The sequence below is a fragment of the Rhodococcus sp. NPDC004095 genome (genome assembly GCF_053604015.1).
Genome location: NZ_JBSGGS010000004.1, coordinates 362280 through 418587, shown reverse-complemented (window position 1 = coordinate 418587; position 56308 = coordinate 362280). Strand labels below are relative to the sequence as shown.

General features: G+C 70.3%; 56 protein-coding genes and 1 pseudogene (2 of these 57 only partly in view). 40 read left to right on the top strand and 17 right to left on the bottom strand.

From position 1 onward, the window contains the following. The 3 genes in view from ACWEPG_RS10295 to ACWEPG_RS10285 are tightly spaced (at most 5 nt apart) and all read left to right on the top strand, a layout consistent with a single transcriptional unit that may run on beyond the window. On the top strand, window positions 1-62 hold the 3' end of the coding sequence (locus ACWEPG_RS10295) for a Ppx/GppA phosphatase family protein (protein ID WP_450115471.1). It extends 889 nt beyond the left edge of the window; 62 of the gene's 951 nt are visible here — the last part of the coding sequence; the start codon falls outside the window, past its left edge; it ends in the stop codon at window positions 60-62. Beyond that, window positions 59-1471 carry a hypothetical protein gene (locus tag ACWEPG_RS10290; protein ID WP_452594339.1) on the top strand — a complete coding sequence of 471 codons (1413 nt, stop codon included), beginning with the start codon at window positions 59-61 and terminating at the stop codon, window positions 1469-1471. Before ACWEPG_RS10295 ends, ACWEPG_RS10290 begins: the two co-directional genes overlap by 4 nt. 5 nt (window positions 1472-1476) lie before the next feature. Continuing rightward, complete coding sequence (locus ACWEPG_RS10285) at window positions 1477-2358, top strand: sugar phosphate isomerase/epimerase family protein (RefSeq protein WP_450115469.1); 882 nt, start codon at window positions 1477-1479, stop codon at window positions 2356-2358. Window positions 2359-2365: 7 nt separating this feature from the next. On the opposite strand, the gene ACWEPG_RS10280 is transcribed toward ACWEPG_RS10285, so the two are convergent. Beyond that, a complete protein-coding gene (locus ACWEPG_RS10280) occupies window positions 2366-2782 on the bottom strand; it encodes a hypothetical protein (protein WP_450115468.1) in 417 nt (138 codons plus the stop codon). A 139-nt stretch (window positions 2783-2921) separates the two neighbouring features. Here ACWEPG_RS10280 and ACWEPG_RS10275 point away from each other — a divergent pair, with 139 nt between their 5' ends. The 7 genes from ACWEPG_RS10275 to ACWEPG_RS10245 all read left to right on the top strand — a co-directional run bounded on the left by ACWEPG_RS10275 (window position 2922) and on the right by ACWEPG_RS10245 (window position 8336). Beyond that, window positions 2922-3593, top strand: a complete 672-nt coding sequence (locus ACWEPG_RS10275) for a MerR family transcriptional regulator (protein ID WP_452594338.1) — start codon at window positions 2922-2924, stop codon at window positions 3591-3593. Beyond that, complete coding sequence (locus ACWEPG_RS10270) at window positions 3590-4438, top strand: thioesterase family protein (RefSeq protein ID WP_450115466.1); 849 nt, start codon at window positions 3590-3592, stop codon at window positions 4436-4438. Before ACWEPG_RS10275 ends, ACWEPG_RS10270 begins: the two co-directional genes overlap by 4 nt. A gap of 55 nt (window positions 4439-4493) precedes the next feature. Further along, window positions 4494-5309: a pyrroline-5-carboxylate reductase gene (gene proC, locus ACWEPG_RS10265; RefSeq protein ID WP_450115465.1), complete on the top strand. Its 816-nt coding sequence runs from the start codon at window positions 4494-4496 to the stop codon at window positions 5307-5309. A 121-nt stretch (window positions 5310-5430) separates the two neighbouring features. Beyond that, window positions 5431-5664: a helix-turn-helix domain-containing protein gene (locus ACWEPG_RS10260; RefSeq protein WP_450115464.1), complete on the top strand. Its 234-nt coding sequence runs from the start codon at window positions 5431-5433 to the stop codon at window positions 5662-5664. Window positions 5665-5853: 189 nt separating this feature from the next. Continuing rightward, window positions 5854-5955: a 30S ribosomal protein bS22 gene (locus tag ACWEPG_RS10255; RefSeq protein WP_003402602.1), complete on the top strand. Its 102-nt coding sequence runs from the start codon at window positions 5854-5856 to the stop codon at window positions 5953-5955. 279 nt (window positions 5956-6234) lie between these two features. Further along, window positions 6235-7308, top strand: coding sequence for an NAD-dependent epimerase/dehydratase family protein (locus tag ACWEPG_RS10250; RefSeq protein WP_450115463.1), 1074 nt, complete (start codon window positions 6235-6237; stop codon window positions 7306-7308). Continuing rightward, a complete protein-coding gene (locus tag ACWEPG_RS10245) occupies window positions 7305-8336 on the top strand; it encodes a lysophospholipid acyltransferase family protein (protein WP_450115462.1) in 1032 nt (343 codons plus the stop codon). The genes ACWEPG_RS10250 and ACWEPG_RS10245 overlap by 4 nt, the downstream gene beginning before the upstream one ends. Window positions 8337-8390: 54 nt before the next feature. On the opposite strand, the gene ACWEPG_RS10240 is transcribed toward ACWEPG_RS10245, so the two are convergent. Continuing rightward, on the bottom strand, window positions 8391-9338 hold the full coding sequence (locus ACWEPG_RS10240) for an HAD family hydrolase (RefSeq protein ID WP_450115480.1): 948 nt from the start codon (window positions 9336-9338) through the stop codon (window positions 8391-8393). Window positions 9339-9520: 182 nt separating this feature from the next. Between ACWEPG_RS10240 and ACWEPG_RS10235 the strand changes: the two genes are divergently transcribed. The 13 genes from ACWEPG_RS10235 to ACWEPG_RS10175 all read left to right on the top strand — a co-directional run bounded on the left by ACWEPG_RS10235 (window position 9521) and on the right by ACWEPG_RS10175 (window position 20506). Continuing rightward, a complete protein-coding gene (locus ACWEPG_RS10235) occupies window positions 9521-9781 on the top strand; it encodes a glutaredoxin family protein (RefSeq protein WP_450115461.1) in 261 nt (86 codons plus the stop codon). Window positions 9782-9939: 158 nt separating this feature from the next. Next, a complete protein-coding gene (locus tag ACWEPG_RS10230) occupies window positions 9940-10785 on the top strand; it encodes a redox-sensing transcriptional repressor Rex (protein WP_452594337.1) in 846 nt (281 codons plus the stop codon). Then, complete coding sequence (locus ACWEPG_RS10225; protein ID WP_450115459.1) at window positions 10782-12200, top strand: glutamyl-tRNA reductase; 1419 nt, start codon at window positions 10782-10784, stop codon at window positions 12198-12200. Before ACWEPG_RS10230 ends, ACWEPG_RS10225 begins: the two co-directional genes overlap by 4 nt. Then, window positions 12197-13207 (top strand): hydroxymethylbilane synthase, encoded by a 1011-nt coding sequence (hemC, locus tag ACWEPG_RS10220; protein WP_450115458.1) that lies wholly within the window; start codon window positions 12197-12199, stop codon window positions 13205-13207. The genes ACWEPG_RS10225 and hemC overlap by 4 nt, the downstream gene beginning before the upstream one ends. Before the next feature lie 117 nt (window positions 13208-13324). After that, entirely contained in the window at window positions 13325-14896 is a 1572-nt protein-coding gene (locus ACWEPG_RS10215) for a uroporphyrinogen-III synthase (protein WP_450115457.1), read from the top strand. A gap of 71 nt (window positions 14897-14967) precedes the next feature. Then, window positions 14968-15942 (top strand): porphobilinogen synthase, encoded by a 975-nt coding sequence (gene hemB / locus ACWEPG_RS10210; protein WP_450115456.1) that lies wholly within the window; start codon window positions 14968-14970, stop codon window positions 15940-15942. Between the two features lie 236 nt (window positions 15943-16178). Continuing rightward, window positions 16179-16661, top strand: a complete 483-nt coding sequence (locus ACWEPG_RS10205) for a hypothetical protein (protein ID WP_450115455.1) — start codon at window positions 16179-16181, stop codon at window positions 16659-16661. Continuing rightward, window positions 16658-17098: a hypothetical protein gene (locus ACWEPG_RS10200; protein ID WP_452594336.1), complete on the top strand. Its 441-nt coding sequence runs from the start codon at window positions 16658-16660 to the stop codon at window positions 17096-17098. The genes ACWEPG_RS10205 and ACWEPG_RS10200 overlap by 4 nt, the downstream gene beginning before the upstream one ends. Next, window positions 17091-17573 carry a hypothetical protein gene (locus ACWEPG_RS10195; protein ID WP_452594335.1) on the top strand — a complete coding sequence of 161 codons (483 nt, stop codon included), beginning with the start codon at window positions 17091-17093 and terminating at the stop codon, window positions 17571-17573. Before ACWEPG_RS10200 ends, ACWEPG_RS10195 begins: the two co-directional genes overlap by 8 nt. Next, on the top strand, window positions 17570-17800 hold the full coding sequence (locus ACWEPG_RS10190) for a hypothetical protein (RefSeq protein WP_450115452.1): 231 nt from the start codon (window positions 17570-17572) through the stop codon (window positions 17798-17800). The genes ACWEPG_RS10195 and ACWEPG_RS10190 overlap by 4 nt, the downstream gene beginning before the upstream one ends. A 32-nt stretch (window positions 17801-17832) precedes the next feature. Beyond that, the gene (locus tag ACWEPG_RS10185) at window positions 17833-18114 is read left to right on the top strand and encodes a metal-sensitive transcriptional regulator (RefSeq protein WP_450115451.1); all 282 of its coding nucleotides are present in this window, start codon (window positions 17833-17835) and stop codon (window positions 18112-18114) included. A 41-nt stretch (window positions 18115-18155) separates the two neighbouring features. Then, on the top strand, window positions 18156-18332 hold the full coding sequence (locus tag ACWEPG_RS10180; protein WP_450115479.1) for a heavy-metal-associated domain-containing protein: 177 nt from the start codon (window positions 18156-18158) through the stop codon (window positions 18330-18332). Continuing rightward, on the top strand, window positions 18329-20506 hold the full coding sequence (locus ACWEPG_RS10175; protein ID WP_452594334.1) for a heavy metal translocating P-type ATPase: 2178 nt from the start codon (window positions 18329-18331) through the stop codon (window positions 20504-20506). The genes ACWEPG_RS10180 and ACWEPG_RS10175 overlap by 4 nt, the downstream gene beginning before the upstream one ends. Before the next feature lie 38 nt (window positions 20507-20544). On the opposite strand, the gene ACWEPG_RS10170 is transcribed toward ACWEPG_RS10175, so the two are convergent. Continuing rightward, complete coding sequence (locus ACWEPG_RS10170; RefSeq protein WP_450115449.1) at window positions 20545-20985, bottom strand: ester cyclase; 441 nt, start codon at window positions 20983-20985, stop codon at window positions 20545-20547. 86 nt (window positions 20986-21071) lie between these two features. On the opposite strand from ACWEPG_RS10170, the gene ACWEPG_RS10165 reads away from it, so the two are divergent. The 3 genes from ACWEPG_RS10165 to ACWEPG_RS10155 all read left to right on the top strand — a co-directional run bounded on the left by ACWEPG_RS10165 (window position 21072) and on the right by ACWEPG_RS10155 (window position 24958). After that, complete coding sequence (locus ACWEPG_RS10165) at window positions 21072-22175, top strand: LuxR C-terminal-related transcriptional regulator (protein WP_452594333.1); 1104 nt, start codon at window positions 21072-21074, stop codon at window positions 22173-22175. 68 nt (window positions 22176-22243) lie between these two features. After that, window positions 22244-23701, top strand: a complete 1458-nt coding sequence (locus ACWEPG_RS10160; protein ID WP_450115447.1) for a flavin-containing monooxygenase — start codon at window positions 22244-22246, stop codon at window positions 23699-23701. A gap of 114 nt (window positions 23702-23815) precedes the next feature. Beyond that, complete coding sequence (locus ACWEPG_RS10155; protein WP_450115478.1) at window positions 23816-24958, top strand: PQQ-dependent sugar dehydrogenase; 1143 nt, start codon at window positions 23816-23818, stop codon at window positions 24956-24958. Window positions 24959-25093: 135 nt separating this feature from the next. Here the strand turns inward: ACWEPG_RS10155 and ACWEPG_RS10150 are convergent, their stop codons facing one another. From ACWEPG_RS10150 to ACWEPG_RS10140, 3 genes are read right to left on the bottom strand one after another with little or no spacing between them, the layout of a single operon-like run. Next, entirely contained in the window at window positions 25094-26137 is a 1044-nt protein-coding gene (locus tag ACWEPG_RS10150; protein ID WP_450115446.1) for an ABC transporter ATP-binding protein, read from the bottom strand. Then, window positions 26134-27708 carry an ABC transporter permease gene (locus ACWEPG_RS10145; protein ID WP_452594369.1) on the bottom strand — a complete coding sequence of 525 codons (1575 nt, stop codon included), beginning with the start codon at window positions 27706-27708 and terminating at the stop codon, window positions 26134-26136. The genes ACWEPG_RS10150 and ACWEPG_RS10145 overlap by 4 nt, the downstream gene beginning before the upstream one ends. 8 nt (window positions 27709-27716) lie before the next feature. Further along, window positions 27717-28751, bottom strand: coding sequence for an iron ABC transporter substrate-binding protein (locus ACWEPG_RS10140; protein WP_450115445.1), 1035 nt, complete (start codon window positions 28749-28751; stop codon window positions 27717-27719). Between the two features lie 230 nt (window positions 28752-28981). Here ACWEPG_RS10140 and ACWEPG_RS10135 point away from each other — a divergent pair, with 230 nt between their 5' ends. Then, complete coding sequence (locus tag ACWEPG_RS10135; RefSeq protein ID WP_452594332.1) at window positions 28982-31663, top strand: AMP-binding protein; 2682 nt, start codon at window positions 28982-28984, stop codon at window positions 31661-31663. A 41-nt stretch (window positions 31664-31704) separates the two neighbouring features. Here ACWEPG_RS10135 and ACWEPG_RS10130 read toward each other — a convergent pair whose 3' ends face one another. From ACWEPG_RS10130 to ACWEPG_RS10110, 5 genes are all read right to left on the bottom strand, one after another. Next, window positions 31705-32802 (bottom strand): sulfate/molybdate ABC transporter ATP-binding protein, encoded by a 1098-nt coding sequence (locus ACWEPG_RS10130; RefSeq protein WP_450115444.1) that lies wholly within the window; start codon window positions 32800-32802, stop codon window positions 31705-31707. Continuing rightward, window positions 32799-33620: an ABC transporter permease gene (locus tag ACWEPG_RS10125; protein ID WP_450115476.1), complete on the bottom strand. Its 822-nt coding sequence runs from the start codon at window positions 33618-33620 to the stop codon at window positions 32799-32801. The genes ACWEPG_RS10130 and ACWEPG_RS10125 overlap by 4 nt, the downstream gene beginning before the upstream one ends. Beyond that, entirely contained in the window at window positions 33620-34414 is a 795-nt protein-coding gene (gene modA / locus ACWEPG_RS10120) for a molybdate ABC transporter substrate-binding protein (protein WP_450115443.1), read from the bottom strand. The genes ACWEPG_RS10125 and modA overlap by 1 nt, the downstream gene beginning before the upstream one ends. An 11-nt stretch (window positions 34415-34425) precedes the next feature. Then, entirely contained in the window at window positions 34426-34830 is a 405-nt protein-coding gene (locus ACWEPG_RS10115) for a TOBE domain-containing protein (protein ID WP_450115442.1), read from the bottom strand. 102 nt (window positions 34831-34932) lie between these two features. Next, a complete protein-coding gene (locus ACWEPG_RS10110; protein ID WP_452594368.1) occupies window positions 34933-39180 on the bottom strand; it encodes a molybdopterin-dependent oxidoreductase in 4248 nt (1415 codons plus the stop codon). Between the two features lie 250 nt (window positions 39181-39430). Between ACWEPG_RS10110 and ACWEPG_RS10105 the strand changes: the two genes are divergently transcribed. Genes ACWEPG_RS10105 through ACWEPG_RS10095 form a run of 3 tightly spaced genes read left to right on the top strand, consistent with a single transcriptional unit; the run spans window position 39431 to window position 40487 of the window. Beyond that, window positions 39431-39646 carry a TOBE domain-containing protein gene (locus ACWEPG_RS10105; protein WP_450115441.1) on the top strand — a complete coding sequence of 72 codons (216 nt, stop codon included), beginning with the start codon at window positions 39431-39433 and terminating at the stop codon, window positions 39644-39646. Window positions 39647-39694: 48 nt separating this feature from the next. After that, a complete protein-coding gene (locus ACWEPG_RS10100; RefSeq protein ID WP_450115440.1) occupies window positions 39695-40117 on the top strand; it encodes a winged helix-turn-helix transcriptional regulator in 423 nt (140 codons plus the stop codon). 34 nt (window positions 40118-40151) lie between these two features. Then, complete coding sequence (locus ACWEPG_RS10095) at window positions 40152-40487, top strand: thioredoxin family protein (RefSeq protein ID WP_450115439.1); 336 nt, start codon at window positions 40152-40154, stop codon at window positions 40485-40487. Between the two features lie 3 nt (window positions 40488-40490). On the opposite strand, the gene ACWEPG_RS10090 is transcribed toward ACWEPG_RS10095, so the two are convergent. Next, window positions 40491-40967 (bottom strand): Lrp/AsnC family transcriptional regulator, encoded by a 477-nt coding sequence (locus ACWEPG_RS10090; RefSeq protein ID WP_450115438.1) that lies wholly within the window; start codon window positions 40965-40967, stop codon window positions 40491-40493. A 117-nt stretch (window positions 40968-41084) separates the two neighbouring features. On the opposite strand from ACWEPG_RS10090, the gene hppD reads away from it, so the two are divergent. Continuing rightward, window positions 41085-42287 (top strand): 4-hydroxyphenylpyruvate dioxygenase, encoded by a 1203-nt coding sequence (gene hppD / locus ACWEPG_RS10085; protein WP_450115474.1) that lies wholly within the window; start codon window positions 41085-41087, stop codon window positions 42285-42287. Window positions 42288-42448: 161 nt separating this feature from the next. Here the strand turns inward: hppD and ACWEPG_RS10080 are convergent. Further along, window positions 42449-42535, bottom strand: a pseudogene (locus tag ACWEPG_RS10080) (TetR family transcriptional regulator); the annotation flags it as partial. Between the two features lie 21 nt (window positions 42536-42556). Here ACWEPG_RS10080 and ACWEPG_RS10075 point away from each other — a divergent pair. Both ACWEPG_RS10075 and ACWEPG_RS10070 read left to right on the top strand, forming a co-directional pair. Next, window positions 42557-43393: an MFS transporter gene (locus tag ACWEPG_RS10075; protein WP_450115437.1), complete on the top strand. Its 837-nt coding sequence runs from the start codon at window positions 42557-42559 to the stop codon at window positions 43391-43393. A 222-nt stretch (window positions 43394-43615) separates the two neighbouring features. Continuing rightward, window positions 43616-43990 carry a hypothetical protein gene (locus ACWEPG_RS10070; RefSeq protein ID WP_450115436.1) on the top strand — a complete coding sequence of 125 codons (375 nt, stop codon included), beginning with the start codon at window positions 43616-43618 and terminating at the stop codon, window positions 43988-43990. A 58-nt stretch (window positions 43991-44048) separates the two neighbouring features. Here ACWEPG_RS10070 and ACWEPG_RS10065 read toward each other — a convergent pair whose 3' ends face one another. Further along, window positions 44049-45617 carry an ATP-binding protein gene (locus tag ACWEPG_RS10065; RefSeq protein ID WP_450115435.1) on the bottom strand — a complete coding sequence of 523 codons (1569 nt, stop codon included), beginning with the start codon at window positions 45615-45617 and terminating at the stop codon, window positions 44049-44051. Window positions 45618-45714: 97 nt separating this feature from the next. Between ACWEPG_RS10065 and hemL the strand changes: the two genes are divergently transcribed. The 4 genes from hemL (at window position 45715) to ACWEPG_RS10045 (ending at window position 49274) form a co-directional block, all read left to right on the top strand. After that, window positions 45715-47067 carry a glutamate-1-semialdehyde 2,1-aminomutase gene (gene hemL / locus ACWEPG_RS10060; RefSeq protein ID WP_450115434.1) on the top strand — a complete coding sequence of 451 codons (1353 nt, stop codon included), beginning with the start codon at window positions 45715-45717 and terminating at the stop codon, window positions 47065-47067. A 61-nt stretch (window positions 47068-47128) separates the two neighbouring features. Further along, window positions 47129-47797 carry a histidine phosphatase family protein gene (locus ACWEPG_RS10055; protein ID WP_450115433.1) on the top strand — a complete coding sequence of 223 codons (669 nt, stop codon included), beginning with the start codon at window positions 47129-47131 and terminating at the stop codon, window positions 47795-47797. Further along, on the top strand, window positions 47794-48435 hold the full coding sequence (locus ACWEPG_RS10050; protein WP_450115432.1) for a TlpA disulfide reductase family protein: 642 nt from the start codon (window positions 47794-47796) through the stop codon (window positions 48433-48435). The genes ACWEPG_RS10055 and ACWEPG_RS10050 overlap by 4 nt, the downstream gene beginning before the upstream one ends. After that, entirely contained in the window at window positions 48432-49274 is an 843-nt protein-coding gene (locus tag ACWEPG_RS10045) for a cytochrome c biogenesis CcdA family protein (RefSeq protein WP_450115431.1), read from the top strand. The genes ACWEPG_RS10050 and ACWEPG_RS10045 overlap by 4 nt, the downstream gene beginning before the upstream one ends. Before the next feature lie 30 nt (window positions 49275-49304). Here ACWEPG_RS10045 and ACWEPG_RS10040 read toward each other — a convergent pair whose 3' ends face one another. Next, a complete protein-coding gene (locus tag ACWEPG_RS10040; RefSeq protein WP_450115430.1) occupies window positions 49305-50459 on the bottom strand; it encodes an RNA-guided endonuclease InsQ/TnpB family protein in 1155 nt (384 codons plus the stop codon). Window positions 50460-50545: 86 nt separating this feature from the next. Between ACWEPG_RS10040 and resB the strand changes: the two genes are divergently transcribed. From resB to ACWEPG_RS10025, 3 genes are all read left to right on the top strand, one after another. After that, on the top strand, window positions 50546-52264 hold the full coding sequence (gene resB, locus ACWEPG_RS10035) for a cytochrome c biogenesis protein ResB (RefSeq protein WP_450115429.1): 1719 nt from the start codon (window positions 50546-50548) through the stop codon (window positions 52262-52264). An 18-nt stretch (window positions 52265-52282) separates the two neighbouring features. After that, entirely contained in the window at window positions 52283-53254 is a 972-nt protein-coding gene (gene ccsB, locus ACWEPG_RS10030; protein ID WP_450115428.1) for a c-type cytochrome biogenesis protein CcsB, read from the top strand. 141 nt (window positions 53255-53395) lie between these two features. Beyond that, window positions 53396-55042, top strand: coding sequence for an NTF2-like N-terminal transpeptidase domain-containing protein (locus ACWEPG_RS10025; RefSeq protein ID WP_450115427.1), 1647 nt, complete (start codon window positions 53396-53398; stop codon window positions 55040-55042). Between the two features lie 78 nt (window positions 55043-55120). Here ACWEPG_RS10025 and ACWEPG_RS10020 read toward each other — a convergent pair whose 3' ends face one another. Together ACWEPG_RS10020 and ACWEPG_RS10015 are read right to left on the bottom strand one after the other, a co-directional pair. After that, on the bottom strand, window positions 55121-55321 hold the full coding sequence (locus ACWEPG_RS10020) for a hypothetical protein (protein ID WP_450115426.1): 201 nt from the start codon (window positions 55319-55321) through the stop codon (window positions 55121-55123). 106 nt (window positions 55322-55427) lie between these two features. Next, window positions 55428-56308 carry the 3' portion of a lipid-transfer protein gene (locus ACWEPG_RS10015; protein ID WP_450115425.1) on the bottom strand. Its footprint extends 316 nt past the window's final position, so 881 of the gene's 1197 nt are visible here — the last part of the coding sequence; the start codon falls outside the window, past its right edge — the gene reads right to left on this strand; its stop codon occupies window positions 55428-55430.

Sequence of the window (56308 nt, the reverse complement as noted above, 5' to 3'; positions counted from 1 at the left end):
AGGGTCTGATCCTGCGCAAACTGGACACGGACATGGGTGGCGAACTGGTGGTGGCGCGATGAGCGAGCAGAGCGAGAACACCGGCCAGATCTCCGTGGCCGAGCTGCTCGCCCGCAACGGCCAGCAGGTCGAGTCGCGCGGCGGCCGCCGGCGCCGCGGAGCCGCGGGTGGGATCAGCGTCGCGGAACTGACCGGCGAGCTGCCGGTCCTGTCCGACGGCACGCTCCCGCCGCGCAACCGTCGCGCCGCGCCCGACACGGACGACGAGGCAACCGGTACGCCGGCGGTGGGCGCCGCTGTCACTCCGGCGCAGCCGGACGTCCCGGTGAAGGCCCCGGAGACGAAGGCCCCGGAGACGAAGGCCCCCGAGGTGAAGGTGCCCGAGGTGAAGGTGCCGGAGGTGAAGGCACCGGAGATCAAGGTGCCCGAGATTAAGGTGCCCGAGATCAAGGCGCCGGAGGCGAAGGCGCCGGTGTTGCCGACAGCTGCCGGCGTGGAACCGACGATCGACCGCACCCAGTCGATCCCCGCGCTGCGGCGGGCCGTGCTCGCCAAGGCGGACGCCGATCGAAAGGCCGCCGCCGACCGGGCAGCAAAGGACAGCGCGCCGTCGACCCCGGTCACGCCGGCGAAAGCCGCCGCGACCACACCCTCGCCGACGAAGACCGCCGCGGTGACCCCCACAACGGCCGGGAAGGCAGCCGTGGTCGACACGGCATCCGAGGCCGAGAAGACCACGGTTGTGCCCGACGCCGGTCGCGCGTCCCGACCCGAGCCCCCCGCGACCGCGCCGGCCGCGAAGGTCCAGCCCCCGACCGCGCCCGCCGCGACGGTACAGCCCTCGACGGCACCGGCCGCGAAGGTGGAGCCCTCGGCCGAACCGAAGTTCAAGCCGTTCAACGGGACGCCCGCGGTCCGCGAGCCCGCGTTGCTGTCCGGCTCCAGCCTCGAAGCGGATTTGCTGCGTCAGGCGCGCAGCGCGCGCACCGAGTCCATCGACGAGGCACGAGCGCTGGTCCACACGACCGGTGAGTTCCCGCGCGTCGTCGACACCCCGGACCCGGCCGAGGCCACCGAGGTGACGTCCGCCGCGACGGGCGCCGCCGCGAAGGCCACCGACACGAAGGCCACCGACACGAAGGCCACCGACGGGGCGGTTCGTGCGGACCGCGCGGACGCAACGTCGGCCGACAAGGCTCCTGCCGGCGGTGCGGTCCGCCAGTGGGCGATGCTTGCCGGTCAGGCCGTCGTTGCGATCGTCGCGGGCGCCCTGCTGTTCAAGGGCTTCGAGAAGCTCTGGGACTCGCTGCCGTGGGTCGCCCTGGTGCTGGCGGTGCTGGTGATCGCGGGGCTGGTCGCGGTCGTCCGCATCCTGCGGCAGACCGAGGACCTGCTGAGCCTGCTCATCGCGGTGATCGTCGGCGTGTTCGTCACGATCGGCCCGCTCGTGTTCGTGCTCAGTTCGAGCTGACGGCCGTGGCGGGAAGCGGCGGGCCGGGTCACCGGCCCGCGGGTCGGGCCCACCGGATCCTCGTCGGATTGTCGACGGCGTCGGTCTACCCACAGAACACCGAGTCGGCGTTCGAGTTCGCAGCCGAACTCGGCTACGACGGTGTGGAGCTGATGGTGTGGGCGGAGTCGGTCAGCCAGGACATGGCCGCGGTCAAGCGTCTGGTGCGCAAGTACGCGGTCCCGGTGCTGGCCGTGCACGCCCCGTGCCTGCTGATCTCGCAACGAGTCTGGGGTGCCGATCCCGTCGCCAAGCTCGAGCGGTCCGTCCGCGCCGCGGAGACCCTCGGCGCCCGGACCGTGGTGGTGCATCCGCCGTTCCGCTGGCAGCGCCGGTACGCGGACGGGTTCGCGGACCAGGTGGGTGACCTCGAGCAGCGCAGCGGTGCGACCGTCGCAGTGGAGAACATGTTCCCGATGCGGGCGGACCGCTTCTGGGGTGCGAAATCGAAGTCGGCCGAGCGGCTCGAGAGGCGGGGCGGGCCGGGACCGGGAGTGTCGGTGTTCGCGCCCTCCTTCGACCCGACCGACGTCGGGCACGAGCACTACACGCTCGACCTGTCGCACACCGCGACCGCCGGGATGGACGCGTTCGCGCTCGCCGGCCGCATGGGCGGTGGGCTCACCCACCTGCACCTGGCCGACGGGCGGGGCGCCTCCGCAGACGAGCACCTGATCCCGGGGCACGGCAACCAGCCGTGCGCGGAGCTGTGCCGGTCGCTCGCGGCGTCCGAGTTCGACGGTCACGCGGTGCTCGAAGTCAACACCCAGAACGCGCGCACCCGGGCCGAACGCAAGTCGATGCTGGCGCAGTCGCTGGCGTTCGCCCGCGAACACCTCGCCCGGTAGGGGCAGGTCAGAGGGCGGCGACGGCCGCGGCGATCGTCGCGACTCCGGACACGATCAGTCCGGCGACGAGGACCGCGAAGCCGGCCCACACCGAGCGCATCCAGCCGTTCGGGCGTTCCGGGTCGGTGCCGAGGACGGACAGGAAGAATCCGGCGGGGACGAAGATCGCGGCGCTGAGCACCAGGACGGCGCCAAACGTCGACCACCCGCTGCCGACTCCGGCGGCCTGGGTGAGCAATGCGACCACGAGACCGAGGGTGACCAGGACGCCGGCGTGCGCGTGCCCGGCTCGGAACATCGTCTTCTGCAGGTCGTTCGCGCCGTGGGCTCCGGTCACCACCCGGAGCATGAAGGTGCCGCCGAAGGCGATACCCACGACGGTGAGCAGGGTGACACCGGTGACGAGGGCGAGAACGGGGTCCATCACTGGCTCCTCGGGTCGGAGAAGTGCTTTCGGACGGGATTGGATAGTATCGATATCCAGTATTGGATAGTATTGGTATCCAATCGGTTCGCGTCAAGGGTTGACCCGAACGACGACAGAACCATTCGAGGAGGTACCCGTGCGCATGTCCGAACTCGTCGCCCGCTCCGGGGTGCCACTCGCGACGATCAAGTACTACCTGCGCGAACACGTCCTCGTGCCCGGCACGGCGACCAGCGCCACCCAGGCCGACTACGGCGACGAACACCTGCACCGACTCGCCCTGATCAAGGCCCTCGCCGGCGCCGGCCTCCCGATCCACAAGATCCGCCGCATCGTCGACCTGATCGAGGAACCCGGCGACGACGTGCGCGACACCATCGGCCACGCCATCGCGATTCTCCCGCCCTACCCCGACGGACCGCCACGGACCGACCACCCCCGTGCCCGCCGGACACTCGAACGGCTCGGGCAGGTCTACGACCCCGGCTACCCGGCCGTCGACCAACTCGAACGGGCCCTCGAGGCCGTGGAGAACGTCGGCATCCCGATGACCGACGAACGCCTCGACGCCTACGGCAAGCACATCCGGGGCATCGCCGAACTCGACCTCGCGCTGATGCCGACGGACTCCCCGCAGCGCGCCGTCGAGTACGCCGTCCTCGGAACGGCCGTCTACGAACCCGTGATCGCCGCGATGCGCAGGCTCGCCCACCAGGACATCTCGGCCCGCCGCGGTGAGAATCTCGCGGCCCGCCGCGGTGATGTCGCGGGCCCCACCACCGAACACGCACGTAAGGACAACAGATGACCGAGGTCAAGACCCTCACCTCCACCCGGCCGTTCACCGAGTTGACCGCCCTCACCGATCTCGGCGAGGGCGCGTACGGGGCGCACATCGACCCGATCTGGACGATCGGGCCCAAGGTGCACGGCGGTTGCATGATGGCGGTCTGCGCTGCGGCCGCCCGTGGCGCCGCGGACGGCGCGACCGCGATGCAGCCGGTCGCGGTCAGCGCGAACTACCTCGCCGCACCGGACCCCGGCGACGTCCGGCTGGTGACCACCGTCCGCAAGCGTGGCCGTCAGGTCTGCCTGGTGGACGTGGACCTGCTGCAGGGGGACCGGGTCGCGGTCTCGGCGGCCGTGACCCTCGGCGTGCCCGACACCGCCGAGCCCCGGCATCGGGAGCCGCTCGCCCTCGACGCGTTGCCCGCCGAGCCGACCGCGGACTCGGCGGTCATCACCGACGGCCACCCGATGGCCGAGATCGTGCACGTGGCCAAGGGATGCGACCTGCGGGTCGACCCGACCGCCGCGCGGTTCCTGACCGGCGAGCTGGGTGACCCGGTGAACCGGATGTGGGCGCGCCCGCTGGCCGAGGACGAGGCCGATGCGGACACCGCCGCACTGTTCGCGATCATGCTCGGTGACATCAGTGCCCCGGTGACGATGAACCGCGGCATGTTCGGCTGGGCCCCGACCGTCCAGCTGACCACCTACCTGCGCCGCCGCCCGGCCCCGGGCTGGCTGCGCGTGATGGCCAGCGCGCAGGTGATCGGGGACACCTGGTTCGAGGAGGACCACCTGGTGCTCGACTCCAGCGGGCAGGTGGTCGTGCAGAGCCGCCAGCTCGCGATGATCCCCAAGCTCTGACGGCCGGGCAGGGCTGACGGGTTTCGCCCGAGCCGTGCATGGCAGGCTTTCGGTCATGACGAGAATCGCAGTGATGGGTGGCGGCAGGATCGGCGAGGCCCTGATCGCGGGCCTGGTGAAGGCGGGCCACGCACCCAAGGACCTGGTCGTCGCCGAGCAGTACCCGCCCCGCGCGCAGGAACTGGCCGGGCAGTACGGCATCCGGACCACCACCGTGGCGGACGCCGCCGACGGTGCCCACGTCGTGGTGATCGCGGTCAAGCCCGCCGACGTCGACGCCGTGATGACCGAGCTCGGCTCCATCGACCTCGACGGCGACGTCGAGCAGCTGGTCGTCACGCTGGCCGCGGGGATCCCGACCGCCCGCTACGAGAGCAAGCTGCCTGCCGGGTTCCCCGTCGTGCGGGTCATGCCGAACACGCCGATGCTCGTCGGCGAGGGCGTCAGCGCCATCGCCGCGGGTCGCTACGCCACCTCGGAACACCTCGAGCAGGTTCGCGAGCTCCTCGGTGCGGTCGGCAAGGTCGTCACCGTCTCCGAGTCGCAGCTCGACGCCGTCACCGCGGTGTCCGGTTCCGGTCCCGCGTACCTCTTCCTCGTGGCCGAGGCGATGATCGAGGGGGGAGTCGGACTCGGGCTCACCCGGGCCGTCGCCACCGAACTCGTCGTCCAGACGATGGTCGGATCGGCGGCCATGCTCGACGGGTCGGGCAGTACCGCGAACGAGCTGCGCGCCGACGTCACGTCGCCCGGTGGGACGACTGCGGCCGGCGTCCGAGAGCTGGAGCGGGGTGGCCTGCGGACCGCATTCAACGACGCGCTGGCCGCTGCGAAGCGACGTTCCGCGGAACTCGGTGCTGGTCCGGAATGAAATCCGATACCTCACACCCGTCGCAGTAACCCCACCTGTCCCGTTAAGCTCGGGGCAGCACGTGCGTGTCTGTTCCGCCGGAGGGGAAGCCGGCGGCGCGACACGTGCCGGAGGTATGCAAATGGTGTCCACAGACAAGTCGAAGGGATCGGGTGCGGAGAATCAACCCGTCCTGGGCGGCACACAATTCCTCACCGTTGCCGAGGTGGCGGCGTTGATGCGCGTGTCGAAAATGACGGTGTACCGACTGGTGCACAGCGGGGAACTACCCGCCGTACGGGTCGGAAGGTCGTTCCGGGTGCACGCGAAGGCCGTGCACGACTACCTGGAAACGTCCTACTTCGACGCCGGCTGACAGTCCGGTTTCGATCCGCCCGCGGCGCCCCGGTACGATGACTACTCGTCGTGCCAGCCAGCCGGGTGTCGTCAGGCGCTGGGCTTACGGCTACGAGGCCACAGCGCCAGGTTGGTTTGCGCCAACCGAACGCACGTACGTCACCGGCGTGCGCAGGAACGCTAGAGAAGAACGTGAGGAACTCCCGCCATGGGTTCAGTGATCAAGAAGCGACGCAAGCGCATGTCGAAGAAGAAGCACCGCAAGCTGCTTCGTAGGACTCGCGTGCAGCGTCGGAAACTCGGCAAGTAGACCGCTCGAGTTTCGAGCGGGGCTCGCCACTGTTGTGGGTCGAACTCGATGCCCGCCACCGTTTCTTCGGTGGCGGGCATCGCGTGCATTCGGGGTTGCCCCGGGACGAATCGGGCATTTCGTGAGTCGGTCGTCCGACCATTTCGAACTAGTTTTGGAGTCTGTCAAAACACCTGGCAGACGGGCGGTTTCGAGCTCGTTAAGTTTTTGAACGGCGCCGCCCGAACCCGCTACGCTCGACGGTGACCGATCGGTGACGGCTTCGAAACACGGGCAGGGGTGGTCGTGGCAGGTGATCGCGGGGTGCAGCCCCCATCGGTGGTGCTGGTCACCGGAGCCAGCCGGTTCCTCGGCGGATACCTCGTGGCGAGGCTGGCGCAGGACCCCGCCGTCGACCGCGTCATCGCCGTCGACTCGAAATCTCCGACGAAGGACATGTTGCGCCGGATGGGCCGGGCCGAGTTCGTCCGCGCCGACATCCGCAACCCGCTGATCGGCAAGGTGCTGCGCGGTGCGCGAGTGGACACGGTCGTGCTCGCCTCCACGATGGTCAAGCCGCCCAAGTCGGGTAGTCGTACCGCGATGAAGGACATGAACATCCTCGGCGCCATGCAGCTGTTCGCCGCCTGCCAGAAGTCGCCGGACGTCCGCAAGGTGGTGGTCCGGTCGTCGGCCGCCGTCTACGGCAGCAGCGCGAAGGACCCGGCGAAGTTCAGCGAGGAGATGAGCGCCCGGAAGCCCCCGAGCGGGGGATACGCGCGCGACAGCATCGAGGTCGAGGGCTACGCCCGCGGGCTGGGACGCAGGCGGCCGGAGATCGCGGTCTCACTGCTGCGGATGGCGCCACTGATCGGGCCGAACCTGCACGGGTCGGTGGCCCGGTACCTGCAGTCGCCGGTGGTGCCGACGGTCCTGGGCCGGGACCCCCGGATGCAGCTGCTACACGAGGAGGACGCGCTCGCCGCCCTCGAACGGGCCACCCTCGCCGGACCGGCGGGCACCTTCAACATCGCCGGTGACGGGGTGGTGATGCTCACCCAGGCGATCCGCAGGGCCGGCGGCGTCGAGGTCCCGATGCCGTTCCCGCTGCTCGGTTCCATCGGCCGGATGCTCCCTGGCGCCGGGCTCCGCGGCTTCACCAGGGAACAGCTCGACTACTTCCACTTCGGGTGCGGACTCGACACCACCCGGATGCGCACCGAACTCGGCTTCGAACCGCGGTGGACGACACTGCAGGCACTCGACGACATGATCGGTGGCGCGGCGAACCGGCCACTGGTGAGCAAGGAGTGGCTGAGGTCGGTGGAGACAGGAATCCAGCACATGGTCGGCGTCGGTGAAGGAGCACGATGAACGAGGTCGCCAAGGTCATTCCACTACGTGGTGACGCCGCCCGCGCCGCCCGCGCCGCCCGTGGCTCCACCCGGACGTCGCGGCTCGAACCGTCCGACCCGACCGAGCTGTTCCCGTCGCACGCCGCGGAACCGACCCCTTCCGCGTCCGGGTCGCTGACCGGGTCGTTGCGGGATGCTGCCCGCGATCTGGTGGCGGATCAGGTCGTGGCGACGGCCGAGTTCATCCGGCGCAGGCTGACGGGCGACTACCAGGTCGACGACTTCGGGTACGACCCGCACTTCGCGGAGAACATCTGGCTGCCGCTGCTGCGTCCGCTGTTCGACTCGTGGTTCCGGGTCGAGGTGCGGGGCATCGAGAACGTGCCCGACGAGGGCGGCGTGCTGGTGGTCGCGAACCACGCCGGTGTCGTGCCGATCGACGGACTGATGACCTCGGTCGCCATGTTCGACCACCACCCGGCGCATCGTCCGCTGCGGATGCTCGCCGCGGACCTGGCTTTCGAGATGCCGGTCATCGGCACCGTCGCCCGCAAGGCGGGGCACACCCTCGCCTGCAACCCCGATGCCGAGCGGCTGCTGCGCGGCGGCGAGGTCGCCGCGGTGTTCCCGGAGGGGTTCAAGGGCATCGGCAAGCCGTTCAGCGAGCGGTACAAGCTGCAGCGGTTCGGTCGCGGCGGCTTCGTGTCGGCCGCACTGCGCGCCGGCGTCCCGATCGTGCCGTGCTCGATCGTCGGCTCGGAGGAGATCTACCCGAAGATCGGCGAACTCAAGTCGCTCGCGCGCCTGCTCGGCATGCCGTACTTCCCGGTGACGCCGTTCTTCCCGCACCTGGGACCGCTCGGGATGATCCCGCTGCCGTCGAAGTGGTACATCGAGTTCGGGGAACCGATCCGCACCGACACCTACGACCACGCGGACGCCGAGGATCCGATGGTGATGTTCGAACTCACCGACCACGTCCGCGAGACGATCCAGCAGACCCTCTACCGGCTGCTCGCGCAGCGCCGGAACGTCTTCCTGGGTTAGCGCAGCGGTTCCGTCCGCGGGCTAGCGCAGCGGAGCCGCCCGTGTTCGGGCACCTCAGTGCCTGCGGCGGCTGACGACCGCGGCGAGCGCGCCGCCGGCCGCACCGAGGACGAGGGCGGTCGGGACACCGATCTTCGCGGCCTTGCGCCCCGTGCGGTAGTCGCGGATCTCCCAGCCCCGGTTGCGTGCGACCTCCTTCAGGTCGGCGTCCGGGTTGATCGCGACGGCCGTGCCGACCAGTGACAGCATCGGGACGTCGTTGTGGCTGTCCGAGTAGGCGGTGCACCGCTTGAGGTTCAGGCCCTCGCGCACGGCGAGGGTGCGCACCGCGTGCGCCTTGCCCGCGCCGTGCAGGATGTCGCCGACGAGCCGGCCGGTGAACTTGCCGTCCTCGGACTCGACGACGGTGCCGAGCGCACCGGTCAGGCCGAGGCGCTTGGCGATCACCTGTGCGAGTTCGACGGGCGTGGCAGTGACGAGCCAGACCTGCTGGCCGGCGTCGAGGTGCATCTGTGCGAGCGCGCGGGTGCCCGGCCAGATCTTGTCGGCGATGAGCTGGTCGTAGATCTCCTCGCCGAGCCGGGTGAACTCCGCGGTCTCGCGGCCGGCGATGAACGCGAGTGCCTTCTCCTTGCCGGACGCGACGTCGTCGCTGTTCTCCTTGCCCGTGACCCGGAACTTGAGCTGCTGCCAGGCGAATCCGGCCATGTCGCCGAGGGAGATGTACTTGCGGGCCGCGAGACCGCGAGCGAAGTGGATGATCGATGCGCCCTGGACCATCGTGTTGTCGACGTCGAAGAACGCGGCGGCGGTCAGGTCGCGGGGGATCGCCGACTCGTCGGTGGGGCCGGTCACACCGAGGTCGACGGCGGTGTCGGCCTCGTGCAGGGCGAGGGCGGCGTCGGCGCTGGCCTCGCCGGCGAGGTTCGCGCGCAGCTGCGCGTCGGTCGGTCCCAGCGGGTTACGCCCACGGCGCCGCACGCGCGACCAGCCGGCACCCATTCCCGCACCGGTCGGCCCTGTCAGCCCAGGCACTCGCACCTCCTGTGGTTGGCAATCCTGGGTAACCCTATCCCCCGATTCGAGGGTGCACCGGGCGGACGGGCCGGGCAACGGCGGCGCTGTGATGTCCGTCTCCGCCGGTGCCGCCGAAGCGGCGCGGCGCGGGTGGCAGGGTGGAAGCCATGACGGCCACGACGCACACCATCACCCTCCTGACCCGGGCCGGCTGCGGCTCCTGCGTCGCGGCCCACGAGCGGCTGGTGCCGTTGTGTGAGGAATTCGGCATTCCGCTCGAAACCGTCGACGTCGACGAGGCAGCGGCCCGTGATCCGGAACTGCGGGCCGAGTACGGCGACCGTCTTCCCGTGGTGCTGCTCGATGGTCGTGAGCACAGCTACTGGGAGGTCGACGAGGTTCGGCTGCGCTCGGATTTGACAATCTGAGGGCGAACGGCTCGCCCCGACTTTCGGTCGCTGTGCAGGTCGCGGCGGGTTGAGCAACTTTGTGCATGGCTTCACAAGCAGTTACCGTGGGTGGGAACATCCCCCCGGATCAAACTGAGTTCCGGTCGTGTGCATGGCCGGACGAGGAGCCAAACGAAGTGAGCGAACAGCACCAGTCGCATGGGTTCTCCGCCCGTGGCGTCGCCGGGGCTGATGCGACCACTCGTGCCGAGGCGGCCTCGTCGGGCGCTCGGGCTCAGGGCACCGTGAAGGACCTGCCACAGGCCACGGTCACCCGGCTCGCCACGTACCTGCGGGTGCTCGGTGTGATGGCCGACGACGGCATTCTCATCGTGTCGAGCGAGGAACTCGCGACCGCGTCCGGGGTCGGCTCGGCGATGCTCCGCAAGGACCTGTCCTTCCTCGGCCCGAACGGCGTCCGCGGTGTCGGCTACGACGTCACCCGGCTGCGGGCCCGGATCGAGGCGGCGCTCGGGCTGGACCAGGGGCACCGCGTGGTGCTGGTCGGGGTGGGGAACCTCGGGCAGGCACTCGCCCGCTACGGCGGATTCGGTCGCCGCGGTTTCACGATGGTCGGCCTGTTCGACCGCAGCCCGGACCGGATCGGCGTCGACATCGACGGTTTGACCGTGCGCGACGTCGCGGAGCTCGAGGTGGCGTGCCGCGAACTCGACGCGACGATCGGCGTCGTCGCCACCCCGGACGAGGTTGCGCAGCAGGTCTGTGACGGCCTCGTCGCCGCCGGTGTCCGGTGCATCATGAGTTTCGCGTCCGCCCCGCTGGAGGTTCCGGCGCACGTCGAGCTCCGCCGGGTGGACATCGCGGTGGAGATGCAGGTGCTGTCCTTCAACAGTGCCCGCAGGAGCGAGGCCGACGCCGCGAAGGCGGCGGTGGGTCTCGCGGGCCGGGCGCCGCGGGCCGCCGCACGTTCGACTTCGAAAGACCTGGGTTCGACAAAGAATGGATCGGTGATCGCACCGTGAGTGTTCTCCTGGTCGGGATTTCGCATCGAAGCGCTCCCGTCTCCGTCCTCGAGCGGGTGGCCGTCGCGGACGCCGATCGGCCGAAGCTGATCGACAAGTTGCTGGCCTCCCCGCACGTGTCGGAGTCGATGATCGTCTCGACGTGCAACCGGGTGGAGATCTACGCCGTCGTCGACGCCTTCCACGGCGCGCTCGCCGACGTCGGCGAGATGCTCGCTGCGCATTCCGGCCTGGACCTGAACGACCTCACCAAGCACGCCTACGTCCGCTACAGCGAGGCCGCGGCAGAGCACCTGTTCGCGGTGGCGAGCGGTCTCGACTCGATGGTCATCGGCGAGCAGCAGATCCTCGGCCAGATCCGCACCGCGTACGCGGTGTCCGACACACAGAAGGCCGCCGGGCGGGTGCTGCACGAGCTCGCGCAGCAGGCGCTGCGGGTCGGCAAGCGGGTGCACTCGGAGACCGGCATCGACCGCGCAGGCGCCTCGGTGGTGTCGGTGGCGCTCGACCGGGCGGCGACGGTCCTGGCCGGTCGCGACTCGGACGAGTACGGGCTGACCGGGAAGACGGCGATGGTCGTCGGTGCCGGGTCGATGGGTGGTCTGTCGGTCGCGCACCTGACCCGGAACGGCATCGGCCGGGTGATCGTCGCCAACCGCACCCGCGAGCGGGCCGAACATCTCGCGGACACCGTGCGTGCTGCCGGTGTCGATGCCTCGGTCGTGGACCTGTCCGATCTGGCGTCCGCGCTCACCCAGGCGGACGTGCTGGTGGCGTGTACCGGCGCGGTCGGCGCGGTGGTCACCCTCGCCGACGCGCACATCGCGCTCGCGTCGAGGAACGCCGCCGAGCGTCCGCTGGTGATCTGCGATCTGGGTCTGCCGCGGGACGTGGAGCCTGCCGTCGCCGGGTTGCCCGGGGTCACGCTCCTCGACATCGCGACCATGAAGGCCGACCCGGGTGCAGGCGCCGCGGCCGCCGATGCGGACGCGGCGCGCGAGATCGTCGCCGGCGAGCTCGCCACCTACCTGGCCGGTCAGCGGCTCGCGGAGGTCACTCCCACGGTGACGGCACTGCGTCAGCGCGCCGCCGAGGTGGTGGAGAGCGAACTGATGCGGCTCGAGTCGCGGCTGCCCGGTCTCGACGACCCGCAGCGCGACGAGGTCGCCCGCACCGTGCGCCGCGTGGTCGACAAGCTGCTGCACGCCCCGACCGTGCGGATCAAGCAGCTCGCGACGACGCCCGGCGGTGACGCCTACGCGGCCGCCCTGCGTGAACTGTTCGAGTTGGCGCCCGGACGCGCCGAGGCGGTCGCCGCCCCGATGGAGATCCGGGCGGTCGAGCTCGCCGACAACTTCACCGCCGGACGCGGTGACGAGGATGCGGTGAACTGGTGGAAGGGCATGCAGGAATGAACGTGACCACCCCCCTCCCCGGAGACCGGACGCCCGGCACCGACGCACCCCGCAAGACCCTGCGCATCGGCACCCGCGGCAGCCTGCTCGCCACCACCCAGGCCGGAACCGTCCGCGACGCCCTGATCGCGGCCGGGCACCCCGCCGAGCTGGTGATCATCACGACCAAGGGCGACGTGACCGCAGGCCCGGTGCAGCGCATCGGGGTCGGGGTCTTCGTCGCGGAACTGCGTGAGGCCCTGCTCGCGGGCGAGGTCGACGTCGCCGTGCACTCGTACAAGGACCTGCCGACCGTGCAGCCCGCCGATCTGGTGATCGCCGCCGTGCCGCCCCGCGAGGACCCGCGCGACGCGCTGGTCGCCCGCGACGGTCTCGTCCTCGGCGAGTTGCCGCCGGGGTCGAAGGTCGGGACGTCCGCGCCGCGGCGCCGGGCGCAGTTGCGTGCACTGGGCCTCGGTCTGGACATTCAGCCGCTGCGCGGCAACATCGACACCCGCCTCGGCAAGGTCGAGTCCGGCGAGCTGGACGCGATCGTCATCGCCAGGGCCGGGCTGTCCCGGATCGGGCGGTTGGACGCGATCACCGAGTCGATCGAGCCGGTGCAGATGCTGCCCGCGCCGTCGCAGGGCGCGCTCGCCGTCGAGTGCCGGGCCGACAACCCCGACCTCGCTGCGGTGCTCGCCGAACTGGACGATGCCGCGACCCGCGCGGCCGTGGTGGCCGAGCGGGCCCTGCTTGCGGAGCTCGAGGCGGGCTGTACCGCGCCGGTCGGCGCGATCGCCGAGGTCGTCGAGTCGCTGGACGACGACGGCCGGGTGATCGAGGAACTGTCGGTGCGCGGATGCGCGGCCGCGGTGGACGGATCGGACTCGCTCCGCGCCTCCGCCGTCGGATCGCCGGACCGCGCCGAGGAGTTGGGGCGCGCGGTCGCCCGTGAACTCCTCGACCTCGGTGCGCGCGAGCTGATGGTCGCCGCCGAAGCCGAGGACGGTGCCGCCGATGACTGATCCGACCTCCCGGCGGGCGAAACGGTGCGCGCGACCACCGCGCACCGATCCGCTCGCCACACCCCCCAACGCTTCACCCCCGAACACCGGCATCTTGAACGCACTGGAGAACAACCGATGAGCCGAGTCCGAAAGAACACCCCCGGACGGATCCTGTTCGTGGGATCGGGCCCTGGAGATCCCGCCCTGCTCACGGTCCGCGCCCGCGACGTCCTCGCCAACGCGACGCTCGCCTTCACCGACCCCGACGTCGACAAGGGCGTGACCGCGCTGGTCGGCACCGCGCTGCGGGTCAAGGGCGTGGAGGAGGATCCGGAGAACCCGATCTCCGAGGTCCGTCCGGCACTCGGCGAGCCCGCCGAGGTCGCCAAGACCCTGGTCCACGAGGCGAAGGCCGGGCACGACGTGGTGCGCCTGGTGTCCGGCGACCCGCTGACCACCGATTCGGTGATCGCGGAGGTCAACGCCGTCGCCCGCACCCAGGTCGTGTTCGAGATCCTGCCGGGTCTGCCGTCCGGGTCCGCGGTGCCGAGCTACGCCGGCATGGCGCTCGGGTCCGGGCACACCGAGGCCGACGTGCGCGGCGAGGTGGACTGGGCCGCGCTGGCCGCGGCGCCCGGACCGCTGGTCCTGCACGCGAGCGCCGCCCACCTGGCCGAGACGGCGAGCGCACTGGTCGAGCACGGCCTGGCGCCGCAGACCCCGGCCGCGATCACCGTCCGCGGCACCACCCGCCAGCAGCGCACCGTCGAGGCCACCCTCGCGACGCTGAACGAGGCGGGTTCGGAGCTGGTCGGGTCGCTGATCGTCACCGTCGGCAAGGTCGTCACTCACCGCAACAAGATGTCGTGGTGGGAGTCGCGGGCGCTGTACGGCTGGACCGTGCTGGTGCCGCGCACGAAGGACCAGGCCGGGGAGATGAGCGATCGGCTGGTCACGCACGGCGCGATCCCGATCGAGGTCCCGACGATAGCGGTCGAGCCGCCGCGCAGCCCCGCGCAGATGGAGCGCGCCGTCAAGGGTCTGGTCGACGGCCGCTACCAGTGGGTGGTGTTCACCTCCACCAACGCGGTCCGCGCGGTGTGGGAGAAGTTCGAGGAGTTCGGGCTGGACGCCCGCGCGTTCTCGGGCGTGAAGATCGCGTGTGTCGGGCAGGCCACCGCCGACAAGGTGCGCAGCTTCGGCATCAACCCGGAGCTGGTGCCGTCGGGTGAGCAGTCCTCGGAGGGCCTGCTGGCCGAGTTCGCCCCGTACGACGACGTTTTCGACCCGGTCAACCGGGTGCTGCTGCCGCGCGCGGACATCGCCACGGAGACCCTCGCGGAGGGGCTGCGTCAGCGCGGCTGGGAGATCGACGACGTGACCGCCTACCGGACCGTGCGGGCGGCGCCGCCGCCGGCCGAGACCCGCGAGATGATCAAGACGGGCGGTTTCGACGCGGTGTGCTTCACCTCCTCGTCGACGGTCCGGAATCTGGTCGGTATCGCCGGAAAGCCGCACGCGCGCACCATCGTTGCGTGCATCGGCCCGAAGACGGCGGAGACCGCCATCGAGTTCGGTCTGCGGGTGGACGTGCAGCCGGAGACGGCGCAGGTCGGTCCGCTGGTCGAGGCACTCGCCGAGCACGCCGCGCGACTGCGTGCCGAGGGCGCGCTGCCTCCTCCGCGCAAGAAGTCGCGTAGGCGCTGACGCACCTGTGAGTCCTTGTGCCCCCTGGCGGGCCGCAAGGACTCACAGGCCCGACGAAGGAGGGCCCCTCTTTGTTCCCGGCCGAACGACCACGCCGTCTGCGCAGCACCAAGGCGCTGCGCCGGCTTGTCGCCGAAACCTCGCTGGAGCCACGGCATCTGGTACTGCCGATGTTCGTGGCGGACGGCGTCGACGCGCCGCGTGAGATCACCTCGATGCCGGGCGTGTACCAACACACGCTCGACTCGCTGCGTGTCGCCGCCACCGAGGCGGTGAACGCCGGGGTGGGCGGGCTGATGCTGTTCGGCGTTCCGCGGCCGGAGGACAAGGACGCGAGTGGCTCGGGAGCCACCGACCCGGACGGCATCCTCAACCGGGGACTGCGGGCGCTTCGCGACGAACTCGGCGACTCGACCGTGCTGATGGCGGACACCTGCCTCGACGAGTTCACCTCGCACGGACACTGCGGTGTGGTGGCCGCCGACGGCACCGTCGACAACGACGCGACCCTCACCCGGTACGTGGACATGGCTGTGGCGCAAGCGGAATCGGGCGCGCATCTGCTCGGTCCGAGCGGGATGATGGACGGTCAGGTCGCGGCGATCCGGGAGGGTCTCGACGACGCCGGGCACATCGACACCGGGATTCTGGCGTACGCGACGAAGTACGCGTCCGCGTTCTACGGCCCCTTCCGGGAGGCCGTCGGATCCTCCCTCGAGGGTGATCGGCGCACCTACCAGCAGGACCCGGCGAACCGCCGCGAGTCGCTGCGCGAGGTGGACCTCGACCTCGAGGAGGGCGCCGACATCGTCATGGTCAAGCCCGCGATGAGTTACCTCGACGTGCTCCGCGAGGTCGCCGACATGTCCACGGTTCCCGTTGCCGCCTACCAGATCTCGGGCGAGTACTCGATGATCACCGCGGCCGCGCAGAACGGCTGGATCGACCGTGACGCCGCGATCCTGGAGTCGCTGCTGAGCATCCGCCGGGCCGGCGCCGACATCGTGCTCACGTACTGGGCCACCGAAGTGGCGGGCCGGCTGTGACTGCGCAGCCTCCGGGCTCGTGGCCATCGCAGGGACCCCCACCGCAGGGATCTGAGCCGCAGGGATCTGAGCCGCAGGGATCTGAGCCGCAGGGGGCACAGCCCGGGACGCCGTGGCAGCCCGACGGGTCCGGTCGGCCGCAGTACGGCCCGCCGCAGGGTCAGCCACAGTACGGGCCGCCGCAGGGTGCGCCACAGTACGGCCCGCCCCCGGTCCCGCCGCGCCCAGAACCGCCGGTGGACGTCGTCACGGCCTTCCAGTTGCTGTACGCGGTCGCCGCGCTCGGGCTGGTCAACATGATCGCCTCGCTGCTCTCCGTCTACGCCGACCGCGACACCTACGTCGACCAACTGCTGCGCGACGTCGCGGCGCAGGACGCGACCGTGCAGATCGGCAGGGACACCGCGCAGACCCTGCTGGTGGTCGGGCTCGGCCTGACCGCTCTGATCGGACTCGGGGCGACGGCGCTGTATCTGCTGTTCGTCCACAAGATGCGGGCGGGCCGCAACTGGGCGCGCATGCTGGTGACGATGATCGGCGTGATGATGGTGTTCGTCGCGATCCCGTCCCTGTTCGGGCTCGGTGCCGGTGGCGGCGGCGCCGTCATCGTGGCGGGTGGTGCAGGCATCCTGCAGGCCGTCCTCGCGGTCGGGGCGATCGTGCTGATGCACCGCGGCGACTCCAACCGGTACTTCCTTCCCGGGGTGCAGCCGCGATGACATCGAACGGGGAGCGGGGGAGCAGGCCGCGTCCGGTCGAGGTCGCCTACTGGCTGTGGCTGGCGTGCGCGGCGCTGCTCGTGCTCTTCGGACTGCTGTCGATGACCGCGTCCGGGGACGCGGTGCGCGAGCAGCTGCTCGCCAATGGCGCGAGCCCCGACGACGTCGACGCGCTCGTGACGCTGCTGCGCGGCTCCGGTGGCCTGGCCGTCGCGGTCGGACTGGGAATCGGGTTCCTGGCCGGCCCGGTCCGTGCCGGCGATGCGCGCTTCCGCCGTGCCGCGGTCGCGCTGTGCGGGGTGTACGCGGCGATCCAGCTGGTGTCCGTCGCGGCGGGCGTCGGTCAGCTGCCGACGCTGCTGACCGCCATCGGGATGGTCGTCGCCGCCGTGCTGGTGTACCTGCCGTCCGGCCGCGACTGGTTCGTTCGTGGCTGACGCCGTGTTCGCCGAACCGGGCGGACGCTGGCGCGTGGTGGCACTGGGACCGGCGCTCTGCCTGATCGTCCTCGTCGCCGACCTGTTCGTCGGGGCGGGGGTGCACGTGTTCGGGCTGACGCTCTTCGCGCTCGTGCTCGCCGCCCTGGTGGCGGTGCAGATCAAGGCGGCGCGCACGCACGCGAGCGTCGAGGTCACCGACACCATGCTGCGGTGCGGCACCGAGACGCTCGCGCTCGCCGACGTCGCGGAGGTGCTGCCTGCGGCGGATCCCTTCGCGGAGGATCTTCTGCCGTGGGAGACGGCACGCGCGCTCGGCGACCTGTCCGGGGTGCCGCGCCGCCGCACCGGGATCGGGTTGCAGCTGACCGACGGCGACCTGGTGCGGGCATGGGCGCGGGACGGGGACGGGCTGCGGGCGGCGCTGGAGGCCGCGGCGGGGTCGGCGGGTCGGGACGAGGGGAGCGGAACGTGACCGGTCGGGTTCGGGACGCCGCGGCGGTGGTGACGGCGGTGGTGGCATCGGTCGCCGCGGTCTGGTGCTGGACGCGCGGGGTGACGACCTCGGACTTCGCGCCGGTCGTCGACGGTGCCCCGCCGTTCACGGCGACGCACTACTCGGGGCCGTGGATCGGCGCCGCGAGCGCCGCGGTGATCGTGGCCGGCCTCGCTCTCCTCGACGTGTGGCGGCGCCGACACTGACAGGTGGTACCCAAGGGGGGTATCTTAGGGGTATGAACGGATACACGCCCGAGAAGGAGAACCTGCTCAAGCGGCTGCGCCGCATCGAGGGGCAGGTCGCGGGCATCTCGAGGATGGTCGACGACGACCGGTACTGCATCGACATCCTCACCCAGGTGTCCGCGGTGACCAGTGCGTTGCAGTCCGTTTCGCTCAAGCTGCTCGACGAGCACCTCTCGCACTGTGTCGTCGAGGCCGCGCGGAAGGGCGGGCCCGAGGCGGACGCGAAGGTCAAGGAGGCGTCCGACGCCATCGCCCGCCTCGTGAAGTCGTAGAACTGGAGACACCCGTGCAGAGCACCTACACCGTCACCGGAATGACCTGCCGGCACTGCGTCGCCTCGGTCACCGAGGAGCTCTCGGAGATCGACGGGGTCACCGCGGTCGCCGTCGACCTCGACAGCGGGCGGGTCGACGTGACGAGTGACGCCCCGCTCGACCTGGCCGCGGTGACCGCGGCCGTCGAAGAGGCGGGCTACGAGCTGGCATCGTGAGCACCGACGTCTCGGTGGCCGCCGCCGGTGTCGATCTCGACATCGGCGGCATGACTTGTGCATCTTGCGCGAACCGCATCGAACGCAAGCTCGGCAAGCTCGACGGGGTCACCGCGACGGTCAACTTCGCCACCGAACGCGCACACGTCACCCACCCGGACACGGTGACGCTCGGCGACCTCGTCGCGGCCGTCGAAGCGGCCGGCTACACCGCGACGGAAGTGCCGGCCGAACCGGAACCGGTTCCCGCGCACTCCGATTCGCTCGGACCGAGGCTGCTGGTGTCCGCGATCGCCGCGGTGCCGGTGGTCGCGGTGTCGATGGTGCCTGCGCTGCAGTTCGACCACTGGCAGTGGGTGTGCCTCGCGCTGACCACCCTGGTCGTGTTCTGGGGCGGCTACCCGTTCCACCGCGCTGCGCTGGTCAACGCCCGGCACGGCGCGTCGACGATGGACACCCTCGTCTCGCTCGGCACCCTCGCCGCGTACGGATGGTCGGTGTGGGCACTGCTGTTCGGCACCGCCGGACACGTCGGCATGACCCACGAGTTCTCCCTGCGCCTCGGGGCCCACGATCCGTCCAGCCAGCTCTATCTCGAGGTCGCGGCCGCGGTGACGGTGTTCCTGCTCGCGGGCCGGTACGCCGAGGCGAAGGCAAAACGGCGCGCCGGCGCCGCGCTGCGGTCCCTGCTCGAGGTGGGGGCCAAGGACGTCGCGGTGCTCGGCTCGGACGGCACGGAGTCGCGGATCCCGGTGGACCGCTTGACCGTCGGCGACCTGTTCGTGGTCCGCCCGGGGGAGAAGGTCGCCACCGACGGCATCGTGGTCCGCGGCCGCGCCGCCCTCGACACCGCCACGATCACCGGCGAGTCGGTCCCCGTCGACATCGCCGCGGGTGACGCGGTGATCGGCGGCACCGTGAACACCGACGGGCACCTGGTGGTGCGGGCCGAGAAGGTCGGCGCCGACACCCAGCTCGCGCACATCGCCCGGCTGGTCACCGAGGCGCAGAACGGCAAGGCCGCCGTCGCGCGGCTCGCGGACCGGGTCTCCGCGGTGTTCGTGCCGGTGGTGCTGGTGCTCGCCGCGGCCACCCTCGCCGGCTGGCTGGTCACCGGGCACGCCACCACCGAGGCGTTCACCGCCGCCGTCGCCGTGCTCATCGTCGCGTGCCCGTGCGCACTCGGGCTGGCCACGCCGACCGCGCTGCTCGTCGGCACCGGACGCGGCGCGCAGCTCGGCATCCTGATTCGCGGACCCGAGGTCCTCGAGCAGACCAAACGCATCGACACCGTCGTCCTCGACAAGACCGGCACCGTCACCACCGGGACGATGGCCGTCGGCCGGGTCGTCGCCGCGGCCGGGGAGGACCCGGACCGGGTACTGGCGCGGGCCGCCGCGGTCGAGTCCGCCTCGGAACATCCGGTGTCGCGGGCGATCGCCGCCGCCGGGACGGCATCGGCGGTGACCGACTTCGAGAACCGCGCGGGCCGTGGCGTCGTCGGCGTCGTCGACGGCCTGCGGGTCGTGGTCGGCAAGCCGGAACACCCGGTGCCGCCGGAACTGGCCGAGGTGTTCGCCTCCGGTGACACCGTGGTCGCGGTGTCGTGGGGTGGGGCGGTGCGCGGCGCGATCACCGTCGCGGACGCGGTGAAACCCTCCAGCGCCGAGGCGATCACGCGGATGCGGGAGCTCGGGATGACCCCGGTCCTGCTCACCGGCGACGGCGAGGCGGTCGCGCGGCGGGTCGCGGCCGAGGTCGGCATCGAGCGGGTGATCGCAGGCGTGCTGCCGGACGAGAAGGCCGCCGTGATCACCCGACTGCAGGGCGAGGGCCGCGCCGTCGCGATGGTCGGGGACGGCGTCAACGACGCCGCGGCCCTGGCCACCGCCGACGTCGGCCTCGCGATGGGTACCGGCACCGACGCCGCGATCGAGGCCGGCGACCTGACCCTGGTGCGCGGCGACCTGAGGTCGGTGCCGCAGGCGATCCGGCTCGCCCGCGCGACCCTCGGCACCATCGAGGCCAACCTGTTCTGGGCGTTCGCCTACAACGTTGCGGCGATCCCGCTCGCCGCCCTCGGCCTGCTCAACCCGATGATCGCCGGCGCCGCCATGGCGGCGTCCTCGGTGTTCGTCGTCGGCAACAGCCTGCGCCTGCGTCGCTTCCGCTGAGCCGACGCCGAACCCGATGGCCCTGAGCCGGGGCGGGCTCAGGCGATGATGCCGAGCTGTTGGAGATGCGTGACGTCGTCGCGCAGTCCCCAGTGCTCGACGACCCGGCCCTCGGGCGAGAACCGCATCCAGTGCATCTGGCGGAACCGGAACGCGCGGCCGGTCGGGGCGTTGCCCATGAACTCGCCCAGATGTGTTCCGGAGTACCAGTTCCGTCCGACGACGACGTCGCCGGACGCGACGAAGTCCTCGAAGTCCGTCCGGCTGTCGGGGAAGGCGGTCCGCAGCATCGTCACCAGCGCCCGGAGCGGAGCGGTGCCGTGGCGGTGTGGCTCCGGCGCGGTGTGATTGACCATGGCGGGGTCGAACAGTTCGTCGATCAGGTCGAGGCGGCCCTCGCGGAAGATCTCGTCGTAGATGCGGCGCATGGTGGCGATGTTCCGGTCGGCGATCGTGATGGTGTCGGTGGTGTTCGTCATGGTTTCAGCGTGGTGGCGGGCGCGCACCGCGCCCATCCCCACTAGCTGGGATCCCTGGACCGATTCGGCGCGGTTAGTCTTCGCCCATGACCGAATCCCAGGGTGACAGGCTGCAACGCGCGGTCGTGCGGCTGACGCATCGCGGTCTCGGGCTCGACGCGCTTCGCGAGGAACTCGACGCCCTCGTGCGCGGGTTCGTGCCCTGGGACGTGGCGGCCTGGTCGACCACCGATCCGGCGACGTTGTTGTTCACCAGCTGCGTGCTGAGCGGGCGTGCCGAGGACCACGAGGCCGAGGCCCGGCTCTTCGACAGCGAGTTCCGCGTCCCGGATGTGAACTCCTTCGCGGCGCTCGCCCGGTCGGTTCCGCCGGTCGCCGCGTTGCACGCCGCGACCGGAGGCCGGCTCGACCGGTCGCCGCGCTGGCAGACGATCCTCGAACCGATCGGTGTCACCGACGAGATCCGGGCCGCCTTCCTCGACGGGGCGAGTTGCTGGGGCACCCTGGTCGGCTATCGCATGGGCGGCGCCCCGTTCCGTGCGGACGAGGTGGCGCTGATCGCGCGGATCGGCCCGCTGGTCGCGGACGGGTTGCGGCGCGCGATGCTGCACACCGCCGCGGACCGGGCGGTGGACGCGGTGGCGTCGCCGGGCATCGCCATCGTCGAACCGGGCGGCACGCTCGGCGACGTCACACCGCAGGCCGAGCGCTGGCTCGCCGAGATCGCGGACGGGAACGTGGTTCCCAGCGTCTTCCGGTCGGTGGCCGCCGCGGCGAGGTCCGCGGCGGACGGCGCGAGCGACCGGCCGGCGCACGCCCGGCTCCCGCGCCGTGGCGGTGGCTGGATCCTGGCGCACGGCTCGGTGCTCGCGGGTTCGGGTTCGGTCCCGGTGATCCTCGAGGCGGCGACCGAGAATCACCTGTCCGACGTGCTGGTGCGCGCGTACGGGCTGACGCCGCGCGAGCGCGAGATCACCGAACTGGTGCTGCGCGGCGCCTCGACCGACGCGATCGCGAAGGCCCTGTTCATCTCGGCGTACACCGTGCAGGACCACGTGAAGTCGATCCTCGCGAAGGCGGAGATCTCGAGCCGTCGTGATCTGGTGGCCACCCTGTACGGCCGCCACTACGCCCCGCTGACCGCCGCGGGTGCGATCCCGAGTCCGTACGGGTGGTACCTCGGGGCCTGAGCGGGATCCAGGTGCGCGGGATACCTGTTACTTGCCTTCTCACGCCCATACTTGAACAGTGTTCAAGTATGGGCGTGACGAGTGATGACGAGGTGCGGGACACTCGGGTGCTTGTGATCGGTGCCGGATTCGCCGGCCTCGGGATGGCGGCCGCGCTCCAGCGGTCCGGCGAGCGCGACTTCCTGGTGCTCGAGAAGGCCGGCGAGGTCGGCGGCACCTGGCGGGACAACACCTATCCCGGGTGCGCCTGCGACATCCCGTCCGTGCAGTACTCCTACTCTTTCGCCCCCGGCGCGGGGTGGAGTGCGGCGCGGGCGGCCCAGCCGGAGATTCTCGACTACCTCCGGGGCGTCGGTGCCGGGTTCCGCGACCGGATCGTGTTCGGCGCCGAGGTCGCCCAGGGTCGCTGGGACGAGGACGCGGCGCGCTGGTATGTGAGCACCGCCGACGGCCGCAGGTTCGCCGCGCGGTTCCTCGTCGTCGGGACCGGGGCGCTGCACCTGCCGAAGCTTCCGCGCATCCCGGGCATGGAGACGTTCACCGGTCCGGCCTTCCACACCGCCGAGTGGGACCACACGGTCGACCTCGACGGCAAGCGGGTCGCGGTGATCGGCACCGGCGCGTCCGCCGTCCAGGTCGTCCCCGAAATCGCCTCGCGGGCAGGTGAACTGCACCTGTATCAGCGGACCCCGGCCTGGGTGCTCCCGGCCCGGGGAATGCGGCCGCCGCGCCTGCCGCGGCTGGCCCGCACCGTCGAGTACTGGCGTGGGGAGGCGCTGGTGCCCGCCCTCGCCGGACCGCCCGCCGCGTCCGCCCGGCTGCGGCGCCGGGCGCTGCGCCACCTGCACCGGCACGTGGACGATCCCGCACTGCGTCGCGCGCTCACCCCGGACCACCGCATCGGCTGCAAGCGGATTCTCCACTCCGACAGCTACTTTCCCGCGCTCACCCGGCCCGGTGTCGAGGTGGTCACGGAGGCCGTCGAGCGGATCACCCCGGAGGGCGTCGTCACCGCGGACGGTGTCTCCCGACCGGTGGACGTGCTCGTCCACGCGACCGGATTCCGGGTCGCGGGTTCGCTCGCCCGGCTGCCGCTCGCCGGGCGGGACGGGGTCACCCTGCAGCAGTTGTGGCACCGCGGCGGCATCCGCACCCATCTCGGGATCACCGTCGCGGGACTGCCCAACGCGTTCCTGCTGTCCGGACCGAACACCGGGCTCGGCCACAACTCGGTGGTGTTCATGATCGAGTCGCAGGTTCGGTACGTCCTCGACGCGATCGCGACCGTGGACCGCGCCGGAGCCGTGGCACTGGATGTGCGTGAGGACGCGCAGGACGCCTTCCATCGCGACGTGCAGCGCCGGCTGCGGAGGGCGGTGTGGAGCACCGGCGGTTGCACCAGCTGGTACCTCGACGGTCAGGGCGTCAACCATTCGTTGTGGCCGGGATTCTCCTGGCGGTACCGGCTGCGGACCCGACGGGTGCGGCCGGAGGAGTACCAATTGAGCTACCCCCGACCTCGCTGAGCATTGCTGCGGGTCTCGATGGGGAGGTCACACTGGGGAGGGGCGCAACGCCCTCGGAGTACCGGCGGTCGGAGGTGTGTGAACGTGGACGGGTCGATTCTCCGCGGTGCGGTACTGGCGGCCGCCGTCCTGCTCGCCGGGTGTGCGCAGCCCGCCGACACCGGTGGGTCCACCGTCTCGACCGGCTCCGCCGGGGCCGCCGCGTACGCCGAGCCGCCCGCGATGGAGGTCACCACGGTCATCGACGGGCTCGCCACGCCGTGGGATGTCGTGGTGGCCCCGGACGGCGCGATCCTCACCGGCGAACGATCCGGCAGATTCGTCGTGCGGCGGGCCGACGGCAGCACCGGCGAGGTGACCGCGGACCTGTCGGACCTGTACGCCCGCGGCGAGACGGGCCTGATGGGTATCGCCCTCGACCGCGACTTCGCGGCGAACCGCACGCTCTACACCTGCCAGGGACATCAGGGTGCGGGCGGCCGGGACATCCGGGTGGTGTCCTGGACCGTCGACGCCGGGTGGACGACGCTCGCCCGCGGTGCCGACGTGCTCACCGGGTTCCCGCTCGCGGACAGCGGCAGGCACGGCGGCTGCCGCGTGCTCGCGCACCCCGACGGCACCCTCTACGTCGGTACCGGCGACTCCGCGTCCCCGACCGTGCCCCAGGACCGGGCGTCGCTCGGCGGCAAGGTGTTGCACGTCGACGTCGACGGCGCCCCGGCCGCAGGGAACCCGGACCCGTCCAGTCCGGTGTTCACCCTCGGGCACCGGAACGTGCAGGGCCTGGCCCTGCAGCCCGGGACCGGGCGGCTGTACGGCATCGAGCAGGGCACCCGGGTCGACGACGAGGTGAACCTGCTGACCGCAGGCGGCAACTACGGCTACCGGCCGGACCGGCGTCCCGGCGTCTACGACGAGTCGGTGCCGATGACCGACCCGGAGCGGGTGCCGGGAGCGATTCCCGCGGTGTGGAGTTCCGGTGCCCCGACGATCGCGACCCCGGGCGGTGCGTTCCTCCCCGGGACGAACTGGGGTGCGTGGTCGGGGGCGCTGGCGGTCACCAGCCAGCAGGCGCAGAAACTGGTGCTGCTGCGCCTGTCCGACGACGGGCGGTCGGTCACCGACGAGGCGTCGGCGCTCGAGGGCCGGTTCGGCCGGCTGCGCTCGGCCACGCCGGCTCCGGATGGCACGCTGCTCGTCACCACCGACAACGGGTCGGGCGACCGGATCCTGAGGGTAGCTCCCGCGGCGGGCTAGCGGGCGAAGCATCGCCCTGTCGAGGGCGGATTCGGGGCCGTCGGCCCCTCGATCAGGATCTACGCTGCAAGGGTCTGGATGATCTGTTGCGCGGCAGTGTGTTTCGTGGCCACGTCGCCGATGTGGTGGGGCGGGTCAGCTGGGGTAGGCGACTGCCGAGCCGCGGACCATGACGGCGACGCGGTCACCGGCGGCAACCGTGTCGGTTCCGAACCGGCGGACCGTGACTTGTTCACCGAGGAGGGTCTCGGTGTCGGGATCAAGCTGTATCTTGACCATGGTCTCGGAGCCGAGATAGTCGACCGCGAGCACGGTGCCGGTCACGCCACCCGCGCCGGGCCGCAGGTCGATCTGTTCCGGCCGGAGCATGATTCGGGCGTCACCGCGTACACCGCCCGCGGTGACGGCGATCTCGCCGAGCGCGCAGCGGGCCCGCCCGTCCTCGACGTGCGCGGACAGCACGACGGCGTCGCCGATGAACTGTGCGGTGGGGACGTCGACGGGGGTGGCATAGATTTCGCGGGGGGTGCCGATCTGGGCGAGCCGGCCCGCGCTCATCACCGCGACCCGGTCGGCGAAGGACAGGGCCTCGGGCTGGTCGTGGGTGACGAGGATGGTGGTGATTCCCGCCTTCGCGAGGACGTCGGCGACGATCCTGCGGGTGTTCGCCCGCAGGCCGGCGTCCAGTGCGGAAAACGGCTCGTCGAGCAGCATCAGGTCGGGTTCCCGGGCCAGGGCCCGGGCGAGGGCCACCCGCTGCTGCTGTCCGCCCGACAGCTGGTCGGGGCGCCGAGTGGCGTACGACGAGTCGAGCGAGACCATCTCGAGCAGCTCGGCGATCTTCGATGCGGTGCGTGCCCGGCGGGGCAGCCCGAACCCGACGTTCGCGCCGACGGTGGCGTGCGGGAACAGGGCACCGTCCTGGGCGACGTAGCCCACCGACCGTCGGTGCGCGGGCGTCCATCCGCTGCCCGCGACGACCCGGCCGGCCAGCGCGATCGTCCCGGCGTCCGGCTTCTCGAAGCCCGCGATCAGCCGGAGCAGGGTGGTCTTGCCACAACCGGACGGCCCGACGATCGCCGTGGTGGAGCCCGCCTCGACGGCGAACGCCACGTGCCGCAGCACCGTCGCGGCGCCGAACGATTTGTCGAGCCCGTCCACCTCGAGTGCGTATGTCATAGTCCGGCCACCTTTTTCGACTGGGTGAAGAGCACGTAGGTCATGGGCAGCGACAGCACGATCATGATCAGCGCGTACGGTGCCGCCCCGGCGTAGTCGATCTCGCTACTGAGGGCCCAGAACCCCATGGACAGGGTGCGGGTCCCGGTCGGTGCCAGCAGCAGGGTGGCGGTCAGTTCGTTGACGATCCCGAGGAACACCAGTGCTCCGCCCGCCGCGGCAGCCGGGGCGGCCAGCGGCAGCGTCACCCGGAAGAACGCCGAGGACGGTGAGATTCCGAGCGATTGCGCAGCCTCCTCGAGTCCGACGGGTGCCTGCGCGAGTCCGGCCCGCAGGTTCACCAGGGCGCGCGGCAGGAACAGGAGCGCGTAGGCGACGATCACGACGGTCACGGTCTGGTAGAGCGGGTGCAGATAGCGGATGGAGACCGTCACCAACGCCAAGGCGACCACGATGCCGGGCAACGAGCTGGAGATGTAGCTGCCACCTTCGAGGAAACGGCTGAACCGGCCGCGGTGGCGGATCGAGATCCAAGCGATCGGGAACGCGAGCACGCAGGTCACGACCGCGCCGGCGATCCCGAATCCGAGAGTCTGCAGCAATGCGGACGCGACGGTGTCCCACTCCCAGGCCGCGCTCCCGCCGATGACGACCCACCGCACGACACTGACCACCGGGACACCGACGGACAACGCGACCAGCGCCCCGAGGAACAACAGCGCAACCGGCGAGTATCGCCAGCCGAGCTCGGCGGGTACGAACCTGCGGGCAGCGCCCGGGCCGATCCGGGCATATCGGGCGCTGCCCCGGACGGCCGACTCGAGTATCAGCAGGGACAGGCACAGCAGTACCAGGACGCCGGCGAGCATGGTGGCCGCGGCCCCGTTGAAGGTTGACTGGTACTGCTCGAAGATCGCGGTGGTGAAGGTGTCGAACCGGATGAAGACGAATGCGCCGTACTCGGCGAGCAGGTGCAACGACACCAACAATGCGCCTCCGGAGATGGCCAGGCGCAGCTGCGGGACCACGACGCGGAAGAAGACCTCCCAGGGCCCGGCGCCCAGGGCGCGTGCCGATTCCTCGACCGCCGGGTCCAGTCGGCGCAACGTCGCGGCCGTCGGGATGTAGACGAGGGGAAAGTAGGAAAGGGTTGCGATGAGGACGCCGCCCGGCAGCCCGCCGAGCGACGGGATCGTGGTCACCCAGGAGTAGCTGTTGACGAACGCCGGAATGGCCAGCGGTGCCGCGAGAAGGACCGCCCACACTTTCGCGCCGACCACCCGGGTGCGCTCCACGAGCCAAGCGGACGCGACACCGACGACGACGCAGATCGGCACCGTGACGACGACCAGCGTCACGGTATTGGTGAGAAGCTCCCGCACCCGAGGTCGGAACAACAGCGCCGACGCGGTGTCCCAGCCGGTGTCCAGGCTCGCCGCGACGATGTAGCCGAGCGGGATGAACGAGGCGGCCACCACGGCGAGCGCGGCAACGGACAGCGGGAGCGGAAGGCGCGGCCGACCGGCCGGGCGACGCGTGTTCGCGTCCCCCGGCCGGGCCCGGCCGATCAGTGCGAGATTCAGAGCAGACCCGCTTCGGTCATCAGCTCGGTCACCTGCGGGCTGTTCAGCTTCGCTGGGTCGACCTGCGGGGCCTGTAGATCGGCGAGGGGCACCAGCTTCGGGTTGGCGGGCACGCCGCTGCCCACGGTGTACTCGAACGACGTCCCGTTCTGGAGAACCTCCTGGCCCTTCTGGCCGGTGACGAACTTCAGGAACCGCTGCGCCGCATCCTGTTTGGTGCTCGATCGCAGAACTCCGCCACCGGAGACGCTGACGAATGCTCCCGGATCCTCGTTCTTGAAGTAGTGCAGGGCGACGTTGTTGCTGTTTTCGCCCGTCTTCGCCTGATCGCCGAACCAGTAGTAGTGGTAGATGACACCACCGGGGATCTCCCCGGCGTTGACGGCCTTCATCACCGTGCTGTTGCCCTTGTAGGTGCGGACGTTCTCCTTCATACCGGCCAGCCACTGGCGGGTGGCGTCCTCACCTCTGAGTTCGAGGAGCGCGCTGACGATGGCCTGGAAGTCCGCCCCCGACGGCGACGCGGCCCACCTGTCCTTCCACGCGGGGTCCTGCAGGTCGAGCAGCGACTTCGGTAGCTGGTCGGGGGGGAGCAGGTCCTTGTTGTATGCGAAAACGGTTGAACGGGCGGCGATTCCAGTCCACTTCCCGCTCGACGGCCGGTACTGGCTCGGCACCTGATCGAGGACGTCCGGCGCCACATCGGTGAACAGCCCGGCGTTCTCCACCAGGGTCATGGCCGGGGAGTTCTCGGTGAGGAACACGTCGGCGGGCGACTTGTCGCCCTCGGCGACGATCTGGTTGCCGAGTTCGGTGTCGCTGCCGTTGCGCAGCTCCACCTCGATGCCGGTCTCCGCAGTGAAGGCGTCGGCCCATTCCTTCGTCAGTGACTCGTGCTGGGCGTTGTAGACGGTGATCGTGTTGGCGGAGCCTCCCTCGGAGTCCGAACCGGAATTCGAACACCCCGACACCACCATCATCGCAGCGGCGGCCGCAGCCACCCCCGACATCAGCCCGATCCGTTTCCTCATCGCCCGTCCGTCCTTCTTCCCAGCGGGACTTCTCCCGGCTGTCTCCCCGACGATCTTGCCACTTGAAGGGTTGGCAACCCTCACCGGACGCGAGTCGAATGGGGTCCCGCCGGAGTAGATGCGGAAACGGCGAAAAGACCAGCCGTCCAGTCTGTTCCCGTGGAGCCCTTCGGTGCCGCCCCGCACGACTCTCCGGAGGTCAGAGACGGCATGCCTCATACAATCGACCGATGCCGAGCCAGTCCAACCGTGTCGAGCGCCGCCCCGGGGTACCCCTCGCGTGCCGGCTCGGCGAGTACGGCGATGCGGTCGCACTGGTCACGGAGGACGGTTCGGTGTCGTACCGAGACCTCGCCGACCGAGTCGCCGAGGTGGTCCACCGGCTGGGGGAGACCCGCCGTCTCGTGCTGATCGCCGGTGCCCACGAGATCGATCTGATCGTCGTCTACCTCGCGGCCCTGTCCGCCGGACATCCGGTGCTGCTGGTGCCTGGCGACAGGCCGGACAGCCTGGACTCCCTGATTGCCGAGTACCGCCCGGACGTGGTGGTGCGCGGGTGTGACAGCGCCGGACACGCGGTGCTCGAGGAGGTCCGCGCGGGCTCGGCGCACTCGCTGCACCCCGACCTCGCGCTGTTGCTCACCACCTCCGGGTCGACCGGATCGCCGAAGCTGGTCCGCCTGTCGCACCGCAACATTCAGGCCAACGCCGAATCGATCGCGCAGTACCTCGCCATCGTGAGCAGCGATCGGGCCGCGACGACCCTACCCATGCACTACTGCTACGGACTGTCCGTCATCCACAGCCACCTGCTCCGAGGTGCCGGCGTGATCCTGACGTCGCGTCCGGTCACCGACCCCGGGTTCTGGGAACTGTTCCGCACCGCAGGCGGCACTTCCTTCGCGGGCGTGCCGTACACCTTCGACCTGCTCGACCGCATCGGGTTCGACGGTTTCGACCTGCCCGACCTGCGCTATGTCACGCAGGCCGGCGGCCGGCTGGCACCGGACCGGGTCCGGGCGTATGCCGAGTTGAGCCGGCGGCGCGGCTGGGAGCTGTTCGTCATGTACGGGCAGACGGAGGCGACCGCCCGGATGGCGTACCTGCCACCGGGGCTCGCAGCCACCCATCCCGAGGCGATCGGGCAGCCGATTCCGGGTGGATCCTTCCGGCTCGACCCCGTCGCCGACGCACCGGCCGGCGCCGGCGAGTTGGTCTACGAGGGGCCGAACGTGATGCTCGGCTACGCGCGTTCCGCCGACGACCTGCAACTCGGCGACACGCTCGGGGGCGAACTCCGCACCGGCGACCTCGCCCGGCAGCGCGGCGCAGGGTTGTACGAAGTGGTCGGCCGGCGCAGCCGGTTTGCCAAGATCTTCGGCCTGCGGATCGATCTCGAGCGCGTCGAGTCCTCCCTCGCGGAGAGCGGGCTGCGGACCTGCTGCGTTGGCGGTGCGGACGAACTGGTCGTGGTTGCCGAAAACGCCGACGCGGCCCTGGCCCGAGCGGCGGCCGCGAAAGCCGCCGGTCTTCCGGTCGGCGCGATCCGGGTGTGCGGCGTCGACGCGCTACCGCGCACCGCCACCGGCAAACCCGATTTTCAGGCCGCGGACGCCCTGGCCCGCGGCGACGAGACGCGGCAGGATACGCAGCCGATCACCGACACCGCGGCTCTGCGCGCACTGTACGCAGACATCCTGCACTGCCCGAACGTCACCGACGACAGCTCCTTCGTGAGCCTGGGTGGGGACTCGCTCTCCTACGTGCGGATGTCCCTGCGCCTCGAGCAGATGCTCGGCCATCTCCCCGAGGACTGGCACACAACCCGCATCGGGGATTTCACGCCGCGCCGCCGACGTCGGTGGCCGGCCGTGGAAATCAATGTGCTCCTCCGCGCGATCGCGATCGTCCTGATCGTGGGCTCGCACATCCACGTGTTCGCGATCCTCGGTGGGGCGCACGTGCTCCTCGGTGTCGCCGGCTACAACTTCGCCCGGTTCCACCTCAGCGGAGACGACCGCGCCGAACGGATGCGCCGCACTCTTCGGAGCGTGGCGCAGATCGCCATTCCGGCCATGGTGTTCATCGGTGGGGTCATCGCCTGGACCGGCGAGTACCGCGTCACCAGTGCGTTCCTGCTCAACGGGATCCTGGGTCCGCCTGGATGGACCATCGAGTGGCGGTACTGGTTCGTCGAGGCGATCGTCTACATCGTGCTGGTCGCTGCCGCCGTGCTGTACATCCCGCTCGTGGACCGCGCCGAACGCGCGTACCCCTTCCTTTTCGCGATGGGACTGGTCGCGGTCGGCCTGCTCACCCGATACGCAGTCGTCCCGGTCGACGATGGCACCAACCGCATCCTCACCGCGTCTGTGGTCTTCTGGCTGTTCGCCCTCGGCTGGGCCGCCGCCAAGGCCGGAACGGCCTGGCAGCGGATCTGTGTCACGGCGGCGATCGTGGCGACCGTGCCGGGCTTCTTCTTCGGCGACACCCAACGGGAAGTCATCGTCATCGCCGGACTGTGCCTGCTCGTGTGGGTCCGGTCCGTGCGCTGCCCCACTGCACTGATCCGGGTGGCGGGGATATTGGCGAGTGCATCGCTCTACATCTACATAACTCACTTCGAGGTATACCTGCCGCTCCGTGACCGGCATCCATGGCCGGCCTTCGCGCTGTCGATACTGGTCGGAATCCTCTACTGGCAAGCGGTGACCGTCGCGCACCGACTGATCGCCGCCACGGTGTCACGAGCGCGGATGTGCGCCCGGCGTCCATTCGAGCGTGCGAATGGGCGTCGATCAGGGAGGTCGCCGTGGTCGTACCCGACCCCGAGGGTCGAACCCCCATCTCGTGACACGTCATCGTCGGCGAGACCGGAAGGTGTGGAAGTTCCTCGCCTGCAAAGCCTTTGAATTCGTGTGTGACGGGTCCTGCTGTGTATGCGTGGGGCAAGCTAATCACTGAGCGGCGGCAGGGCGGGATGCAGCGACACCTCCTGCGCCTTGACCGCGAAAAACACCCGCCGACCGGGGACGAGGTCGAGGTCGGCGACTGCGGCCGGCGTCACGTCCGCGGCCAGGCCGGTGCCGCCGTCCGGACTCTCCTCGGCGCGGACCCGGATCGCGGTGCCGTGCAACTCCAGCTCGGCGATCGTGACGGCGAAGGCGTTGCGGGGGCTGGCGTGCGGGGGATCGGTGTGCACCGCCACCGCGCTCGGCCTGAACAGTGCGACCGCGGACGATCCGACCGCCGGGCCGTCCGCGCCTGCGGTCCCGGACACCCTCACGCCCCACGGCGACTCCAGCGTGCCGGGCCCGATCAGCGTGCCGGGAACGAGGTTCACGCCCGCGATCCGCGCGGCGAAGGCACTGCGGGGTGCGGCGAGGACGTCACGGACCGTGCCGGATTCGACGACGCGGCCCGACTCCACGACGATCACCCGGTCCGCGAGCGCGAGCGCGTCGAGCAGATCGTGGGTGACGATCACCGCGGTCCGTCGCTGCTCTCGCAGGATGCGGCGCAGCAGCCGCCGCAGCGCCGGTGCAACCGCCACATCGAGCGCGGCCATCGGCTCGTCGAGCAGCAGCAGTCGCGGCTCGGCGGCCAGCGCCCGGGCGATCGCGATCCGCTGCGCCTGGCCACCGGAGAGCTGCGAGGGCCGGCGATCGGCGAGGTCCTGCGCGTCCACCTCGCGCAGCCAGCGGTCGGCGGCGTCGCGGGACGCGCGGCGGGACAGCCCGCGACTGCGGGGTGCGAACGCCACGTTCGCCGCGGCGGTCATGTGCGGGAACAGCAGCGCCTGCTGGGACAGCAGCGCCGCTCCGCGGTCGTGCGGCGGGACGAACACCCCGGTCGCCGCGTCGGTGAGGGTGCGGCCGTCCAGGGTGACGTGGCCGTGGTCGGGTCGCAGCAGCCCGGAGATCAGCGACAGCAGCGTCGACTTGCCCGCTCCGTTGGGTCCCAGGACGGCCAGCACCTCACCGTCGGCGAGAGTGACCTCGAAGGCGGCGCCGCGGCGGTCGAGGCGGGCATCGACCCGCAGCACGCTCACAGGGCGCCCGCCGGGCGGCTGCGGTGCGTGAGCAGCACGATCACCGCCGCCACCACGATCAGGAGCAGGGACAGCGCGACCGCGGCCTCGGGGTCGGTCTCGCGCTGCAGATAGATCTCGAGCGGCAGGGTGCGGGTCACTCCCTGCAACGACCCGGCGAAGGTGATGGTCGCGCCGAACTCGCCGAGCGCGCGGGCGAACGCGAGGACGGCGCCGGACGCCAGTCCGGGCAGCACCAGCGGCAGCGTCACTCGGCGCAGCACCGTCGTCGGCCGGGCCCCGAGCGTCGCGGCGACCTCCTCGTACCGCCGGCCCGCCACCGTCAGTGCCCCCTCGAGGCTCACGACCAGGAAGGGCAGCGAGACGAACGTCTGGGCCAGCACGACCGCGGTGGTGGAGAACGCGATCCGGATCCCGAACGCCTCGAGCTGCTGGCCGAGCAGGCCGTTGCGACCGAAGGTGTACAGCAGCGCGATACCGCCGACCACGGGCGGCATCACGAGCGGCAGCAGTACCAGCGAGCGCAGCACCGAGCGGCCGCGAAACTGCCCGCGCGCCAGGACCAGAGCCATCGGAACACCGAGCAGGACGCAGGCCACGGTGCTCGCGGTCGCCGTTTTCAGGCTCAGGAGCAGGGCGGTGCGCGCGGATTCGGAGGTGATCAGGGAAACGAAGTTGCCCCAGTCGATTTCGAGCAGGACCGCGATCAGGGGCAGGATCAGGAAGGCGGCGCCGACGGCGGCGGGCAGGTACGCCACGGCGGGCAGCCCGATCCGGACCCGCCCGTCCGGGTCGTGACCCACCCGCCGCCCGGAGATCACGGTGCCGCGAATCCGGCCTCGGACAGCACCTTCCGGCCTTCGGGTCCCGTCACCAGTGCGACGAAGGCGGCCGCCGAGTCGGGGTTGTCCGACGCGCTCAACGTCGCGATCGGGTAGGTGTTCACCGCCCCGGCGGACTCCGGGAACGGGACCGCGGTGACCTTGTCGCCTGCGACGGTCGCGTCGGTGACGTAGACGAGACCGGCGTCCGCCTGACCCGAGGTGACCTTGCCGAGGACATCGGTGACCGAAGACTCCTCGCTGACCGGGGACAGCGTGACGTTCGTGGACTTCTCGATCTTCTCGGTCGCGGCGCCGCACGGTACCTGCGGGGCACACACCACCACCTGGATGCCGGGCCTCGCGAGATCGGCGAACGAGGTCACCTGCGCGGGATTGCCGGGCGGCGTGACGATCGTCAGGGTGTTGGTGGCGAAGTCCACCGGAGCGCCCGCGACCAGGTCCTGCGCCTTCGTCATGTTCGCTGTGTCCGCGGAGGCGAACACGTCCGCAGGCGCGCCCTGCCGGAGCTGCGCCACCAGGTCGGACGACCCGGCGAAGTTGAAGGTGACGGAGGTGCCGGGGTGCGCGGCCTCGAACTGATCACCGAGCTCGGTGAACGTCGACTTCAGCGATGCGGCCGCGAACACCGTCACATCGCCCGTCACCTCCGCCGAGCCGGCCGCGGTGGTCGCCGTCGCGGAGTCGTCGGTCGACGAGCTCGAGCAGCCCGCAAGCGCGGCGGTGGCGGCGAGGGCGGCGACCAGGGTTGCGAGTCTTCCGGTTGTCACGAGATGGTGTGTCACGAAGTTCCTTCGGGGGTTTCGACGATGACGGTGGTGGCCTTGACCATGGCGACGGCGACGGAGCCGGGTTCGAGCCCGAGTTCGCGCACGGACTCCGAACTCATCAGCGAGACGACGGTGAACGGCCCGCACTGCATCTGGACCTCGGCCATCACGGTGTCGGCGGTGACCTTGGTGACCAGGCCGACGAACCGGTTGCGGGCCGAGCTCGCCGTTCCGATCGGATTCGGCGGTGGGCTGGCGTGCTCGGTCGCGAACTCCGCGAGCACCCTGCCGTCGATCACCTTGCGGCCCGCCGCGTCCTTCTCGGCGACGAGGGCGCCGCTGTCGATCCAGCGGCGCACCGTGTCGTCACTGACCCCGAGCAGGCCGGCGGCGTCCTTGATGCGAAGCGACGGCATCGCGCTCCTTTCGCATTTGCGGAACATAACAGGTGGACTGTCGGTAATCGCGGATGATTCGAGACCAGTTTGCCGCAATCCCGGTTCCATGAGAAGACGGGGTCAGTACACGTCGCGCACGTAGCGTCTCTCGGCTGCGAGTGCCTTCACGTACGCCTCGGCGCTGCGCGGCGCCAGCCTGCCGTGCTGTGCCACGACGCCGCACAGTGCCTGATCGACGTCCCTGGCCATCCGGTTCGCATCGCCGCAGACGTAGAAGTGCGCACCGCCTTGCAACCACTCCCACAGCAGCGCACCCCGCTCCCGCATCCGGTCCTGGACGTAGACCTTCTCGGACTGGTCCCGGGAGAACGCGACGTCGAGTTCGGTGAGGAATCCGTCCTTGTGGAGTTGCTCGATCTCCTCGCGGTAGTAGAAGTCGGTGGCGGCGTGCTGTTCTCCGAAGAACAACCAGTTCGGTCCGGTGTGCCCCAATGCTCGTCGTTCGTGCAGGAAGGCGCGAAAGGGTGCGATGCCGGTACCGGGACCGACCATGATCATGGGGGTGCGGGAATCCGCCGGCGGCCGGAAATGGCGTGACTTCTGTACGTAGATCCCGATGTCGTCGGTTTCCGCACGGTCGGCGAGGTAGGTCGAGCACACCCCGCGACGAGCGGTGCCGTGGACGTTGTAGCGGACCGCGGAGACCGTCAGCTGCACCTCGCCGGGGTTCTCCTTGGGGCTGGACGAGATGGAGTACAGCCGTGGGGCAAGGGGTTTGAGGACGGTGAGCCAGGCGTCCACGGAGGCACGAACGGGGGACCGGCCGAGCAGGTCGAGGGATTGGCGGCCCCACAACCAGTCATCCAGAAGCGACTTGTTCTCCGGCTTCATCAGTTCGGCGAGGCCCTCGTCGCGGGTGTGTTCGTGCACGAACCGGAGCAGGTCGGCGGTGATGCGGGTGATGTCGAGCCGTTCGGTGAGGGCGGTGCGCAACGTCATCGGGCCGTGGTCCGCAAGGTCGACCGTCGCCTCGCCGTCGAGGCCGGTGACGGCGAGCCAGTCGTCCACGAAGGGTGTGCTGTTGCGCGGCCAGACCCCGAGCGCGTCGCCGGCCTCGTAGTCGAGGGTGCCGGCGGGCAGGTGGAACCCGAACTGTCGCACGTCTTTCGACGACCCCGGCAGCGAGAGCGGGACGTTGCGGGTCAGGGTGGTGAACAGTGGTTCCCTCTTGCCGTACCGCGTGCCCGCGGCGGGCGGCTCCGCAGCGGGTGCCGGAGACGAGATGACGGTGGTCGACGCCGGGGAGGGTTCGCCGCCACCGGCACCCGCGCCGACCCGGGCGGGTGCCGACCTGAGCGCCTCGGTGACTGCGGTGAGCCAGGTGGCGGCGGCGGTGTCGTAGTCGGGTTCGCAGTCGACTCGATCGAGGATGCGGGTGGCGCCGAGTTCGGTCAGCCGGGCGTCGAGTGTGCGTCCGTGGCCGCAGAAGTCGTCGTAACTGGAGTCGCCGAACGCGAGCACGGCGTAACTGGTGTCGGCGAGCCGCGGCGCGGTGTCGCCGGACAGCGCGTCCCACAGATCCGCCCCGTTGTCGGGCGCTTCGCCGTCCCCATAGGTGCTGGTGATCACCAGCAGCTCCCGGGTGGACGCGAGATCCGCGGCGGGGAACTCGTCCATGCCGCGCAGGACGGCCGGCAGTCCCGCCCCCGCCAGCGAGGCCGCACAGGTGGCCGCGAACTCCTCGGCGTTACCGGTCTGCGACGCCCAGAGCACCACGATCGGTGCACGTTCGGGAGTGGGTTCGCCGCTCGGTTCCGGGCCGGCGGGTCCGGAGGCGATCACCGGGAACTCGCTGTGCGGCGGCGCGACGGGAACGCCCCCGCCGGGCACCGGGCTCCGGGAGTACAACCCGGCGAGGACGCCATCCACCCACGCGCGGGTGCCGGGATCGAACGGGGCGCCCGCGGGCAGCGCCGGCACTCCGGAGGCACCACTCGCGGCGTCGGTCCTCAGTGCTGCGAGCAGGCCGGCGAGGTAGCGCCGCTCCACGTGCCCCAGCTCGGGCGCGGGCTCGTCGGCCACGCCCAGGATCTCCGCGAGAGTGTCGAGTCGGGGCACGCTGAACTCCTGCGTCGAGGGTTGTGCGGCGGAGCCGTCCGGCCGCTCCGCGGTGTCGGTGGCCGGAACATCGGTGACCGGAACATCGGTGGCGGCGACCTTGGTGAGAGTGACTGCGCAGGCCTTGAATTCGGGCTGCTGGGACACCGGATCGATCGCGTCGTTGGTGACGGCGTTGATCGCGAGGTACTCGCCGAAGGCGTCGTTCCAGTGGAACGGGGCGAAGCAGTTCCCCGGCCGCACCCGGTCGGTGACCACGGCGGGCAGGACGGCGCGGCCGCGGCGGGACGCGATCTCGATCCGATCGGTGTCCGTGACACCGAGGCGCTGCGCGTCGTCGGGGTGGATCTCGACGAACGGGCCGGAGTCGAGCTTGTTCAGCTTGGCGACCTTGCCGGTCTTGGTCATCGTGTGCCACTGGTGAGCCAGGCGACCGGTGTTGAGCAGGAACGGGTAGTCGTCGTCCGGCATCTCGGCGGGCAGCATGTGCGGGCGCGCGAAGAACACGGCCCGGCCGCTCTCGGTCGGAAACGCCAGCCGTGGGGTCGTGCCGTCCGGGCGGACGAGAAGGGTCTGGCTGACGCCGTCGTTGAGGTAGCGGATCGGGTGGCGGTCGCTGTCGACGCCGGGCGGGCACGGCCACTGGATCGGGGTCTCGCGCAGCCGCTGGTAGCCGATCCCGCGCAGGTCGTATCCGGTTCGGGGATTCCAGAACTGCGTGATCTCCTCGAACACCTCCTCCGCCGACGAGTACGTGAAGGCGTCCGCGTAGCCCATCGCGCAGGCGATCCGGGCGATGATCTGCCAGTCCGGGAGAGCCTGCCCGACCGGGTCGACCGCCTGTTGGAACAGGGTGAGGTTGCGTTCGGAGTTGATCATCACCCCGTCCGACTCGGTCCACAGAGTCGCGGGCAGCAGGACGTCGGCGTACTCGTTGGTCTCCGTCTCGAGGAACGCGTCCTGGGTGATCACCAGGTCCGCCCTCTCGAGTCCTGCGAGGACGGTCTTTCGATTGGCCACGGTGGCAACGGGATTGGTGCAGATGATCCAGCATGCCCTGATCTCGCCGTCGGCCATCCGGGAGAACATGTCGATGGTGCCGCCGCCGACCTCGGTGCGCAGGGTGCCGCGCGGGATGCCCCATCGATCCTCGACGAACTCACGGTCGGCGTCGACGGTCACCGACCGCTGACCCGGCAGACCCGGTCCCATGTAGCCCATCTCCCGACCGCCCATGGCGTTCGGCTGCCCGGTCAGGGAGAAGGGGCCGCTGCCGGGTCTGCAGATGGCGCCGGTCGCCAGATGCAGGTTGCAGAGGGCGTTGGTGTTCCAGGTGCCGTGGGTGCTCTGGTTGAGGCCCATCGTCCACAGGCTCATCCAGTTCCCGGCCTCGCCGATCCACCTTGCCGCGATGCGGATGTCGGCCTCGGGGATGCCCGTGATCTCGCCGACCCGGTCCGGGGTGAACTCCTCCAGGAATCCGGGCATCGCGTCCCAGCCCTCGGTGAATTCGGCGATGAACTCGGGGTCGGTGTGCCCGTTCGCCACGATCAGGTGCAGCAGTCCGTTGAGCAGGGCGAGGTCCGTGCCGGGCGCGATCTGCAGGAACAGGTCGGCCTTCTCCGCGGTCGCGCTGCGCCGGGGGTCGACGACGATCACCTTCGCGCCTGCCTTGGCCCGGTCCATCATCCGCAGGAACAGGATCGGGTGGCAGTCCGCCATGTTCGCGCCGATCACGAAGAAGGCATCGGCGTGGTCGAAGTCCTGGTACGACCCGGGCGGTCCGTCCGCGCCGAGGGACTGCTTGTAGCCGGTTCCGGCGCTGGCCATGCACAGCCGCGAGTTCGACTCGATCTGATTCGTGCCGATGAACCCCTTGGCCAGCTTGTTCGACAGGTACTGGGCTTCGAGCGACATCTGCCCCGAGACGTAGAGCGCGACGGCGTCCGGTCCGTGCTCGTCGACGATCGTCCGCAGCCCTCGCGCGGTGTCGGCGATCGCGGCATCCATGTCGGCGGCCTCGACCGGCGCGCCGCGCTCGGGGCGCCGGTACGGCGTTTCCATCCGCCCGGGGCCGGCGAGCATGTCGGCGGTGGTCGCGCCCTTGGTGCAGAGCCTGCCGAAGTTGGTGGGGTGGGTCTTGCGGCCGGACGACTTCGCGGCCCAGCGGCGCCCCGTCTCCGGGTCGGTGGTGATCTCGAGGACCAGTCCGCACCCCACCCCGCAGTAGGCGCAGAGCGTGTCGACCATGTCGGCGTCGCCGGATGCGCCCACGTGCTCCTCCTCGATTCCCGGTTGGCCTTCTCGTTGGCCGACCCAACGTCACAGAGTCTCGAACACGGATGTTTCGGGATCCTTCTTCCGCCATTGCGGATCTGTGAACCGCGCTTCACCTCAGGTGCGCTCCGCTGGTGAGGACGGGCGGTCGCCGTTCGCGACACCTCCCTGTGGGCGCTGGGTTACCGTTCGTCGAGCCCCTCCGGCCGAATCGAGGAGACCGATGCGCCTGTCTACCCGAAATCAGTTGTCCGGAACCGTCGTCGACGTCACGGTCGGTGCGGTGATGGCCACCGTCAAGGTGCGTCTCGACGGCGGTGACCAGATCGTCACGGCGTCGATCACGAGGGAGGCGGTCGAAGATCTCGGCCTCGAGGCCGGTAAACCCGTCACCGTGCTGATCAAGTCCACCGAGGTGATGCTCGCGGTGGCGGACTGACGCCGGCCGGGGTTCCGCTGCCTGAGTATCAAATGTAGACTCAGCCTCGTGACCACCCTTTCGGACACGTTGGCCCTGCTCGGTGAGCGCTGGGCGCTGCTCGTCGTGCGGGAGGTGTCGCTCGGGCTGCGACGCTTCGACGAACTGCGCGAGGCCACGGGCGCACCGCGCACCGTGCTGTCGGACCGACTCCACCGGCTCGTCGCGGCCGGGGTGCTCGGCACCCGGGAGTACCGCGTCCCCGGCAGCCGGGCGCGGCTCGAGTACACGCTCACCGCCGCCGGACTGGATCTGCTTCCCGTTCTCGCCGCCCTCACCGACTGGGGGGAGCGTCACCTCGACTCCGCCGCCGCGTCCGACGTGGCCTACCGGCACGGCGGGTGCGGAGGCCGGGTCGGTGCGCGCCTCGTGTGCGAGTGCGGCGCGGAAGTGATTCCGGGGCAACGCCTCCTCGCGCAGGTCAATCGCTGACAGCTTCACCGGACGACAGGAAGAAGGACAGTTCATGACGCTCGCCACCACGACCGACGCCGGCTTCGCCGCCGACGTCCTCGGCGCCGACCTGCCGGTGCTCGTCGACTTCACCGCCCCGAACTGCGGGCCGTGCCGGATGATCGCCCCGGTGCTCGAACAGATCGCCGCCGAGCAGGACGGCCGGCTGCGCGTGGTCTCGCTCGACGTCGGCGCGAACCCCGTCACCACCAGCGAACACCAGGTGATGGGAACCCCGACGCTCGCGCTGTTCGTCGGCGGCGAGCGGGTCGTCCGGCTGCCCGGCGCGCGGTCGCGCGCCGCGATCATGCGCGAAATCGAGCCGCACCTGTCGGGCGGACAGGACTGAAACTCACCCGGGCCCGTCCCGCGCGACCGACACCAACTGTACGTGCCGCAACGGGATCGGGGTCTCCAGCGCGATCGAGGTCGACGAACGCAGCACGTGCCTGCCGTCGACGATCTCGTTGATCACCCGCTGCAGGTCCCCGTGGGTGCGGGCCACCACCCGGATCAGCAGGTCCCCTGCACCGGTGGTGGTGTGCGCCTCGAGCACCTCCGGGATCGCGGACAGGTGCTCGATCACCGCTGCGTGCCCCTGGCCCTGCGTGATCTCGAGGGCCGCGAACGCGGTCACCGGGAACCCCAGCGCGGCCGCGTCCAGGGTGGGGGAGCGGTCGGCGATCACCCCGTCGCGTTCCAGATGGTCCAGGCGGGCCTGCACGGTGCCGCGGGCGACGCCGAGACGACGCGACGCCTCCAGCACGCCCACCCGTGGCTCGTCGTGCAGCAGGGTCAGCAGGGCCGCGTCGAGCCGGTCGATCGTCATGGTCGCCTCCTGGTCATCCTGTCCAGTGAAACCGCCCCACGATCCAGCATTCTGTACACGATGACCAGCGTCAACGCGGACCGTTGCGCAACCGCCGCGATCGGCAGACAGTGGGGCATGACCACCGCGCGCCTCACCAGTCACGAACGCGCCGCCCACCTGCGCGCCGGCCGGCTGCGACGGCTGGTCGGACTCGTCGATCACGACGACGCCGCCGATCCGTTCCCCGTCCTCGGCATGGACGCGGTCGAGTTCGTGTGCGGCAACGCCACCCAGTCCGCCCACTACTTCGTCTCGGTGTGGGGCATGACCCTCGTCGCCTACGCCGGGCCGGAAACCGGTCTGCGCGACCACAAGTCGTATGTGCTCGAGTCCGGGTCCGCCCGCTTCGTGCTCAGTGGCGCCGTCGACCCGGGCAGCGCGCTCGCCGACCACCACCGCAGGCACGGCGACGGTGTCACCGACCTGGCCCTCGAAGTCGTCGACGTGGACCGCTGCGTCGCGCATGCGCGACGCAGCGGCGCCGTCGTCCTCGACGAACCGCACGACGTCCGTGACGAGCACGGCACCGTCCGGCTCGCCGCGCTCGCGACCTACGGCAGCACCCGGCACACGCTCGTCGACCGGTCCGGCTACCGCGGGGTGTACCTGCCCGGATTCGAGCCCCGCACTTCGGGATTCGTGCGCAGGCCCGGCGCACCCGAGCACGTGTTCGCGGCCCTCGACCACGCGGTCGGGAACGTCGAGATGGGCCGGATGGATCACTGGGTGCGCTTCTACAACGAGGTCATGGGCTTCGCCAACATGGCCGAGTTCGTCGGCGACGACATCGCCACCGAGTACTCGGCGCTGATGAGCAAGGTCGTCGCGAACGGCAACCACCGCGTCAAGTTCCCGCTCAACGAACCGGCGGTGGGGCGCAGGCGGTCCCAGATCGACGAGTACCTCGACTTCTACGGCGAGCCCGGCTGCCAGCACCTCGCCCTGGCCACAGACGACATCCTCGCCAGCGTGGACGCGTTGCGCGCCGAGGGCGTCGAGTTCCTCGCCACCCCGGACGCGTACTACGACGACCCCGAGCTGCGGGCCCGGATCGGCCGGGTCCGGGTGCCCGTCGACCAGCTCAAGGCCCGCGGCGTCCTCGTCGACCGGGACGAGGACGGATACCTGCTGCAGATCTTCACGAGGCCGCTGGGGGACCGGCCGACGGTGTTCTTCGAACTCATCGAGCGCCACGGCTCACTCGGCTTCGGCAAGGGCAACTTCAAGGCGCTGTTCGAATCCATCGAACGCGAACAGGCGGCGCGCGGAAATCTGTGAGCCGGATCGTGGGGCATCCCGACGTGGCCGGCCGACACCGCCGTCATGGACGACACAGGCGCGTCACCGCGTCGCGGACCGCCTCCCTCCGTCGCGCGATCTCGTCGGCGCCGCACGTCACGTTGCTCTCGGTGCCGGGGGGCGACGACCCAGCCGAAGACGATTCCGAAGATCAGCGTCACCAGTTCGATCGGCTCCCACCGCGCCGCCACCCGGCCCTCGGCCTGGGCCCGGCGGATCGAGTCCATGGCTTCATCGCGGCCGGACTGGTGCTGCTCGCCGTCTTCGTTGTCGTCGAGTCCCGCACCCGGAACCCGTTGCTGCCGTTGGCGGTTCCGTGGCACCGGGATCGTGGCGGGGCGCTGATCGGCTCGCTGCTGGTGGGCGCCGCCCTGATCGGCGGAATGCTCTACCTGACGTTCTACCTGCAGATCGTGCTGGGCTTCTCCCCGATCATGGGCGGGCTCGGGGCCGTGCCGATGGCAGGCGGCACGATCGTCGCCGCGGGTGTCGCCGCGCAGCTCACCACCCGCATCGGCCCGAAGCCGCTGATGGTCGCCGGACCCGTGATCGCCGCGATCGGTCTGTTCCTGCTCACCCGGATCGAGGTGGACAGCTCCTACTGGACGCACGTCTTCCCGGGTCTCGTGGTGTTCGGCTTCGGTTTGGGGCTGCTGATGATGCCGATGCAGAACCTCGCTCTGCTCGGTGTCGCCGACCACGATGCCGGTGCGGCGAGCGCCCTGTCGAACGCCGCGCTGCAGGTGGGTGGTGCTCTCGGAACCGCACTGTTCACCACCATCTACGCGTCCGCCAAGTCCGGCTTCCTCAGCGACAACCCCGCCCCCGTGCCCCCGGAGGGTATGCCGGCCAACCTGTCCGGTGCCGCGATGCCCGACCCCGAGCAGATCGCGCTCCTGCCGCAGCCGGTCCAGGATTTCCTGGCGTCGATGACCGAACACGTCTTCGGTGCGGAGGTGTCGGGCTACTCGGCGGCGTTCCTGTGGGCCGGAATCCTGGTCGCGGCCATCGCGCCGATCTGCGCCGTCCTGGTGCAGGCGAAAAAGGACGACCTCCCCGCCGAGGGCGCCGTGCACATGGGCTGACCGGCCGGCGACTGCTCGGTGCTCCTGGTCACCGCGAGCTGTGCTGCAGCGCGTGCGGCCCGGCCCGCGCGCCTTCGGCAAGGGGTTGTCCCGGCCCACTGTCACTGGCCCCAGGCGGCACCGGATGGGACCACACAGTCAATCGCCAGTTCACTCGCCGTGACCCGATCGGTACTGCTAGCGGTGGAAATACGGGCGCCGGTCGTGTTCTATCAGTGGACTATGAGCGCAGTCACCCGAATCGCCCGAGTCACCACCGTCGCCGCCGGTGCCGTCGCAGTGCTGGCCGGCGCCGCCGCGATCGCGACCGCCGCCCCGGCCCCGGCCGGTTCCGAGCGGTTCACCCCGCTGGCCGACGGCTCGCACACCGAGTTCCTCGTCAACCCCGTCCTCACGCAGGACGACCTGCTGAACACGAACAAGGACATCACCACGATGCCCGACGTGCGTGCCCACAGCATCGACGGCCGTACCTTCTCCTTCTACCGCGTCGTCGACGGCGTCCGGATCGGCATGGCCCGGATCAACGAATTCTGCCTGCCCACCGGCGTCTGCCACGGCATCATCGTCGACGCGCCCAGCCCGGTGGTCCTCTGACACAGCACCTTTCGAGGCCGAAGGCCCGGGGCGACGCGGTCGCCCCGGGCCTTCGTCGTCAGGCGGGGGACTCGCACCCCGGCAGAACCTCGGCCCACGTCGTGGGGACGTCACCGCCACCCTGCGGGCTGACCCGGCGCCCGACCTTCGCGAGCAGCGCCACCGGGGCGATCGGCCCCGCGAACAGGGCCTCGCCCAGCCCGAATCCGGTGGCCTGAGCGAGCATCGGTTCGGGTACGTGTGAGAAGTAGCCCGCCAGTTCTGCGATGTCCGCGGAGCCGTTCATCCGCATCAGCACCAGGTTGTCGCACTGGGACACCACGTTCGGGTGCACCTTGCCGGGTCTCTGCGTGGCGACGAACAGGTGCAATCCGAACTTGCGGCCCTCGCCGGCGATCAGGATGCCCAACTCGGCGGTCGCCGCCAGCAGCGGGTTGTCGGTCACTGCGGGCAGCACGTTGTGCGCCTCGTCGATCACCATGAGCACCGGCTCCCGCGACCGCCGCGCCGCCCACCGGCGGCCGAGCAGGGCCAGGACGATCGCAGTTCGCTCGTCCGCGGTCGCCAGGCTGCCGACGTCCACGACGACGCACCGCGACGCCCGGATGTCGTACTCGACCGCCGAGCGCTCGCCGTCGCGCCGCCACAGTTCCCAATCCACGATCCCGAGGTTCGCGATCCGCTTCGCCAGCCGATCGCCGTCGACGGAGGAACTCGCGGCGGCCGCCACCTCCGCGACCGAATAGGGGGCGGTCAGGGTCGCGGTCACCTCACGTAGTGCGTGGTAGTCGTCCAGATCCCGGACCGGGTGCATCTGCAGGAGCAACGCCTGGGTGTCGACGTCGAGGTCGCTGAAGTCGATGCACAGCGTGATCGGGGAGCCGAAACCGCGGGCCCGCGCGACGTGCACACCCGCGGCGACCGCACGGTGCCGGACCGCGGCGGGCGAGTCGTCGTCGGGGTCGGCGACCTCGCCGAGGAAGACGTGATCGGAGTTCGGGTCGATCACCAGGATCGGCAGCGTCGTCGACGCGAGCAGCCTCTCGAGCAGCCCGCCGGTCGTGTACGTCTTTCCCGAACCGGACTGGCCGCACATGAACGTGTGCCTGCCGAATCCGGGGGAATGCAGGCGGGCGGCGACCTCCGGTGCCTGTGCCATTGCGCCGACGTCGAATGCGGGACCGTCCGCGGACAGCCCGGCGGCGACGGCCGCGACCTCCTCCGGGGTGGCCGGACGGATCGGGCGTTCACCGAACGGCTCCACGCGCCCGCGCAGGCTGAACCGGTCTCCGTCGAACTCGCCGAGGGTCACCGCCCGCCCGTGCACGGCCCGCACCATCGGCCGGGCTCGTGCCGCGGACACCCCGAACCCGTGCACCTGCTCCCCGAGGTCCACGTCGAGTTCGGGCCCCTCCTTCTCGACCACCTCGACCTTGCGCACCTGAACCACGACGCGTGCCCCGGTGTCGTCCTCGACCACCGCGAACCCGCCGACCCGGACACCGGTCTCCATCGGCCCCGCGAACGGAACCTCGTGCCCGTCGGCGGAGACGGCGACCTGGGCGATCGCGAATCGGTCGTACAACAGGTGTCGATGCTGCTGGAGGGACTCGAGCTCCGATGTCATGCCGCACATCCTCACTCATCGACTCGAGTCCGGCATCCGGATCGCTGTCCTACACCCTGTCGTGGACAGAATCTCGGGAACTGGGACACTGGAGGCCGTGACTGTCACCCCCGGCGCCTCCGCGCAGCCCTCTCCCGGCGGTGCCGGGCAAGTTTCCGTCCGGTCCGCGCAGCTCTTCGAGCGGGCCTCCGCGGTCATCCCCGGTGGGGTCAACTCGCCGGTCCGGGCGTTCGGCTCGGTCGGTGGCACACCACGGTTCATCGCGTCCGCCAAGGGGTGCACGCTCACCGACGTGGACGGCAACGACTACGTCGACCTGATCTGCTCGTGGGGTCCGATGATCCTCGGGCACGCACACCCCGCCGTCGTGGAGGCCGTACAGAAGGCGGCCACGACCGGATTGTCCTTCGGCGCCCCCACCGAGGGCGAGATCGAACTCGCCGAGGTGATCGTCGACCGGATCGCGCCGGTCGAGCAGGTTCGGCTCGTCAACTCCGGCACCGAGGCGACGATGAGCGCGGTCCGGCTGGCGCGCGGATTCACCGGCCGCAGCAAGATCGTCAAGTTCGCCGGCTGCTACCACGGGCACGTCGACGCCCTGCTCGCCGAGGCCGGTTCCGGCCTGGCCACGTTCGGGCTGCCGACCTCGCCCGGCGTGACGGGCGCGCAGTCGTCGGACACCATCGTGCTGCCGTACAACGACCTCGACGCGGTCGCACAGGCGTTCGCCGCGAACCCCGGTGAGATCGCCTGCGTGATCACCGAGGCCGCCGCAGGCAACATGGGCACCGTCGCGCCGCTGCCCGGATTCAACGAGGGACTGCGCCGGCTGTGCACCGAGCAGGGCGCACTGCTGATCATGGACGAGGTGATGACCGGATTCCGGGCCAGCCGCACGGGCTGGTACGGCATCGACGGCGTCGCCGGAGACCTGATGACGTTCGGCAAGGTGATGAGCGGCGGGCTGCCCGCCGCCGCGTTCGGTGGTCGCGCGGACGTGATGGCACACCTGGCGCCGGCCGGACCGGTGTACCAGGCGGGCACGCTGTCCGGGAACCCGGTCGCCGTCGCCGCCGGCCTCGCCAGCCTGAAAGCCGCAGATCAGGGCGTGTACGACGCGCTTGACCGCAACGCCGCGACGCTCGGGAAGCTGATCGGTGACGCACTCCACGCGGCAGGGGTGCGGCACCAGGTGCAATTTGCAGGCACCATGGTGAACGTGTTCTTCGCCGACCAGCCCGTCACCAACTACGCGGAGGCGAAGGCCAGCGAGACCTGGCGGTACCCCGCCTTCTTCCACACGCTGCTCTCCCGTGGCGTGTGCGCACCCCCGAGTGCGTACGAGACGTGGTTCGTCTCGGCCGCCCTCGACGACGGCGCGTTCGACCGGATCGCGGACGCACTGCCCGCCGCGGCCGCGGCGGCCGCAGCTGCGACGCCCGCCGGCTGAACCCGACCGTCCGACACACCACTCCACCCGTCAACCACCGAAGCTCCCGGAGCAGCCCACCGTGACCAGTCCGCAGCAGACGCCGTCCGCAGACCCCGCCGAGTCCCGCACGATCGTGCACGTGCTGCGGCACGGCGAGGTGCACAACCCGAAGGGCATCCTCTACGGGCGGCTCCCCGGATACCGGCTCTCGGTGGCCGGGCAGGCCCAGGCCCGCACGGTCGCGTCGGTCCTGTCGGGCCACGACATCACCCATGTCGTTGCGTCGCCGCTGCAGCGGGCGCAGGAGACCGCGACCCCGATCGCGGACGCCCACGGGCTGACCCTGGCGACCGACGACAACCTGATCGAGGCGGCGAACGACTTCGAGGGCCTGAAGGTCTCGGTCGGGGACGGTGCGCTGCGCCGGCCGCGGCACTGGTGGAAGCTGCGCGACCCGTTCACCCCGTCGTGGGGCGAGCCGTACCTGCAGATCGCGCACCGGATGCTCGCCGCCGTCAATGCCGCCCGGATCTCCGCGGTCGGTCACGAGGCGGTGTGCGTGAGCCATCAGCTTCCGGTGTGGACGCTGCGCCGGTTCCTGCAGGGTGAGCGGCTCTGGCACGACCCGCGCCACCGGCAGTGCGGTCTGGCGTCGCTGACGTCGCTGGTCTACGAGGGCGACACCCTCGTCGACATCGTCTACTCCGAGCCCGCCGGCGCCTCCGATCCGACGGTGACCGGGGCATGAGTGCGGCTACACCACCCGCGCGCCTTTCCGGTGGTCACCGGAAACGCGCGCGGGCGCTTGTCGCCGTGCTGCTGAGCCTGCTGCTCGGCGGCGTGGCCAGCGCCTGCGCAACCGGTGACGACGCGGTCGCGCAGGGTGGCACCTTCGACTTCGTCTCGCCCGGCGGCAAGACGTCGATCTTCTACGACCCGCCCGCCGACCGCGGCACCATCGGCAATCTCACCGGCGAGGACCTGATGGAGGAGGGGAAGACCCTCTCCCTGTCCGACTTCGCCGGCCAGGTCGTCGTCGTGAACCTGTGGGGCCAGTGGTGCGGGCCGTGCCGCGGCGAGGTCGACGACCTCGAGAAGGTGTACGAGAACACCCGCGACCAGGGTGTGGCGTTCCTCGGCATCAACGTCAAGGACCCGCAGCGCGACAAGGCGCAGGACTTCGTCACCAACAACAAGGTGGCCTTCCCGTCGATCTGGGATCCGTCGATGCGCAGCCTGACGGCGCTCGGCGGCAGCTACCCGACCAGCGTCATCCCGTCCACACTCGTGCTCGACCGTCAGCACCGGGTGGCGGCGGTGTTCCTGACCGCGTTGCTCGTCGACGACCTGCAACCCGTGGTCGAGAGGATCGCGGCCGAACAGTGAGTACTGCAATCCTCGCGCAGGGCCTGAGCGTGAGCGCCCAGGGAATCGGCGCGACCTTCCAGGACACCGCCGCCACCGGTCCGCTGCTGCTGGCGTTCGCCGTCTGCATCCTGGCGGGACTGGTGTCGTTCGCATCACCGTGCGTGGTGCCGCTCGTGCCCGGCTACCTGTCGTACCTGGCCGGCGTCGTCGGCGCGGACGCGCCGGCGGTGACGGTCGAGCAGGCGAGCGTGCGCACCGAGACCCGCACCGCGCGGCTGCGGGTCGCGGGCGCGGCGGCCCTGTTCGTCGCGGGATTCACCGTGGTGTTCGTGCTGGCCACGATGACGGTGTTCGGCGCGATGTCCGCGCTGTCCGTGAACCGGGAGATGTTCCAGCGGATCGGTGGCGTCGTGACGATCGCGATGGGCCTGGTGTTCATCGGCCTGATCCCGGCGCTGCAGCGCGACGTGCGGTTCGAGCCGCGCCGGATCTCCGGCCTGATCGGGGCCCCGCTGCTCGGCGGTGTGTTCGCGCTCGGCTGGACTCCGTGCCTCGGCCCGACGCTGACCGGGGTGCTCACAGTCGCGGCAGGCACCGAGGGCTCGACCGCGGCCCGCGGGCTGGTGCTGATGGTCGCCTACTGCATCGGGCTGGGCCTGCCGTTCGTGCTGTTGGCCTTCGGATCGGCGAGCGCGCTGCGCGGCGTCGGCTGGCTGCGCCGCAACGCGCGGGCGATCCAGGTGTTCGGCGGCATCATGCTCGTCGCGGTCGGTGTCGCGCTGGTCACCGGCGCCTGGGATGTGTTCGTCGGATGGATCAGGGATGCGTTCGTGTCGGAAGTGACGCTGCCGATTTAACGCTTCTCTCGAAAGCGGGAGATTCCACGCTCAGACCGCAACCCGACCACCAACCCGAAGGAGGTGAACAGATTGTCTGACGTCGTCAACACATGTGTGGCCGCGCTCTGCCACAGCCAGGATCACCCTGGCAGCGTTCCGATCCCGACCGTCGGAGTGCCCGCAGTCGAAGCATCGGAATGTTCGTTCGCCGAGTTCGAGGCGCTGCTTGGCTCTCGCGAAACACCTCGAACACGTCATCGTCGTGTAGGCGGGCCGCACCAACACCACCTTCCGGCCGGCCCGCACGCCGCGCTCGAGAAGTTCCCGCCTCGCCGCACCGATCGCGGCATCCGCGGCCTTGCGCGCCATCCTGGACTTGGTCAGGAACTTCGGACTGAAGTCCTCCACCGCGATCAGATCGTGGCTATCGACGACCTGCTTCGCCCACACCCGGGAATCGTATTGGGTCTGACGGGCCGCCTTCTTCTGGAGTCTCGCCGCCTGCCGCTTCGCACGGTGGTAGCCACTGGACTGGGGGCCCCGCTTGCCGGTGTGGCGGCGGGCCATCTTCCGCTGTGCCCTCGTCAACTCCGCGGCGCACCGCTTGCGGTGTCCGAGATACGGCAGGTCGAAGTCACTGTTCGTTGTGGTGGCCGTGCACGACACACCCCAGTCGACACCGATCCCACCTCTGGCTTCCGGCGCAGCCGGTACGTCTCGTCGGACGACGAACGAGGCATACCAGTGACCGAGCGCATCCAGGGTTATCCGGACACTCGACGGCTCGGACGGCAACTCCCGAGACCACACGACCGGAATGCTGATGCCTTTCGGCAGGACCAGGCGTCCGTCGCGGATCCGGAAGCCGCGCCGCGTGAACTCCAGACTTGGCAACGTGGTCTTGCGGTTTTTGAACGTCGGGCGGCCGCGCCCCTTCACCGTGAACGACTGGTCGAGAGCCTGGGCGTAGGTGCGCAGCGTCTGCTGCTGCGCGACCTGCGAACCCTCCCGCAGCCACGCGTTGTGCGACCGCGCCTCCGTCAGAAGTTTCGACAGCCTTCCGAACGTCGGTCGCAGTCCCGACTGCTGCTGGTGGACCGCCTCGTTCCACAGGAACCGGCACCGATGCCACTCGTGGGTCAACGCACGCGCCGCCTGCGCGCCGGGCCGCAACCGGAACGTGTACCGCACCACTTCCCCCATGCTGGGCAACCTAACCGACCCCACCGACAGAAAGGAGACCGGCGCATCCACTCCCTTGCGAAGGGAGCATCCGCGTCGAACATCCGATGACGGCAGACCAGAAGGAGGACGCAGTGACGGACGAGAGTCGGAGTGCGGTTTCTCGGCAGTCGGCGGTGGGACGTCTGGTGGCGCTCGGCCGCAACACCTGGCGCGGTCTGACGTCGATGCGCACCGCGCTGGTCCTGCTGTTCCTGCTCGCGTTCGCGGCCATTCCGGGCGCGCTGCTGCCGCAGCGCAGCCTCAACGCGGGCAAGGTCGACGAGTACATCGCGAACCGCCCGACCCTCGGACCGTGGATGGATCGGCTCGAACTGTTCGACGTGTTCGGCAGCTTCTGGTTCACCGCGATCTACGTGCTGCTGTTCGTCTCGTTGATCGGCTGCATCATCCCGCGCTGCTGGGATCACTTCCAGGCGCTGCGGACCCGGCCGGTCGCCGCACCGCGTCGGCTGTCCCGGCTGCCGCACCACACCGACGCCGTCGTCGACGCCACCCCGGACGAGGTGGCGGCTGCCACCGTGTCCCGGCTGCGCGGGTGGAAGACGGTCACCCGCACCGGCGAAGAGCTGCGTTCCGGCAAGCCCGGCGAGATCACGGTGTCCGCGGAGAAGGGCTACCTGCGCGAGGCAGGCAACCTGGTCTTCCACCTGTCGCTTGTCGGCCTGCTCGCCGCGATCGCGATCGGAAAACTGTTCAGCTACGAAGGCAACGTCATCGTGGTCGCCGACGGCGGTCCCGGTATCTGCACCACGTCACCGGCGATGTTCGACTCGTTCCGGGCCGGACTCAAGGAGGACGGCACCGGCCTGACCCCGCTGTGCGTGAAGGTCAACGACTTCAAGGCCGACTACCTCGACAACGGTCAGGCCGAGATGTTCACCTCCAACATCGACTACCAGTCCGGCGACGACCTCGAGTCCGACACGTGGCGGCAGGCGACGCTGCAGGTCAACCATCCGCTGCGCGCCGCGGGCGACCGCGTCTACCTGCAGGGGCACGGCTACGCCCCGACGTTCACGGTGACCTTCCCGAACGGGGAGACCCGCACCGAGACACTGCAGTGGCGGCCCGACGACGCGACCACCTTCCTGTCCAGTGGCGCCATGCGCTTCGACCCGCCCGGCGGCATGTACCCGGACGAGACCGAGCGCCGGAAGAACCAGATCGGCATCGAGGGACTCTTCGCGCCGACCGCCGTGCTCCACGGCAACCTGCTCTCCTCGAGCTACCCGGCGTTGACCGATCCGGCCGTCGCCATCGACATCTACCGGGGCGACACCGGCCTCGACACCGGCAACCCGCAGTCGATCTTCTCGCTGAGCAAGGAACTGGTGAACCAGGGCCGGCTCGTCAAGGAGGACCGGGTGAACCTGAGGCCGGGCGAGTCGGCGACCCTCTCGGACGGCACCGTGGTGCGGTTCGACGGGGCGACGGACTTCGTCAACCTGCAGGTCTCGCACGACCCGGCGCAGCAGTGGGTGCTGGTGTTCGCCCTGACGATGATGGGTGGCCTGCTGGTGTCGCTGGTGGTCAAGCGCCGCCGCATCTGGGTGCGTACCTATCCGGCCCCCTCGGACGGAGATGCCGACACGGTGTCGGATACATTGGGATCGGAAAGACGACGTACCGTAGTAGAGCTGGGTGGCCTCGCCCGCACCGATCAGGCGGGCTGGGGCGACGAGTTCGACCGGCTCAGCCAACGACTGCTCGAGGACCTCGGTCCCGCGCAGACGACCGAGACGACACCGCACAGCCGCGCCTGACGCGCAGGAGAGAGAACCATGCCGATCAACGAGACCCTGGCGCGGTACAGCGACCTCGCCTTCGAGTCCGCGTTCGCGATCTTCGTGTTGGCGTTCGTGCTGCTCATCGCGCAGTACGCGACGACGCGGGCGCGGGCGGTCCAGGAGCGTGAGCTGGTCGCCGCCGGCGGTGTGCCGACCTCCGAGGCCGCCGGCCCGGGGCGGGTCAGCGACACGCAGGCCAAGCCGCTGTCCGAGCGGCTCGGCAACATGGCGATGTCGGTGCTCGTCGTCGGCGTCGTGCTGCAGTGGGCGTCGATCGTGCTCCGTGGGTTCGCAACCGAACGGTTCCCCCTCGGCAACATGTACGAGTTCGTCAGCATGGCGGTCGCCGCCGCGACCGCGGTCGGCGTGGTGGGGCTGCGCAAGCAGACCTACCGGTCGCTGTGGGCGTTCCTGCTCATCCCTGTGCTGATCCTGATGTTCCTCGCGGGCACCGTGCTGTACGCCGACGCGGCCCCGGTGGTCCCCGCTCTGCGTTCGTACTGGCTTCCCATCCACGTGACGATCGTCAGCGTCGGCAGCGGCATCTTCCTCGTCTCCGGCGTCGCCAGCCTGCTGTTCCTGCTTCGTATCCGGCAGCCTCAGGGCCAGGAGTCCGGCGGCATCCTCGGCAAGCTCGCGGGCCGGCTCCCGGATGCGCAGACGCTGGACCGCCTCGCGTACAAGACCACCATCGTCGCGTTCCCGCTCTTCGGTGCGGGCATCATCCTGGGTGCCATCTGGGCGGAAGCCGCCTGGGGCCGGTTCTGGGGCTGGGACCCGAAGGAGACGGTCTCGTTCATCGCCTGGGTGATCTACGCCGCCTATCTGCACGCCCGCGCGACGTCGGGCTGGCGCGACACGCGCGCCGCGTGGATCAATGTGGCCGGCTTCGTGGCGATGCTGTTCAACCTGTTCATCATCAACATGGTGGTGTCCGGACTGCACTCCTACGCGGGCCTGAACTGAGCCGACGGCCGTTTGTCCGGCAAACCGGGTCACGAATCGACAGCGAAAAACACTAACGGTCACGGAACCGTGGCGGAGTTGTGACCACATAGGTCCCGGGAGATCTTGGAAGTGACCGCTGCGGTATCGGATGATCGACACATGCGCAGGGCGTCGGGGCGGCTTCGGATCTGGAACATGATTGCGCTCGGCGCCGTCCTGCTGCTCGCGGTCGGGGTGGTCACCGGCGTCCTGTCGAAACCGAAGAGTGACGCCCCCACCGTCCTCGCCCGTTATGTCGACGCAATCAACGACGGTGACATCGACGCCGCCGCCGAACTGACGTCCTACCCGAACGCCGCCAAGGAATCGATGTCGCAGGCGTTCGACTCGCTCGCCCCCGAGTCGGTGCACTTCGACATCAACCAGATCATCGATCTCGACGCCTCGTCGGGGATGTTCAACGCGGTCGCCACCTGGGACCTCGGCAAGGACCGGGTCTGGACCTACAACGTCGACGGCTGGGTTCGGAACCTGTCGGTCGGCTGGCGGGTGTCGTGGAATCCGGCGACGTTCATGCCCGGTCTCGGAAACGGCCGGACCGTCCGCCTCGACCGCACCGACGCCGCGCCGCCGACCGTGTTCGACATCACCGGCGCGCCGATGATGACCGAGCAGACCATCAACGCGATCCGCCTCGACCCGTCCCGCACGCCGGACCTCGTCGGCAGCGCCGCCGCCCTCGCGAAGGCCATCGAGCCGGTCGCGCCGCTGATCACCTCGGAGTCGCTGCAGCAGGACCTCGCCGCCGCGAAGGGGCAGGCGATCACCGCGGTCAACCTGCGCGACGCGGACTTCGCCGTGCTGGAGGACCGGCTGCGCCCGATCCCCGGGGTGGTCGTCGAGTCGCAGCCCAAGCTGATCACCATCGACCGGCGTGTGTACGGGCCGGTGGTCGACGCGATGCGAGGGGTGTGGCAGGCGAATCGGGACGAGACCGCCGGCTGGGCCGTCAACGCGGTCGAGCCCGACGGCCGGACGGTCCGGCTGACCGGCTACCAGGGGCCGCCCGGTCCGGACATCCGCTCGACGATCGAGCCGCGGCTGCAGATGGCGGCCGAGGACGCGGCGGTCAGTGTCGGCACCCCCGCCGCGATCGTCGCGCTGCAGCCGTCCACCGGCGCGATCCTCGCGGTTGCACAGAACAACCAGGCCAGCGACCTGGGGCCGATCGCGTTCACCGGGCTCTACCCGTCGGGTTCCACCCTCGACCTGGTCCGGATCGCGGCGACCGCGCAGAACACCGACGTCGAACACGCGGCGAAACAACTGGGCCTCGGCGTGGACTACACGATTCCCGGCCTGGACCAGAAGACCGCGTCCTTCGTCGGCGGTGGGCCGAACCTGATGCGCGCCGCGTCGGACCGCAAGAGCGACGACCAGGTGACGGTCAGCCCGTTCGGCATGGCACTGGTGGCGGCGTCGATAGCCCGGGGCGCGCCGACCGTCCCGACCATCGCGGCCGGGCAACCTGCCACGACGGACGAGGAACTGTCGCAGCTCCCGGCGCAGGTCACCGACCAGCTGCGCGGCATCATGAGGGATACCGTGCACCGGGGACCGGCGAACCTGCTCGCGGGTTACGGCGACCTGATCGGCGCGACCGGCGCCGACGAAGACGACCGGTGGTTCTACGGGTCGCGGGGAGACCTGGCCTTCGCGGTGTTCGTTCAGGACGCCGACGGCGGCGACCAGGCGGTCAAGATGACGGACCGCATGTTCAAGGCGCTGGCCAAGCCGGCGGAGTGACCGCCGCCATCCCGCGTGGACGAACCGGTCAGGTTGCGTGAGCTCCCGAACGGTTCGTTCGCTGCACTGCGGATCGGGTCACTCCTGGGGGTCACCCGGGGTGCCGTCCGGGGCGTCCCCGGTCCTGCGATGGTTCTCCCGGTCGACCCGCCACAGGAACTCGGGATCGTCGTCCGGTCCCTGCACGCGTCCGGCAGGCGTCTGCAAGTCGGGACCGAATGCCTTCCACAGCAGCACAGCGAGCGTCACCAGTCCGATGAGCGCCAACAGGTAGATCACGTCGCACCTCCTTGCCTCAAGGCTAGTCGCCACGGTCACGCCCCGTCACAGGGCGAAGAAACCCTCGCCCGGTGGTCCGGGCGAGGGCTTCTCGGTGCGTGCGACGTCAGACGGAAACGATCACCGACGAGCCGTGGCCGAACAGGCCCTGGTTGGCGGTGATGCCGACGCGGGCGCCCTCGACCTGACGGCCCTCGGCCTGGCCGCGCAGCTGCCAGGTCAGTTCGCAGACCTGCGCGAGCGCCTGTGCGGGGACGGCCTCGCCGAAGCAGGCCAGACCGCCGGACGGGTTGACCGGGATGCGGCCGCCGATGGTGGTGTCCCCGGCGCGCAGCAGGTGCTCGGCCTCGCCCGGCTTGCACAGCGCGAGATCCTCGATCCAGTCGAGCTCCACCGAGGTCGCCAGGTCGTACACCTCGGCGACGTCGATGTCCTCCGGCGCGATGCCGGCCTCCTCGTAGGCGGCGTGGCCGATGGACTGCTTGAACGTGCGTTCCGGGGCCGGGACCGCGGAGGCCGACTCGGTCGAGAAGTTCGGCATGTCCATGATCGTCTGCGGGAACGTCGGGGTGACGGTGGAGATCGCCTTGATCTTGACCGGGTCGACGATGCCCTTCTTGCGGGCGTACTCCATCGAGGTCAGCACGATCGCCGCGCCGCCGTCGGAGGTGGCGCAGATGTCGAGCAGGTGCAGCGGGTCCGCGACCATCGGCGACGCCAGCACGTCAGCGGCGGCGACCTCCTTGCGGTACCGCGCGTACGGGTTGTTCAGGCCGTGCTTGGCGTTCTTGACCTTGACCGCGGCGAAGTCCTCGACGGTGGCGCCGTACAGGTCGATGCGGCGGCGGGCGTTGAGCGCGAAGTAGCCGGGGTTGGTCATGCCCATCAGGCGGAACCGCAGCCAGTCCGGGTCGTCCCAGCGCTCACCGGCATTGGGGGCGAGAAAGCCCTTCGGGGTGGTGTCGGCGCCGACGACCAGTGCGACCT

Excerpts from the sequence above, each read along its gene's own strand:
- resB (WP_450115429.1), top strand. The coding sequence starts at position 50,546 with ATGACGGCAGACCAGAAGGAGGACGCAGTGACGGACGAGAGTCGGAGT.
- ACWEPG_RS10280 (WP_450115468.1), bottom strand. The coding sequence starts at position 2,782 with ATGGACCCCGTTCTCGCCCTCGTCACCGGTGTCACCCTGCTCACCGTC.
- ACWEPG_RS10200 (WP_452594336.1), top strand. The coding sequence starts at position 16,658 with ATGACATCGAACGGGGAGCGGGGGAGCAGGCCGCGTCCGGTCGAGGTC.
- ACWEPG_RS10240 (WP_450115480.1), bottom strand. The coding sequence starts at position 9,338 with ATGGGTGCCGGCTGGTCGCGCGTGCGGCGCCGTGGGCGTAACCCGCTG.
- ACWEPG_RS10255 (WP_003402602.1), top strand. The coding sequence starts at position 5,854 with ATGGGTTCAGTGATCAAGAAGCGACGCAAGCGCATGTCGAAGAAGAAG.
- ACWEPG_RS10025 (WP_450115427.1), top strand. The coding sequence starts at position 53,396 with ATGCGCAGGGCGTCGGGGCGGCTTCGGATCTGGAACATGATTGCGCTC.
- ACWEPG_RS10040 (WP_450115430.1), bottom strand. The coding sequence starts at position 50,459 with ATGGGGGAAGTGGTGCGGTACACGTTCCGGTTGCGGCCCGGCGCGCAG.
- proC (WP_450115465.1), top strand. The coding sequence starts at position 4,494 with ATGACGAGAATCGCAGTGATGGGTGGCGGCAGGATCGGCGAGGCCCTG.
- ACWEPG_RS10095 (WP_450115439.1), top strand. The coding sequence starts at position 40,152 with ATGACGCTCGCCACCACGACCGACGCCGGCTTCGCCGCCGACGTCCTC.
- ACWEPG_RS10090 (WP_450115438.1), bottom strand. The coding sequence starts at position 40,967 with ATGACGATCGACCGGCTCGACGCGGCCCTGCTGACCCTGCTGCACGAC.
- ACWEPG_RS10170 (WP_450115449.1), bottom strand. The coding sequence starts at position 20,985 with ATGACGAACACCACCGACACCATCACGATCGCCGACCGGAACATCGCC.
- ACWEPG_RS10050 (WP_450115432.1), top strand. The coding sequence starts at position 47,794 with ATGAGTGCGGCTACACCACCCGCGCGCCTTTCCGGTGGTCACCGGAAA.
- ACWEPG_RS10270 (WP_450115466.1), top strand. The coding sequence starts at position 3,590 with ATGACCGAGGTCAAGACCCTCACCTCCACCCGGCCGTTCACCGAGTTG.
- ACWEPG_RS10215 (WP_450115457.1), top strand. The coding sequence starts at position 13,325 with ATGAGCCGAGTCCGAAAGAACACCCCCGGACGGATCCTGTTCGTGGGA.
- ACWEPG_RS10105 (WP_450115441.1), top strand. The coding sequence starts at position 39,431 with ATGCGCCTGTCTACCCGAAATCAGTTGTCCGGAACCGTCGTCGACGTC.
- ACWEPG_RS10165 (WP_452594333.1), top strand. The coding sequence starts at position 21,072 with ATGACCGAATCCCAGGGTGACAGGCTGCAACGCGCGGTCGTGCGGCTG.
- ACWEPG_RS10160 (WP_450115447.1), top strand. The coding sequence starts at position 22,244 with ATGGGCGTGACGAGTGATGACGAGGTGCGGGACACTCGGGTGCTTGTG.
- ACWEPG_RS10065 (WP_450115435.1), bottom strand. The coding sequence starts at position 45,617 with ATGACATCGGAGCTCGAGTCCCTCCAGCAGCATCGACACCTGTTGTAC.
- ACWEPG_RS10245 (WP_450115462.1), top strand. The coding sequence starts at position 7,305 with ATGAACGAGGTCGCCAAGGTCATTCCACTACGTGGTGACGCCGCCCGC.
- ACWEPG_RS10150 (WP_450115446.1), bottom strand. The coding sequence starts at position 26,137 with ATGACATACGCACTCGAGGTGGACGGGCTCGACAAATCGTTCGGCGCC.
- ACWEPG_RS10140 (WP_450115445.1), bottom strand. The coding sequence starts at position 28,751 with ATGAGGAAACGGATCGGGCTGATGTCGGGGGTGGCTGCGGCCGCCGCT.
- ACWEPG_RS10070 (WP_450115436.1), top strand. The coding sequence starts at position 43,616 with ATGAGCGCAGTCACCCGAATCGCCCGAGTCACCACCGTCGCCGCCGGT.
- ACWEPG_RS10180 (WP_450115479.1), top strand. The coding sequence starts at position 18,156 with ATGACCTGCCGGCACTGCGTCGCCTCGGTCACCGAGGAGCTCTCGGAG.
- ACWEPG_RS10185 (WP_450115451.1), top strand. The coding sequence starts at position 17,833 with ATGAACGGATACACGCCCGAGAAGGAGAACCTGCTCAAGCGGCTGCGC.
- ccsB (WP_450115428.1), top strand. The coding sequence starts at position 52,283 with ATGCCGATCAACGAGACCCTGGCGCGGTACAGCGACCTCGCCTTCGAG.
- ACWEPG_RS10290 (WP_452594339.1), top strand. The coding sequence starts at position 59 with ATGAGCGAGCAGAGCGAGAACACCGGCCAGATCTCCGTGGCCGAGCTG.
- hemC (WP_450115458.1), top strand. The coding sequence starts at position 12,197 with ATGAACGTGACCACCCCCCTCCCCGGAGACCGGACGCCCGGCACCGAC.
- ACWEPG_RS10260 (WP_450115464.1), top strand. The coding sequence starts at position 5,431 with ATGGTGTCCACAGACAAGTCGAAGGGATCGGGTGCGGAGAATCAACCC.
- hppD (WP_450115474.1), top strand. The coding sequence starts at position 41,085 with ATGACCACCGCGCGCCTCACCAGTCACGAACGCGCCGCCCACCTGCGC.
- ACWEPG_RS10235 (WP_450115461.1), top strand. The coding sequence starts at position 9,521 with ATGACGGCCACGACGCACACCATCACCCTCCTGACCCGGGCCGGCTGC.
- ACWEPG_RS10135 (WP_452594332.1), top strand. The coding sequence starts at position 28,982 with ATGCCGAGCCAGTCCAACCGTGTCGAGCGCCGCCCCGGGGTACCCCTC.
- ACWEPG_RS10115 (WP_450115442.1), bottom strand. The coding sequence starts at position 34,830 with ATGCCGTCGCTTCGCATCAAGGACGCCGCCGGCCTGCTCGGGGTCAGT.
- ACWEPG_RS10110 (WP_452594368.1), bottom strand. The coding sequence starts at position 39,180 with ATGGTCGACACGCTCTGCGCCTACTGCGGGGTGGGGTGCGGACTGGTC.